Source organism: Cystobacter fuscus DSM 2262 (genome assembly GCF_000335475.2).
GTDB lineage: Bacteria > Myxococcota > Myxococcia > Myxococcales > Myxococcaceae > Cystobacter > Cystobacter fuscus.
The window spans coordinates 57672-115342 of sequence record NZ_ANAH02000021.1; the positions used below are offsets into that span (position 1 = coordinate 57672).

Below are 57671 nucleotides of genomic sequence, written 5' to 3' on the forward strand. Positions count from 1 at the left end.
GCCGGACGCGGGGCTCGGCAACGGCGGCCTCGGACGGCTGGCGGCCTGCTTCCTCGACTCGCTCGCCACGCTGGGCTACCCCGGCATGGGCTATGGCATCCGCTACGAGTTCGGCATCTTCACCCAGGACATCGTGGAGGGCTACCAGGTCGAGCGCGCCGACGAGTGGCTGAAGTTCGGCAACCCCTGGGAGATCGTCCGGCCGGAGAAGGCGGTGCCGGTGCGCTTCTACGGGCACGTGGAGCACTACCACGGCGCGGACGGCAAGCCCGTGGCGCGCTGGGTGGGCGGCAAGACGGTCATCGGCGTGCCCTACGACACGCCCATCGCCGGCTACGGCAACAACACCGTCAACACCCTGCGGCTGTGGCAGGCGCGCGCCAGCGAGGAGTTCGACCTCAAGCTCTTCAACGCCGGTGACTACGAGCGCTCGGTGGTGGAGAAGAACGACTCGGAAGTCATCTCCAAGGTGCTCTACCCCAACGATGCCTTCCAGGCCGGCAAGGAGCTGCGCCTCAAGCAGCAGTACTTCTTCGTCGCCTGCTCCATCGCGGACATCGTCCGGCGCTACCTCAAGAACCACTCGGACTTCCGCGACTTCCCCAAGAAGGTCGCCATCCAGCTCAACGACACCCACCCGGCCATCGGCGTGGCCGAGCTGATGCGCGTGCTCGTGGACGAGAAGCGCCTGGGCTGGGAAGAGGCGGCCGCCATCACCCAGGCCACCTTCGGCTACACCAACCACACGCTCCTGGCCGAGGCCATGGAGAAGTGGCCGGCCTCGCTCTTCGAGCGCCTGTTGCCGCGCCACCTGGAAATCATCTACGAAATCAACCAGCGCTTCCTGCGCCAGGTGCAGATCCGCTACCCCTTCGACACCGAGCGCATCCGCCGCATGAGCCTCGTGGAGGAAGGCCCGGAGAAGAAGATCCGCATGGCGCACCTGGCCGTGGTGGGCAGCCACAGCATCAACGGCGTGGCGGAGCTGCACACCAACCTGCTGCGGCGTGACGTGCTGCCCGAGTTCGCGGAGATGTACCCCGAGCGCTTCAACAACAAGACCAACGGCGTGACGCCGCGCCGCTGGCTCTTGTGGAGCAACCCCCGCCTGGCCAAACTCATCACCAGCCGCATCGGGGAGGGCTGGGTCACGGACCTGGATCAGCTGCGCAAGCTCGAGCCGCACGCCGACGACGCGGCGTTCCGCCAGGCCTTCGCCGAGGTGAAGCGGCAGAACAAGGTGGACCTGTCGCGCCACCTCAACGAGCTGTGCGGAGTGGACCTCAACCCGGACGCCATCTTCGACGTGCAGATCAAACGTCTGCACGAGTACAAGCGGCAACTGCTCGACGCGGTGCACATCGTGTCGCTGTGGATGAAGGCGCGGCGCGACCCGAGCACCATCATCGCCCCGCGCGTGTTCCTCTTCGGCGCCAAGGCGGCCCCGGGCTACGTGGAGGCCAAGCTCATCATCCGCCTCATCAACGGCATCGCCGAGGTGGTCAACAGCGACGCGGGCACCACGGGCCTGCAGGTGCTGTTCATCCCCAACTACCGGGTGAGCCTCGCCGAGCGCATCATCCCGGCGGCGGACGTGTCCGAGCAGATCTCCACCGCGGGCTGGGAGGCGTCGGGCACGGGCAACATGAAGTTCATGCTCAACGGCGCGCTCACCCTGGGCACGCTGGACGGCGCGAACGTGGAGATCCGCCAGGCGGTGGGCGACGACAACTTCTTCCTCTTCGGCCTCACCGCCGACGAGGTGATTGCCCGCAAGCGCGCCGGCTACCGGCCGCGGGAAGAGTACGAGCGCAACGTGGAGCTGCGCGAGGCGCTGGATCTCATCGGCTCGGGCTTCTTCTCCCCCGAGGACAAGAACCTCTTCCGGCCGCTGGTGAACAGCCTGCTCGAGGAGGACCGCTACCTCGTGCTGGCCGACTTCGGCTCGTACGCGGCCAAGCAGCAGGAAGTGGCGCGCGCCTACAAGGACACCGAGCGCTGGACGCGCATGGCCATCCACAACGTGGCGCACGGCGGCATCTTCTCCTCGGACCGCACCATCAAGCAGTACGCCGAGGAGATCTGGCGGGTGAAGCGCATCGACGTGAAGCCCTGAGCTGAGACAGGGTGACGGGAGGCCGCGGGGCCCCAGCGCACCGCGGCCTTACCGGAACGGGCGCGAGGGGCTCAGCCCGCCTGGCGGATGCGCAGGCCGAAGCGATGGCGGAGGCGCTCGGCCGAGGCGATGAGCCCTTCCCCCGCCAGCCGGCCCGCCACGTAGCGCAAGGCCGCGTCCATGTCGGGCACGGTGGCGCACGGCACGGGCATCGGCTTGAGGTAGGTGAGCAGACTCCTCGACAGGCGCATATGCGCCGAGGTCATGATGGAGGCGAGCCCGAGGAGCTGCTGGCTCAGCCGGGCCTCGTTGCGGTGGATCCACTCCGCATGCATGTAGCGCTGGGTCACCGTGAGCATGGAGCACAGGCTCACGTCCATCACGCAGACGTAGCGCTCACCCCAGTCCAGGTAGCTGTCCATCTGCTCGAGGAAACTCGAGTACTGCGCGTCCGACACGTTCCCGCTCATGCGGACCGAAAGCAACGGCCACGACGAATCGTCGAAAGTAATGACAGCGAACATGCATCCCCCCGATGCGGACAGCTCGGAGTCGAGGAGGAGAGGGATGGGTCAGGCGTGAGGCCTGGCTCCCAGCGTTCGGATGTCGACGCTCCCCCCCAGGAAGCTCCGTGATGGAACAGCCTAGCAGAAGAGAGGCCGCGCGTCATCCTGGGCTCGTGAAAGTCAAGAAAAAGGCCGCCCCGGCGAAACCGGAGCGGCCTGGACTGCTCAGGTGGGACGCACGCGCCTACGGGGACTCGGGCGCGCTCGAGGAGTTCTGCGGATCACGCGTGGCGCGCACCACGAAGTCGCTCCCGTTGTTGTCGCTGTCGTAGCCGTTGCCGCGCAAGGCGTCGCCGCCGCCCGGCTTCATCGTGTCAGCTGTTGAGGAGGCCACCGACTTGCGCTCGATGCTGCTACCCGCCTGGGCGTTATCAATGGCTGGAGCCGCGGTGCCTTCACGGTTCGCAGCCGAGGCCGTGCCCCAGCCCAGCAGATCCACCACCTTGCCCGCTGCATCAAGGATTCGCAGCCCGCCTCCGTTGTGGCCGGTGAGACCGGTGTAGGTCGCATCAGGCGTCGGACCCGTGAACTTGTCCTTCAGGGCAATCAGATAGAAGCCCTTCGCCGGGATGCTTCCCAGGGACGTCAGCCCCGCCAGGTTGTTGAAGCCCCCCGTGGGCGAGGCGTACTGGATCTTCCACCCCGTGAGCGCAACGGCGGCATTCGTCGGGTTGTAGAGCTCGATGAACTCGTCGTCGTGATTGGGGTCTGTGCTCCCCGCGACGGCGTTCTTCGAGGCGAACTCGCTGATGACCACATGGTCGGTCATCGGCGCCGGAGGCACGGTGATCGTCACCGTGCCGAAGACACCATTGGTCGGATCCGAGATGTCGCTCACACCGCAGTAGACGTAGGCCGACTGCGCGCCCGTGACCGGGTCCTTGAAGGAGTAGCGGAAGCCGTACTTGTACGAGCCGGGCGTGGAGATGCTCAGCGTGCCGAGCGTCTCGTCCTCGTCGCTGACCGTGGGCGCGTACGCCCCATTGAAGGAGATGGTCGTCCAGGTCCAGTCCGGCGCGGGGCTCGTGTCCGGGCCGTAGCCCAGCTCCGCCACCACGTAGGGGTAGCCGTCGTTTCCAGCCGTGTTCCGGTCCGTCACGCTCGTGGCCTTGAACCGGCTGGAGACAGTCACCGGCGTGCCCGCCTGGGTGGGCGGAATCGTCTTCGGGCTCTGGATGTAGCAGAGGCTCACGACCGGGCTGGCCGTCATGCCGCACGCGGTGTTGGCGGCCTCGGGCGTGCCGTAGTCCCCGCCCGAGAGCGCATCGGTCGAGTCACACCAGTACCAGGGCTGGGCCGCGGCGCGCGTCCCCTGGACGAGCGAGGAGAGATTCATCGACTTGCCCGTGCTCTGGGGGAAGGACGGCGTATAGCGGAACTCCGTCACCGTGCTGGCGCCATTGGCGACGATGAACGACCCCGAGCCCTCCAGGGCGATCGCGCTGGGGTACTGATAGCTGGCGGAGACGCCACCATTGGTGGCCCGGTCCTTGTTCTGGGCCAGGACGAAGTGGCCCTTGCGGCCCACCACCAGCGGCGTGCTCCCCGAGCCCACCTGGAACGAGCGCACGGCGTCCGAGCTGTTCTTGTACGTCACCGTGAGGCCGTTGAGGTTGAGCAGGCCATCCGTGGCGTTGGTCAGCTCGACGTACTCGGTCGTCCCGCTCGAGGGCGAGTGCATCACCTCGGAGACGAGCAACTGGTTGGCCGTGGGCTTCGGGGCCGTGTCGCACTGGGCGTTGAAGCAGACGGCGCTGGCGCCCGTGCACGCGGTGGTCGTCTCCGTCCGCTTGCAGGTGCCGGTGCCATTCTCGTCGACACAGGCCGCCGTGTAGGTGGTCCGCGAGACCCCATCCGCCGCGCAGACGGGAGCATCCGGAGCGCAGGTCACGCCCGCGCACACGTCCTCGGGCGTGGTCGTGTCCACGAGGGACAGACTGGAGTTGCCGACGTCATCCCTCACCTTCAGCCCGAAGTAGTAGTGGGTGGCTCGCACCAGGCCGGTGACGCGCGCCGACTCCGCGCTGCCCGGGTCCTTGGGCACGCCCACGCTCACCGGCGTGGCGGCCTCGAACGACGCCTCGGTGATGGGGCTCAGGGAGTAGCGCAACTCGTAGCTGGAGGCGATGCCCAGCGTCCCGTCATCGCCCACGGCCGTCCAGGCCAGGGTCACCGCGTTGGCCGTGAGCTCGGCCACCGTGAGAGACACGGCGCTCGGCGCGACGTCATCCACGATGGTGAACTTGCCGCTGGTGGCGCTGTCCAGCGTGCCCGCCATGGCGACGAGCCAGAAATCCGTGCCCTGCTGGTCCACGCTCAACGTGGAGAAGGTGGCGAGTCCCGCCACGGGCTTCACGGTCACGGTGCCCAGCAACTCGGCCGCGTTGTTGCCGCCCACCAGGCCCAACGTGACGTCGGGCGAGTCCACGGAGAGCACGTTGCCGAACTCGTCGGTGATGGCCACGGTCACCGCGGGCATCACCTCGCGAACCTTGGCGCTGGTGGGCTGCGTGCGGAACACCAGCATCGCGGGCGTCCCCGTGCTGGCGATGTCGAAGGAATCGCTCGAAGCGGAGTCCAGCCCCTCGGCGGAGGCCGTCAGCACGTAGCCGGTGCCCGCCTCGGTGATGGAGAGGCCCGGGAAGGACGCCACGCCATCCACGGGGTCCACGGACGTGGTCCCCGCCAGCGTGCCCTTGTTGAGGGCGAGCGTCACCCGCGGGGCGGAGACGGAGAGCCGGTTGCCGGAAGCATCCGTCACGGCCACCCGCACCTCGAAGGTCTCTCCAGCGCCCCGGTTGGAGGGCTGCTGGGTGAAGACGAGTTTCGTGGGGGCGGCCGGCGCGGGCAGCACCTCGAAGGGGGAGCTCGTCGCCGACGCCAGGCCGGCGGCGCTCGCCACCAGGGTGTAGCCCGCCGCGGCCTTCTCGAGCACCAACGTGGAGAAGCGCGCCACGCCATTGACCGCCGCCACGGACACCGTCCCCTTCAGCTCGGCCGAGGGAGAGCCCTCGCCGAGCGCCACCGTCACCGTGTCGCTGGCGTCCGTCACCGTCTGGCCGCTCGCGTCCTGGATGGTGACCTCGAAGGTGCCCAGCGGCTTGCCCGCCGTGCCGGACGAGGGCGCCCCGGTGAAGACCAGATGGGGGGCAGCAAGGGAGACGAACTCGACGGTGGGCCGCGAGGCCAGTGTCACGGGGCCCCCTTCCGCGTCCACCGTGGCCGTCACCGTCTTCGTGCCCGCGGAGGTGGACGCGAGCGTCGCGACCGCCACGCCCTGCGCGTCCGTGGGGCCCGACGGCTGCCCCAGCGTGTTGCCCTCGCCCGAGGCCTCCACCGTCACCGCACGGCCCTCCAGCGGAGTGCCATCCGCCGTGCGCACCGTCACCCGGATCTCCACGGTGTCCTGGCCGTTGGCGCGCACGCCCCGTGCCGGGTTCACCTCCACCGACGAGCGCTCCGCGTCCGGCATCTCCCGCACTGGCGGAGGAGGCGGGTTCGGCTCATCGCGACATGCCGATCCGCCAAGGGACAGACCGAGCAACAACGCACTCCACGCGACCAGCCGCGCGAGCGAGGGGGGGGCATGCTTCATGAACCAACTCCAGGCTGAAGAGGGGATGCAGCCCGCCAGCCAGGAGGCTTCGCGGGCACACAACCCTCTTATCAGATGCTCCCTGCCTGGAAAAACACAGCCCCGGAAGAACGCCTGCTTCCTCCCAGAACGTCACATGCCGTTCACAGACCCAGGGCCTTGAGCATCAACCCGGAGCCGAGCAGGGACTGGCCTCCATCGCACACCATCAGGGAGCCGGTGATGTACGAAGCGGCGTCGGATGCCAGGAAAAGCGCGAGTTGCGCGATGTCCTGCTTCGTTCCGAGGCGACCCAGGGGCAGGGCCTCGAGGAGCTTGCCGCGCGCATCGTCGCCGGGTGCGAGCCGGCGCATACCCTCGGTGTCCTCGATGGGGCCGGGGGTGATGGAGTTGACGCGGATACCCACGCCGCCCCACTCGATGGCGAGAGTGCGGGTGAGCATGTCCACGCCGGCCTTGGCGGCGCACACGTGGGCCTGCATGGCCATGGGCAGGTAGGCCTGGGGGGCGGAGATGTTGAGCACGCACGCGCCCGGCTTGCGCAGGTGCTCGAAGGCGGCGCGGCAGGTGTTGAAGGTGCCGAGCACGTCGATCTCCAGCACCGACCTGAACGCATTGGAGGACATGCCGGCCGCGGGCGCGGGGAAGTTGCCCGCCGCGCCGCACACGAGGATGTCGAGCTCCCCATGCGCGTCGCGCGCCGTCCGGAGGGCCTTCTCCAGGGCGTCGTACTGGCGCACGTCGGCGGCCACGCCCAGGGCGGTGCCATGCGCCTGGAGCCCCTTCACGGCCGCCTCCAACTTCTCCACGTTGCGGCCATTGATGGCGACCTTCGCGCCCGCCTTCACGAGGGCCTCGGCGATACCGAGGTTGATGCCGCTGCTGCCCCCCGTGATGAACGCCGACTTGCCCGCCAGCAATCCATCCCGGAACACACCCTGTGCCATGTCACTCCCCTTCTCTGCGTTGAAAGCTCAGCCCCCCAGCGCGTAATTCTCCAGCAGTTCCAACGTGCTGCGAACCGCGGGTTGGGCATTGAGGATGTAGATCTTCGCCTTGCGCGCCCAGGCCATCCGAAGCGGCTCGAACAAGAGGGCGTGCACGTAACTCTGCGTACAGACCGGGATGCCCATGAAGTCCAGGGCAATGGGCTGCTTGTTGAAGAGCCGGGGAAGGAGTTTCTCCTCGGAGAAGCGCTGCGCTTCCACCGTGTCCTCGATCCGCGATTGACTGACGATGAAGCGCTGGGCCTCGGCGGGAGGCGCCTCGAAGGCCAACCATTTGTGGACGGCGCGGCGAGGTGTTCTCTCCCGTGCCCGTTCCTTGATGGTTTCGATCATGCCCTCGTAGTCCTGCTCGGCCTCGGAGGGCATCTCGAAGGCGACGAGCGTCCCGGGAAAGCCCACTCCCGGCTCCAGGAACTTCGTCTTCCCATGAGGGTCCTCGAAGCGCTCATCCCCCTCGAGGATGAGCGTTGCGCCCCGCGAGGCCAGCACGAGCCGCCCGCCCACCAGCTTCGTCATCTCCGCGATGAAGAACAGACCCATTCCCGCGTTCTGGATGCTTCCCGTCTCGCCTTCATCGAAGGTGCTCGAGACATGCGGCCAGAGCGAGCGGGAGAGCGCCTCTCGAGGTTCCGTCAGGGATTTGTGCCGGGACACCAGGCTCGCGGGGATTCCGATGCCCGCATCCGCGACGGCCACCTGCACCGCGGGACGCTCCGCGTTGCGGCCGCCCCTGTTGACCTGCGCCCCCACCACTCCACCCAAGGAGTCACGGCTGTGCTGGACGACGTTGCGCAGCAGCTCGTTGAGGACGTAGTAGAGGGTTCTCCGCGTGTCCTCGAATCGCGCCTCGGTGATGAGCAGTCTGGAGATCCGCTCCGCCACCGGCTCGGTCGTATCGGAGGTCCGGATCCGGGTGAGCTTGACGGTACGCCCAGGCTCTCCAGGACCCGAGGAGGACTCTCCATTGACGAGATCCTCGAACCCCACCGCACGGGCGAACTGGCAGGAGCGCGCGGCCCGATCCGTCCGGATCCGCAGCGGCTCGTCTCCCTGGACACGGCCGAGGGTCGCGAGCGCGACGAGACCCCACATCTCCACCGGATCGATGGCCCCCAGATCCACCCCCACCGGATCCATTCCCAGCCAGCGCAGGAAGGGCGCTGGGTCATCCAATTCGAGGCGTGAGACAGCGGTGGGCGTCATGAGGACCTCCTCCCACCGCCGATAGCATGGTTACCACGCTCGCGCAGCAACCGACCCCGCCGGGCGCTCAGCCGAACTCGACCACCTTCATGCCGAAGAGCCGTTCCACCGACTGGATGAGCTCGTCGCTCACCTGCACCTTGAGCGGCAGGTTGGCGATGAGCGCCTCGGCCTCGTTGGAGAACAGCAGGCTCACCGCCAGGGGCGTGGCGCCCTCGTACTGCTTGACGATCTGCGCGAGCTTCGTGAGCCGCTCGTCCGTGGCGAGATCCGCCGGCAGCCGCAGCTCCAGGCGCTTGGTGCGCTTCTCCCGCACCGCCTTGAGGCTCTGGATGTCCTCCACGATGAGCTCCGCCACCGGCGTGTCCTCGTCGCGCTGGTTGATCTGCACCGTGCCCGTCACGAGGATGGGGTCATCGCTCTTGAGCAGCGACTCCCAGTGCTCGAAGCCGGGCTTGGGCCCCGACTTCGTCCACTTGCCGTCCTTGCCCATGACGTTGCGCGTGCCGTCCTTGCCCGGGAAGCACACCAGCTCCAGCGAGCCGGACAGATCCTCCAGCGTCACCCACGCCATGCGCTTGCCCGTCTTGGTGGGCCGCTCGCGCAGCGCCGCCACCACGCCCGCGATGGTGAGCTTCTCGTCCTTGCGCGCGCGCTGCACCGCGGTGATGGGCCGCGCGTAGCGCTTGAGCTCCTTGTCGTAGGCATGCAGCGGGTGGCCCGACACGTAGAAGCCGATGGCTTCCTTCTCCAGCGCCAGGCGCTCCTTCTCCGACCACTCCTCCACCTGAACGTAGTCGTTCTTCAGGTCCGCCCCACCCGACGCGCCCCCGCCCAGCATCCCGAAGAGCGAACTCTGCCCCGCCGCCTTGTCCTTCTGGCTGCTCGAGCCGCGGCTCATCGCGCGCTCGATGCTCTCGAAGATCTGCCGCCGCGGGCGCTTCTCGAAGTCGAAGGACCCCGCCTTCACCAGCGCCTCGAGCACCTTGCGGTTCACCTTGCGCGAGTCCACGCGCTCGCAGAAGTCGAACAGGCTCTTGAAGGGCCCTTCCTTGCGCGCCTCGACGATGGACTCGATGGCGCCCTCGCCCACGCCCTTGATGGCGCCCAGGCCGAAGCGGATCTTCCCCTCCACCGCGCCGAACGCCATGTCCGACTGGTTCACATCCGGCGGCAGCACCTGCACGCCCGACTGGCGCGCCTCGCCGATGTGCAGCACCACCTTGTCCGTGTTTTCCTTCTCGCTCGTGAGCAGCGCCGCCATGAACTCGACGCGGTAGTGCGCCTTGAGCCACGCGGTGTGCAGGGTGACGAGTCCGTAGGCCGCCGAGTGGCTCTTGTTGAAGCCGTACTCGGCGAACTTCTCCATCAGGTCGAAGATTTCCCCCGCGACCTTCAGGTCCACGTTGTTGTTCTTGCAGCCCTCGAGGAAGCCGGCGCGCTCGGCCTGCATGACCTCGGCCTTCTTCTTGCCCATGGCGCGGCGAAGCAGGTCCGCGCGGCCCAGGGTGTAGCCTCCCAGCACCTGGGAGATCTGCATCACCTGTTCCTGGTAGACGATGACGCCGTAGGTGTCCTTGAGGACGGGCTCGAGCAAGGGGTGCGGGTACACCACCTTCTCGCGGCCGTGCTTGCGGTTGATGAACACGTCCACCATGCCCGAGTCGAGCGGACCCGGACGGTAGAGCGCGCCCGCGGCGATGACGTCTTCGAAGCAGGACGGCTTGAGCTTCATCACCATTTCGGTGAAGCCGCTGGACTCCATCTGGAAGACGCCGGCCGTGTCGCCGTCCGCCATGAGCTTCCACACCTCGGCGTCATTCAGCGGGATGTCCTCGCGCAGAATGGGCTTGCCGTCGGGCGGGTTGCGGTTGATGAGGTTGAGCGCGTTCTGGATGACGGTGAGCGTCTTGAGGCCGAGGAAGTCGAACTTCACCAGGCCCGCGGCCTCCACCTCGTCCTTGGCGAACTGGGTGATGAGGGTGTCTTCGCCCGGCGGCTGGTAGGTGGGCACGAACTCCCACAGGGGCTTGTCGGCAATCACCACGCCGGCCGCGTGCATGCCGGGCTGGCGGTGCAGTCCCTCGAGCGCGAGCGCGATCTCCAGCACGTCCTTGGTGGTGACGTCCTTGCCATCCACCTGCCCGATGGCGCTCGGCTTCTCCATCATCTCCTTGAGCCGCGGCTCCTGCTCGATGGCTTCCTTGAGGGTGATGCCGAGCACCTCGGGCACCAGCTTGGCGATGCGGTCCCCCTCGCTGAAGGGCAGCGCGAACACGCGGCACACGTCGCGCAGCACGCTCTTGGCCTTGAGCGAGCCGAAGGTGATGATCTGCCCGACGTTGTTCTCCCCGTACTTGCGGCCCACGTACTTGATGACCTCGTCGCGCCGGTCCTGGCAGAAGTCGACGTCGAAGTCGGGCATCGACACGCGCTCGGGGTTGAGGAAGCGCTCGAAGAGCAGGTTGTACGGGAGCGGATCCAGGTCGGTGATGCGCAGGCAGTAGGCCACGAGGCTGCCCGCGCCCGAGCCACGGCCGGGGCCCACCGGGATGTTGTTCTGCTTGGCCCAGTTGATGAAGTCCTGGACGATGAGGAAGTAGCCGCTGAACCCCATCTTCTGGATGACGCCCAGCTCCAGCTCCAGGCGGGCCTTGTACGGCTCGCGGTCCACGGGCGGCTGGCCCGCGCGGAAGCGCGCCAGGTCGATCTCCTTGAAGCGCTCCTCGAGGTTCGCGCGCGCCAGCTCCGCCATGAAGCTGTCGGGCGTGTGGCTGTCGGGCACCTGGAAGGTGGGCAGCATGGGCTTGCCCAGCTTGAGCTCCAGGTTGATCTGCTCGACGATGCGCTGGGTGTTGTGGACGGCCTCGGGCGTGTCGTGGAAGTACTCGAGCATCTCCTGGGGGCTCGTGACGTAGAGCTTGTCCGTGGAGTGCTTCATGCGCTTGCCGTCCGCGAGCGTCTTGCCGCTGGCGATGCACATGAGCAGCTCGTGCGCGCGCGCGTCTTCCTTCTTGATGTAGTGCGCGTCCGCGGTGGCGCACAGCGGGATGCCCAGGTCGCGGCTGAGCTGCTTGAGGTTGGTGTTGGCCGTCTCCTGCTCGGGCATCCCGTTGGACTGCACCTCGAGGAAGAAGTGGTCCGGCTCGAAGATGTTCTTGTACTCGAGCGCCGCGCGGCGCGCGTGGTCCATGTCCCCGCGGAAGGCGGCTCCCGTCACCTCGCCGCCCAGACACGCGGTGAGGGCGAACAGGCCCTTGCTGTGGTCGGCCAGGAGCTTCTTGTCGATGCGCGGGTGGTAGTAGAAGCCCTCGCGGTAGGCCATGGACGAGAGGTACTTGAGGTTGTCGTACCCCTCCTTGTTCTTCGCCAGGAGGATGAGGTGGTGGCCCACCTTCTCCGTACGGTCCGCGCGCCCCTTGGGGCCGGCCACGTACGTCTCCATGCCGATGATGGGCTTGATGCCCGCGTCCTTGGCCTTCTTGTAGAAGTCGATGGTGGCGAACATGTTGCCGTGATCCGTCACGGCCACGCTCGTCATCCCCTTCTCCTTCACCGTCTTGATGAGATCCTTCATCCGGATCGCGCCGTCGAGGAGCGAGTACAGGGAGTGCAGGTGGAGGTGGGTAAAGGACATGGCGGATAAGTAGTCAGCTGAGGGTGGCTTCACCAGACGATTGTTCAGGTCCGGGCCGCCCGCCAGTTCCCGTCCACCCGGTTCGTCCGGGACCGGAAGCGCGGCCCGGGCACCTTGTGGCACGGCCCTCACCCCGGGTGAAGGAGCCCCTGGGTTGGCCGAGCGCCACCCAGCCCAGCTCCTGGATGGGACTCGGGACGGGCGCCCGCCCGCCCGGCCGCCCCGCTGGACGGTCCTCTTCACACTTCTTCATGCCCACGACAAACGCCCCTGACGAGCGCCGCGCATTCTCTCCACCGTCGCCGATGAACGGCGCGCAGCACGAGAGGGCCCCACCCGGGGTCCTCCAGGGAGCAACGGTCATGAACACGAAGAGCAAGATCCTCCTCGTCGGGTCCGCGGTCCTCGGTGTCGTCCTCCTCACGGGTTTCCGGGGCGGGCACATGGGCTGGGGCGCGCGCAACCCCGAGCGCATCAAGCAGATGATCACCTGGCGCCTGGATGACCGGCTCGAGGACCTGAAGGCCACGGACGACCAGAAGCGGACGATTCAAGGGCTCAAGGACTCCCTCTTCGACGAGGGCCAGAAGCTGGTGGCGGAGCAGCGCGAGGCGGGCAAGGAGATGGTGAACCAGTGGGATGCGGCCCAGCCCGACGCCCGCGCCGTGCATGCCCTGGTGGACGCGCGCGTGGAGGCCTGGCGCGCCTTCGCCCACAAGGTGGCCGACGCCGCCCTGGAGGCCCACCGCGTCCTCACCCCCGCGCAGCGCCAGCAGGTGTCGGCCAACGCCCGTGAACACATGAACGACCGCCACTAGCCCGAGCGCCCCCGGATGCTCACGGGTGGACAGGCCCTCGACCCTGGGACAATCCGCTCCCCCCGCCGAATGGCTACGTTATGGGGGTGCCACAAAACTACCAGGAGTTCGCCCGCCGCATCCGTGACTACTCCCACTTCGCCGAGGTGAACGAGTACGGCCGGGTCCTCGAGGGAGGCGTCGAGTACCCGCTCTTCCGTCTCACCGTGCCCGGGGAGCGCTGGCTCGTCATCACCTCGGGCTTCCACGGAGAGGAGCCCGCCGGGCCCCTCACCTTGAGCTGGCACTTCGAGGAGATCGTCGCGTACGCGCGCGAGCGCGGCGTGGGGCTGCGCGTCTACCCGTGCATCAACCCCTCGGGCTTCGAGGATGGCACGCGCTACAACCGCAGCGGCGAGAAGATCAACAACGACTTCCTGCGCTACGAGACCGCGCCCGGCACCTGGAAGGGCGAGGTGCAGCGCGACGAGTCCTTCCTGCGCTGGGTGCTGTTCGACGGCGGGCCCAAGGAGACGCGCGCGGTGCGCACGGACATCGCCCGCTACCCGGCTCCCGCCGCCGCGCTCGACATCCACCAGGACAACTACATTCCGGGGGCCCATACCTACGCGTATACCTTCGGGGACAAGGCCGCTTACGTGCCGCTGATGGAGGCCGCGTCCGCGCACGCCCACGTCATCCGCGAAGACAAGGTGGACGAGCACAACCGCACGGACCGCCACGGGCTCATCGAGTACCACGACGGCAGCGTCACCGATTATTTCGTGCGCAGCGGCGTGCCCTATACTGCGGCGCTGGAGACCACCACCCAGACTCCGCTCGAAGCCAGCCACGCCATCAACCTCATCTGGGTGCGCGGTTTCATCGACCTGGCGGCGCGCGGAGGTGGGAGCACCTGACATGATTCGCCGTCCCCTGGGCGCCCAAGGCCCACACGTGTCCGCGCTGGGCTTCGGAGCCGGACCCGTGGGCAGTCCCGAGTTGTCCGAGGAGGCGGCCCACGCGCTGCTGCACGGGGTGCTCGACGCGGGCATCACCCTGCTCGACACCGCCCCGAGCTACGGCCAGTCCGAGGAGCGCATCGGCCGGGCGCTCCAGGGCCGGCGCCACGAGTTCGTCCTCTCCACCAAGTGCGGCTACGGCGTGCCCGGCGTGGAGGACTGGACGGGGCCCTGCATCACCCAGGGGATTGAACAGGCCCTGCGCCGGCTGCGCACCGACTTCATCGACGTGGTGCACTTCCACTCGTGTCCCGTGGAGGTGCTCGAGCGCCCCGGCGTGGTGGACGCGCTCCAGGCCGCCGTCCAGCGGGGCCAGGTGCGCGTCGCCGCGTACTCGGGCGACAACGAGGCCCTCGCCTGGGCCCTGCGCTCGGGGGCGTTCGGCTCGGTGCAGCTGTCGCTCAACCTCTTCGACCAGCGCGCGCTCGACACGGCCCTGCCCCTGGCCCGGGAGCGGGGCATCGGCGTCATCGCCAAGCGGCCCCTGGGCAACGCCCCCTGGCGCTTCCCCCAGCGCCCCGGCGCCCACGACATCGCCACGTACTGGGACCGCATGCACGCGCTCGGGTTGGATCCCCAAGGACTGGACTGGAACGAGTTCGCCCTGCGCTTCACCGCCTTCACTCCGGGCGTGGTGAGCTGCATCGTGGGCACCACGCGCCTGGAGCACCTCCAGCACAACCTGCGCGCCCTCGAGCAGGGCCCTCTGCCCGAGCCCCTCGTGCACTCCATCCGCGACGCGTTCCACCGCCAGGGCGCCGCCTGGGACGGCCTCATCTGAGGCCCCGCCGCGGCGCGCTCCCCAAAGCGAAACCCCATCCGCTCCTTGCAAGTCCCCTCCACCCCTGTCACGACAGCACCCCGCCCCCGGAGTCCATCCCTTCCGGGCGAGGTAGTTTGACATCAAACTGATTCAGTCGGACGATGGTCCGCTAGAGTTGGGAGCGATGAATTTCATGAGCTGGAAGCAAGGGGTCATCGTAGGCGCGGGTCTGGTGCTGGGAGCGTGCGCGACGCAGCAGGTGCCAGTGAAGCAGTACGCCCTGGCGGGAGGGCGCGCGGAGTACCGGGACTACGCGGGAGAGCGGGCCAACATCTGCGACTCGGAGCCGCGCTGGTTGATGGACGAGCTGAGCAGCATGAATGGTCTGCTGGCGCGCTTCGTGTCCTCGACGGAGCAGGCGAACACGCCGGGGGCGGCGGAGCAGGCGCAGCAGATGGCGCTGCTCAAGGAGTCCGCGGGCTCGCTGGGCAAGGTGCTCGACGTGCACCAGTCCAACCTCAAGGCGTTGCAGGGCTGCGGCTTCGCGCGCTCGGGGGCGTTCCCGGAGCTGGGCCGGCGGGGGCTGGAGCTGGTGGAGATGTCCCGCGCGCGGCTGGCCGAGGGCAACGAGGCGAAGAAGGTCGAGGCGGCCCAGCTCAAGTGGACGGAGGAGGCGCCCCAGCGCGAGCAGACGGCGCGGCAGACGTGGTGCGCGAAGGAGCCCGAGGTGGGCAGCACGGATCTCTTCTACGCGCGCCGCTTCGCCGATGGCCGCACCGAGTGGCTCTTCTGCGATGGCCACCGCGTCCAGGCCACCTCGGCCAGCGCGGAGCCCACGCTGGTGTCGCCCGAGGGGCTGAGCGCGAAGGATCGCCGCAAGGTGAAGCCGGCGCGCTACCTCGACGCGGCACGGGGCTACCCCGCGGAGGAGATCGACAAGCAGCCCACCGAGCCGGGCGCGCCGGCCGCCCCCGCCCAGGGCGCGGCCACCACCGGCCAGTGAGCGGCCCGTGAGCGGAACGGGCCATTGAGGCTCCCACCCCGAGGGAGAGGGGCGCTAGCATCCGCGCCCATGATCCGTTCCGCTACCCCCGAGGACGTCCCCGTCATCGCCCGGCTCATCCGGGCCCTGGCCGAGTATGAGAAGCTCTCCCATCTGGCCATCCTGAAGGAAGAAGACCTGAAGCGTCACCTGTTTGGCGAGCGGCCCCATGCCGAGGTCGTCGTCGCCGAGGAGGCGGGCACGGTGGTGGGCTTCGCCCTCTTCTTCCACACCTACTCCACCTTCCTCGCCCGGCCGAGCCTGTACCTGGAGGACCTCTTCGTGCTGCCCGAGCACCGGGGCCGGGGCCATGGCAAGGGCCTGCTGTCGCACCTGGCGCGGCTCGCCGTCGAGCGGGGCTGCGGGCGCTTCGAGTGGTCCGTGCTGGACTGGAACGCGCCCGCCATCGCCTTCTACGAGTCGGTCGGCGCCGTGCCCTTGAGCGAGTGGACCGTCTTCCGGCTCACGGGAGAGGCCCTGACGCGGCTGGCGGGAAGCACGTAGGCTCGGCCACCCACCTGGCGACGAGGCCCTCCCGGCCGCCCCATCTGCGCGCGAGCAGGAAGACGTAACATGGGGCGGGGAAGAAAGGCGCATGCAGCCCATGGATGACAAAGAGCGCCGCACGGTGAGGACCGACGATCGCCGCACGGTGCGGACCGAGAACCACCGCACGCAGGCGATCGGCACGCAGGAGGCGCCCCCACCCCAGGATGCTCCCGAGGCCGACGCGCCGGCCACGCTGGGCCGGGGCACGGCCCTGGATCGCTACGTGGTGCTCGAGCCCCTGGGCCAGGGGGGCATGGGCATGGTGTATGCCGCCTATGACTCGGTGCTGGACCGCAAGGTGGCGCTCAAGCTGCTGCCTCCCGGGGACGTGGACGGGGATACCGAGATGACCTCGGGGCGGGCCCGGCTGCTGCGCGAGGCGCAGGCCATGGCCCGGCTCTCCCACCCCAACGTGGTGGCCGTCTACGACGTGCACCAGCACGGCCTCCAGGTCTTCATGGCCATGGAGCTGGTGGAGGGACAGACGCTGCTGCAGTGGCAGCGGCAGCAGAAGCGCGGGTGGAAGGAGATCCTCGCCGCCTTCCTGTCCGCGGGCCGGGGCCTGGCCGCCGCGCACGCCGCGGGGCTCGTCCACCGCGACTTCAAGCCCACCAACGTCCTGGTGGGCAAGGACGGCCGCGTGCGGGTGACGGACTTCGGGCTGGCACGCACGCACAACGCGCCCCCGGAGGAGCCCTCTGAGCCCGAGCCCTCTCCGGGCACGCGGGACACCGGCCCGGTCAAGGCGCACAGCATGCTGGAGCTGGAGCTGACGCAGCGGGGCGCGGTGCTCGGGACGCCGGCGTACATGGCCCCCGAGCAGTTCCGCGGCGCCGCGGCGGACGCGCGCAGCGATCAGTTCTCCTTCGCCGTGTCGCTGTGGGAAGCGCTGTACGGGGAGCGCCCCTTCGAGGGCACCACCACGGGCGAGCGCCGCCAGAACGTGCTGGACGGGCGCATCCGCACGCCCCCCGCCTACTCGGACGTGCCCCCGTGGGTGACGCGGGCCCTGCTGCGGGCCCTCAACACCGCGCCCGCGGCGCGCTACCCGTCGCTGGATGCGCTGCTGGCCCTGCTGGAGCGGGATCCCGCCCAGGTGCGCCGCCGCCGGCTGTCCGCCGCCGCCCTGCTGCTGCTCGTCGTGGGCTCGGGGACACTCGCCTGGTTCTCCTGGCACCAGCGCCAGGCGAGCCTGTGCACCGGCGCCTCGGAGCGGCTGCGCGGCGTCTGGGACGTGCCCCGGCAGAAGGCCGTCGAGAAGGCGTTCCTCGCCACCCAGCGCTCCTATGCCCACGACACGTGGCAGCGGGTGCACGACGCGCTCGACGCGTACACCGCCGCGTGGCGCAACATGCACCAGAGCACGTGCGAGGCCACGCGCCTGCGCGGCGAGCAGTCCGAGGCCGTCCTGTCGCTGCGCATGGCCTGCCTGGACAACCGGCTGCAGGACGTGGCCGCGCTCACCGAGGTCTTCACCGAGGCCGACGCCACGGTGGTGGAGAAGGCCATCTCCGCCACCAGCGCGCTGCGCGGGCTCGAGGGGTGCGCGGACGTGGAGGCGCTCATGGCCGATGTGCCGCCTCCGGAGGATCAAGCCACGCGCCAGTCCGTGGACACCGCGCGCGCCCAGCTCGCCCGCGTCAAGGCGCTCACCGAGGCGGGCAAGTTCAAGCACGCCCAGAAGCTGGCCAAGGACGTGGCCGAGAAGGCGGCGGACTTCCACTACCCTCCCCTGTACGCCGAGGCCCTCTTCATGCAGGGCTGGACGCAGCTCATCGCCGGGGAGAACCAGGGGGTGCCCGCGCTGCTCCAGCGCGCGTTGTGGCTCGCGCACGCCTCCCGGAATGATCGGATCGCGGCGGCCGCCAGCGTGCGGCTGATGGGCTACCACAGCGCGCACGGGCCCCCCGAGGAGGCGCGGCACTGGGAACAGTTCGCCCAGGCGGCGCTCGATCGGCTGGGGGAGAGTGGCGAATTGCGCGCCATCTTCCACAACAACCGGGGACTGGCGCTCTACCAGGAGGGCAACTTCGCCGAGGCCTACGAGGCCTTCGACAAGGCCTTCGCGCTGGCCGAGCACAACCTGGGCGCGGCCAACGCCATGACGCTGCGCTACGCCACCAACTCGGTGGCCGCGCTGGGCAACCTGGACCGCATCGACGAGACCCAACGGGCCTTCGAGATGCTCGTGCACCTGGGCGAGACGAACCTCGGCCCCCTGCACCCCTTCCTCGGCCAACCCCTGTCCAACCTGTCCAACTTCTACGCCTTCCAGGGGCGCTTCGCCGACGCGCGCCGGCTGCTCGACCGGGTGCGGGTCATCGGCCAGCAGGCCTATGGCGCGCGCTCGGAGGAATGGGCCCAGTTCCACATCGCCTACGGAGACCTCGAGGCCGCCGAGGGCCATGACACCGAGGCGCTCGGACACTACGAGGAGGCGGCGCACCTGTTCCGCGAGCTCACGGGCGCCGAGAGCCTGGAGCTGATGCAGGCCCTGGTGAAGGAAGCGGATGCCCGGACGGAGCTCGGACAGCTCGCGCCGGCCCAGCGCACCTACCAACAGGTGCTGGAGCTCACGAAGAAGGACCCGCGCCAGTACGCCCAGGTGCAGACCCAGGCGCTCGCCGGACTCGCGGACCTGAACGACGCGCGCGGCCAGCACGAGCAGGCGCTCCACCTGCGGCAGCAGGCGCTGGAGCTGCGCGAGCGCGACCTGGGCCCCGAGCACATCCACACGGCGCTCATGCGCGTGGCCATCGCCAGCAGCTACCTGGAGCTGGGAGAGCCCGCGCGAGCGCTGGCGCTCTACGACAAGGAGCAGGCCTTCTTCGAGAAGACGTTGAGCGCGGACTCGCCCTCGGGCGTGCTGCCGCTGGCGGGCAAGGGCGAGGCCCTGCAGCAACTGGGCAGGGCCGCCGAGGCCCTTCCGCTGCTCGAGCGCGTGCTGCGCATCATCGAGACCCATCCCATGCGCCCGGCGTACACCGCCGCCGTGCAGGCCGCCCTCGCGCGCTCGCTCTGGGACACCCGGCAGCATCCGGAGCGCGCCTGGAAGCTCGCCATGGCCGCCCACGCCACCTACTCCCGCTCGCCCATCCGCCACGCCAACGAGCTGGCCAGGCTGGAGAAACTGCTGCGGCGACACGCCCCCCGGGAGTCCCCTCCTCCCAGCTCGTTCGCCCAGCCCGGCCCTCGCTGAATCCCCTGGAAACACCCCGGGAGGACGGCGGCCCACCCCGCCCTCCCGGGCTCCTCGCGACTACAGGCCGCGCGGGTCGTAGTACTCGCTCGAGGCCTGGTCGTGGTTGCTCGCTCCGCCCACCGCGAGCACCGTGCCGTCGCGCAGCAGCGTCGCCGTGTGCCGGTAGCGGTCCACGTTCATCCTGGACGTCACCGACCACGTGCCCGTCGCCGGGTCGTAGCGCTCGGAGGCGTACTGGATGCCCAGGAACTGGTGGTAGCCACCGGCCACCAGCACCTCGCCATTGTCGAGCAGCGTGGCCGTGTGCCAGCGGCGCGGCGACTTCATGCCGCCGGTGGGCAGCCACGCGCGCGTGGCCGGGTCATACAGCTCCGCCGAGGCGCTCAGGGCGATGTCGATGCCCGCCCCGCCCACCACCAGCACCCGGCCATTGGGCAGCAGGGTGGCCGAGTGCCAGGCACGGCCCGTGCTCAGGCTCCCCGCGCTCGTCCACGTGCCCGTCGCCGGATCATAGAGTTCGGCGCTGGAGAGCAGCGCGTCATCCTCCACGTTGTCATCCGGCTGCTCGCTGCCTCCCGTCACCAGCACCTTGCCATCGGGCAGCACGGTCATGGTGTGGAAGCCACGCGCCTGGGCGAGGCCGCCCGTGGCGGACCACACGCCCGTGGCCGGGTCATACAGCTCCGCCGAGCTCAGCGCGGGGCCGCGCGACTCCGTGCCGAATCCACCCGCCACGAGCACCCGACCATCGTTGAGCAACACGGCGGCATGGTAGAAGCGCCGCGCGGTGAGCGAGCCGGTGGCCAGCCACCCGCCCGACGCGGGAGCGTAGAGTTCGGCGGAGGGCTTGTTGGTGGAGCCCGAGCCCCCCGCGATGAGCACGCGGCCATCGCGCAGCCGGGTGGCGGTGTGGCCGCGGTGGGCGCTCTGGGTGCTCCCCGTGGGGGACCACGTCTTGGTGAACGGATCATACAGCTCGGCGGTGGAGTTGAAGCCACCGGCCGCCAGCACCCGGCCATCCTCCAGCAGGGTCGCGGTGTGGGACAGGCGTGGCAGCGCCATGCTGCCCGTGGGAATCCACCCGCCCTGGGGAACCTCCTCGCACGCGGGGCTCGGCACCACCGTGATGGTCCGCGTCACCGTGCTGGTGAGGCCCACCGAGTCCGTCGCCGTGTACGTGAGGGGGTAGGTGCCCGGCACCCGGGTGTTGACCGTGCCCGAGCGCGTCACCTGCCGCCCACCCGAGCACTCGTCGTAGGCCATGTAGCCCTGCTCCACGAAGTTCTCGCCACACGGCAAGGTGACGGAGGTGGAGCCGAAAAGGCTGAGCATCGGGCGCCGGGTGTCGACCACCGTCGCGGTGTACGAGCAGGAGAACTCGTTGCGGGACGGATCCCGCGCGGTGTACGTCCGCCGGGTGGTGCCCAGCGGATAGAAGTTGTTGGAGGGGCCGATGACATCGGCGATGCCGCAGTTGTCCTGGGTGGACTGGGGCGGATACACCCCGAAGAGGCCGCCGCTGTAGCACTCGGCCGTGAAGTCCCCCGGGCACTCCATGGTCGGCGGGGTGGTGTCCACGGCGGAGACCGTGGCCGTGCAGCTCGAGCTCAGGCCCGCCGTGTCCGTGCAGGTGAGCGACACGTGCGTGGTGCCCGGGCCGAAGCTCACGAGGCTCTGCGTGCACTCCTTCAGGTTGCCATCCGGATCATACGAGCCCGAGTCCACCGAGCCGCTCGCGCCGCAGGTGGGGCCCACCGCCAGCGTCAGGTCCCTGCACTGCGCCACCGGAGCACGGTTGGCGGGAGTGACGGAACGGCACGAGGCGCTGCAGGTGCCCGAGCCGTTGGCGGCCCCCGTGTCACACTGCTCGCCCGGATCCACCACGCCATCGCCACACCAGTGCGTGCGGCACACCGACGAGCACGGCGTGCCCGGCATGCCATTGCGCTCGCCCGTGTCGCACTGCTCGGGGTACTGCACCACCCCGTCCCCGCAGCGCACCGGCGCCGCTCCGCGCACCAGCACGTACGGCACGCCACGCGAGCCATCCGCGAAGTCCCGGGAGCCCGGCCAACGAGCCCGGAAGGGCTCATCCCGCGCGATGACGAGGGGGGTGAAGTTCGCCTCGGGATAGGAGACGAACGCCTCGTGCACCGAGCAGCCCCAGTTGGACAGCACGCCGTCCGTCAGACCATTGAGGGCCTCGTGCGAGGCGACGATGTGCGCGTCGTTGTAGCAACCCACGCCCGTCACCACGAAGGAGCCGAAGGGATCGAGCACCGGGACCGGGACGGGGACGATGGGCAGCGGGTCCGGCGTCTTGGGCGGCTCCACGTGGTAGTAGCAGCTCAGGCTGATGTACATGCCCGTCTTGCCCGGCTGGGCGGCGGCGAACTTCACGGCGTTGAGGGTGACCTGATCGTCCGCCTTGCCGTGGTAGACGGGATCCGTTCCCACGATGATGACGTTGCCGTCGACCACCGGGCCCCAGAGGTGCTTGGTGCTCTCGGCGGCCGCCATGCGGCCCACATCCGTCTTGCAGGAAGGGTCTCCCAGGATGATGGCGCGGTAGGAGGCGAAGTCCGCGGAGCCCAGGGACATCCAGCGCGCCCGGTCGAAGACATCCACCTGATAGCCCAGCGCCCGGGCCTTCCGCTCCTCGATGCTGTCGCCCGCCCGGAGGATCTCCACCGTGTCGCGCAGGATGAGCACCTTGTCGCCGCTGACCAGGCCCTGGGGCCGGGTGCTCGCTCGCGGGGAGACCGCGCCCGGCTCGGACGCGGGCGGCTCGCCGTCCAGTTCCGACAGGGACTCGCCACCACAGGCCGCGAACACCAGCACGCACGCGGCCATCCACGCGCGCATCGGGATGCCGCGACACCTCTCCAGGTGAAGCTCGGATTGCATTGATAGAACTCCGTCTCGAAGCGTCGCGCACGAGGCCACCCGCCGCCTGGCGGCAATCGCGCTCGTCACGCCCGCTGTGCCCCGACGGAGAGGGCACGCGGTTATTCATTCAACGCGCGCGAAACCCGCGAGCGGGGCCCGTCAGGCCAGGGGGGCCCGGACCGAGCGCAGGGCGTCGATCAGCTCACGCGCCGAGGCCGGATGGCCCTGCCCCTGCGGGGTGAAGAAGATGCCCACCGGCATCCCCTCCTGCTCCAGTTGGGGCAGCACGCTCTCGAGCAGATCCTGCAACGGGATGGCGCGCGGCTTGAAGCCGGACCACAACCGCGTGGCACACAGCTCGGCGAACTCGGGTGCCGGCCAGAGGGGCAGCACGTCCCGCCCGGCGTCGTCGAGCGCGAGTGCCCATCCCTCCCCATCCAGGCCCCACACCTCTCCCGACTCCGTCACGCGCTGAAGGAAGTACGCGTAGCGCCGTGCGGCGGGCAACCGCAGCACGGCTTCGATTCGTTCCTGATTCTGCTCACGTTCCATCCGAACTCCCCGTGATCGAAGGATTTGCAACGGGTCCGACATGCGCCGTTTCCTGCCGGGCCCGCTCCAGGAGCGAGACGCCCTCCTCGGCACAGCCCCACGACAGTGTCACACCCGACCCCCCATGCCCGTAATCATGGAGGACGAGGCGTCCCCCGTGGCGCTCCACCTCGAGGCGCACCGAGGGCCGCCCGGGCCGCAACCCCACCCGGTGCCCGAGCACGTGCAGGCGGGTACCCGTGGGCAACAGCCGCGCCGCGCGCTCGAGGATCGCCTCGGCCTGGGCGGGCTCGGGCTCCAGCGAGGCGCGTCCCTCCTCGGCCGTTCCTCCGAGGATGCACTCCTCCCCACGGGGAATGACGTAGGTCATCCCCCGGGTCTCGTCTTCATCGAGCAGGAAGCGCGGCTCGCCGAGCGGCGCCACGCGCACCACCTGGCCCCGGATGGGGACAAGCGACGTGTCCCCCACCAGCGAGCGCGAGCCCAGACCGGTGCAGTTGACCACCTGGTCGGACTCGGCCCACGCCTCCTCCAGGGAGCGCACCTCGCGCTGGACGACACGCCCCCCCAGGCCCCGGAAGCGCTCCATCAGATAGGGGAGGTAGCGCGACATGTCGATGACGGGCACCTCGAAGACGAAGCCATCCGCGTACCCCGGACGCAGCTCCTCCGGGGTGGCGTGGCGGAAGCGCGACACACAGGGGCGCCACCACGGATCGGCCGCCGGCTCACGCCGCAGCTCGAGCCCGGGGATACAGCGCACGCCCGTGCCCGGCTGCCTGGCCAGCTCGCTCAGCACCTCGAAGGTGCGGGCCCCCCAGCGAGTGACGCGCTCCTGGGGAAACGCGCGGTAGGGATACCAGATGGCCGCCGCGACATCCGACGTGGTGTTGGGCGAAAGCTCACGCGCCCAGAGGTCCACCAGGTACCCGGCTTCCAGCAGCCGGACACCACAGGACAGCCCGGAGACTCCACCACCAAGGACGATGACACGCATGGGAGGCACAGGAGAAAGCCATCCCCGTTCTATCGCGGTGGGGCTGGGGAGGCGAAGACCCCCCCTCCCGTCCCAAGTTGGAAAATACGGAAGTTGGGCGTCCCGGAAGGCTGGGGCACAATGGCCCCCCATGGAGCAGCAGGCCCTCGCGCTGGATGTGCGGCAACTGGAGAAGTTGAGTGTGCTGCAGGACGAGGACGCCCCCAATCTGGTGGCGGAAATGGCCCAGGGCTACCTCGCCCGTACCCCCGCCAGGCTCTCGCGGCTGCGCGAGTTGCTGGCGGCGGGCAATGCCGGGCTGCTCGCGAACGAGGCCCACGGCCTGGCCACGGCCAGCGGGATGTTCGGCATGATGCGGGTGCGCCAGCATTGCAAGGCGCTGGAGAACCTCGCGCGAGGCCCCAGCCTGGAGGGCGCGGAGGGGCTTGTCACCCAGGTGGAGCAGGCCTACGCCGAGGCCCGGCCCCTCCTCATGGTCGAGCTGAAGCTGCGCGACTGAGCGCCCGCCGTCGACTTCGACACACGGCGTCGTGGGTCCATGTGGGCACGGTCCAGCGCCAACGTGCTCTACTGGCGTTCCACCCCAGCAGGAGAACGCCGCAAGCATGCAGCAAACCCCCCAATCGCGAGAACTCGAGGTCCTGGCCGCGGCACGCTGGCGCGTGGCCGCCGTCCTCACCACGGCCACGCTCGTGTCCTATTTCGGCTTCATCCTGCTCGTGGCCTACAACAAGCCGCTGATGGGCCAGCAGCTCGTGCCGGGACTGTCGGTGGGCATCCTCCTGGGAGCGCTCGTCATCATCGCCGCGTGGACCTTCACGGGCGCCTACGTCTGGTGGGCCAACGGCCGCTACGACAAGACCATCCGCCAACTGCGCCGCTGACCGAGGACCCCTTCCGCCATGAATCAGGCAACGACAACGATTGGCCAGGCGAATACCACCGCCATCATCTTCTTCCTCGCCTTCGTGAGCCTCACGCTGGGCATCACCTACTGGGCGGCGCGCCGCACCAAGACGACCTCGGAGTTCTTCGCCGCGGGTGGCGGAGTGAGCGCCGTGCAGAACGGCTTCGCGCTCGCCGGTGACTTCATGAGCGCCGCGAGCTTCCTGGGCATCGCGGGGCTGGTGGCCCTCTCGGGCTTCGATGGCCTCATCTACTCGGTGGGCTGGCTGGTGGGCTGGCCGGTGATGACGTTCCTCATCGCCGAGCCCCTGCGCAACCTGGGCAAGTACACCTTCGCGGACGTGGTGGCCTACCGGCTCAAGCAGACGCCGGTGCGCCTGGCGGCCGCGGTGGGCACGCTCACCGTGGTGAGCTTCTACCTCATCGCGCAGATGGTGGGCGCCGGCAACCTCATCCGGATGATGTTCGGCCTGTCCTACGAGACCGCCGTGCTCATCGTCGGCGGGGTGATGATCCTCTACGTGCTCTTCGGCGGGATGATCGCCACCACGTGGGTGCAGATCGTCAAGGCGGTGCTCTTGCTCGCGGGTGCGAGCGCGCTCGCGTTGATGGTGCTCGCGCGCTTCTCCTACAACCCGCTGCTGCTCTTCCAGGAGGCGGTGAAGCAGTACGGGCCGGAGACGCTGGCGCCGGGCAAGCTCGTGTCCAACCCGCTGGAGACGGTGTCGCTGGGACTGGCGTTGATGTTCGGCACGGCGGGCCTGCCCCACATCCTCATGCGCTTCTACACGGTGCCCGACGCGAAGGCGGCGCGCGGCTCGGTGTTCTACGCGACGGGGCTCATCGGCTACTTCTACCTGGTGACGTTCATCCTCGGCTTCGGCGCCTCGGTGATCGTGGGCCGGAGCACCATCACCCAGGTGGACAAGGGCGGCAACATGGCCGCGACGCTCCTGGCCGAGGCCGTGGGTGGCACGCCGTTCCTCGGCTTCATCTCCGCGGTGGCCTTCGCCACCATCCTCGCGGTGGTGGCGGGGCTCACGCTGTCGGGCGCGGCGGCGCTGTCGCATGACCTGTGGACGCACGTGGTGCGCAAGGGCCAGTCGCCCGAGCACGAGCAGTTGCGCGTGGCGCGCATCGCGAGCCTCGGGCTGGGCATGCTCGCCATCGTGCTGGGCCTGCTGTTCAAGGGGCAGAACGTGGCGTTCATGGTGGGCCTGGCGTTCGCCATCGCCGCGAGCGCCAACTTCCCCGCGCTGCTGCTGTCCATGGCGTGGAAGAACTTCACCACGCGCGGCGCGGTGGCGAGCATGCTGACGGGCTCGGTGAGCGCGGTGCTCCTCATCTTCCTGTCGCCCACGGTGCAGGTGGAGATGCTCGGCCGGCCCGAGGCCCTCTTCCCGCTGAAGAACCCGGGCCTGGTGACCATGCCCCTGGCCTTCCTGGTGGGCTGGGTGGTGTCGATTCTGTCGCCCGAGCCCGAGGCGGCCCAGCGCTTCGCCGAGGTGCGCCACCGCATGCACATGGGCAAGGAGGAGGACACCGTGGCCCCCGCGGCCCCGGCGGCGCCCGTGGTCCCCGCGACGCCCCACAACTGACGGGAGGAGGTGAGCCCTCCAGCAGAGAGGAGTTCCTCCTGGAGGGCTGTTTCCCAAAGCCCCCGTGGCTGGTCGCGGCGATCTGGGGCTTCAACTTCGTCGTCATAAGGAGGGCTGCCTCGCTGGTCATCCAGTCCCTCAGCAAGGGGTGACCGGGAAGCCGTTCGCCCCAGGCTCTCTTTCGGAGCACACTGGGGCCATGGCCATCGAGACACTCTCTTCGAAAGAGGTCTACCGGAACCGCTGGATGACCGTGCGCGAGGACGCCATCCGCAGACAGGACGGCACGAGCGGCATCTACGGTGTCGTCCACAAGCCGGACTTCACGCTCGTCATCCCCTACGAGAACGGCGCGTTCCACCTGGTGGAGCAGTACCGCTACCCCGTGAAGGGACGCTACCTGGAGTTCCCCCAGGGCTCCTGGGAGGAGCAGGCGGATGCGCCACCCGAGACCGTCGCCGCGGGCGAGCTCCAAGAGGAGACCGGGCTGGTCGCCGGACGCATGACGTACCTCGGGCACATCTTCAACGCCCCCGGATACTCGACGCAGGGCATGCACGTCTTCCTCGCCGAGGAGCTGTCCCCGGGCCCCCAGCGCCTGTCCGCCGAGGAGGGCGACCTCGTGGTCACCCGGGTCACCGTCGAGGAGTTCGAGGCGCTCGTCCTCGAGGGCCGCATCAAGGATGCATCCAGCATCTCGGCCTATGGCCTGCTGCGCATGAAGAAACGCCTGCCGTAACCCACCCCATCACTTCGCCAGGGCGCGCTCCCACGGTGGGTTGTCGCCGAAGCGTTCCGCGAGGAAGTCGACGAACGCGCGCACGCGCGGCGGCACCATGCGCCGCTGTGGCATGACCGCGTGGATGCCCGTCTCCGGAAGCGTGTAGCCCGGGAGCACCACCCGCAGCCGTCCCGCGCGCAGGTCGTCCGCGATGTGCCAGATGGAATGAATGGCGATGCCCTCGCCGGCGACGGCGGCATCACGCAGCAGCTCGCCGAAGTTGCTCTCCAGGCGTCCACGTACGCGCACGTCGACGCCACGGCCCGTGGCATCGAGCAGATGCCAGGTGTCCTGCCGTCCCTTCGCGCCGAACAGCAAGAGACAATCATGTGCCGCCAGATCGTCGGGCGAGCGCGGAGTACCGCGACGGCGAAGATAGGCAGGCGAGGCACATAGCACGCGCCGGTTGTTCGCGATGCGGCGCGCGACGAGGCTGGAGTCGCCGAGCGCGCCGATGCGAATCGCGAGATCAAAGCCCTCGCTCACCAGGTCCACGAACTGGTCGCTCAAGTGCACGCTCAGCCGCACCCGTGGATGCCGCGCCATGAACGCGGGCAGTAATGGCGAGACATGCATGCGCCCGAACGAGGCCGACGTCGCCACGCGCAACGTGCCCGCGACTTCCGCACCCGAGCGGCGCAGGCTGTCTCCCAAGGCTTCGAGGTCCTCGACCAACGGGCGCCCCTGCTCGGCGAGCAGCGCTCCTTCCAGCGTGGGATGCAGGCGGCGGGTCGTGCGATGCAGCAGGCGCACACCCAGGTCTCGCTCCAGGCGCTTCAAACGCAGGCTGGCCACCGCGACCGAGAGGTCGAGGCTCCTGGCGGCGGCACTGATCGAGCCCAGGTCGAGCACGCGCAGGAAGAGGTGGATGTCAGCGACGCGATCCATTCTCAAGATTCTATTGAGACTGAATCAAGATAGCGGCGGTTTTTGAAAAATATCCGCTTGCCTAGCTTCTCCGCATGACTCCCGCTCCATCCCCCACACGCCTGCCCCTGACGCTCTACGCCCTCACCGTCGGCGCATTCGGAATCGGCACGACGGAATTCGTGATCATGGGTCTCCTCCAGCAGGTCGCCGACGACCTGCACGTCGGCATCGCCACCGCTGGCCTGCTGATCTCGGGCTACGCGCTCGGGGTCTTCGTCGGCGCACCGCTGCTCACGCTCGCGACCGGCCGCATGCCGCGCAAGGCCGTGCTGGTCGCGCTGATGGGGGTGTTCACGCTCGGCAACCTCGCCTGCGCGCTGGCACCCGACTACACGCTGCTGATGATCGCACGCGTCGTCACGTCGCTGGCGCATGGCACCTTCTTCGGCGTGGGCTCCGTCGTGGCGACCAGCATGGTGGCGCCGGAACGCAAGGCCTCGGCGATCTCGATCATGTTCACCGGGCTGACCGTCGCGACGCTGCTGGGCGTGCCCACCGGCGCGCGGCTCGGGCTGGACTTCGGCTGGCGCGCGACATTCTGGGCCGTCACGGCGATCGGCCTCGTCGCCACCGGGGTGATCGCCTTGCTGGTGCCGCACACTCGCAACGACGATGCCACGCCCACGTCTCGCGCGATACTGAGCGCGATCGCGCGTCCGCAGGTGGTGCTCGGGCTCGTGATGACGGTGCTCGGCTTCGCTGGCGTGTTCGCGGTGTTCACCTATATCCAGCCCTTGCTCACGCGGATCTCCGGATTCACGCAAGGCGCGGTGTCGCCCATCCTGCTCGTGTTCGGCGGCGGCATGATCCTCGGCAACCTGCTCGGCGGACGCCTGGCCGACCATCGCCTGATGCCCGCGGTGTTCGGCACCCTGGCGGCGCTCGCGGGGGTGCTGTTCGCGATGACGTTCGCGCTGCGCGTCCCGATCGCCGCGATCGCCTTCGTTGGCGTGTTCGGTGCCGCGGCCTTCGCGACGGTGGCACCCCTGCAGATGCGCGTGCTGCGGAAGGCCGAGGGCGCGGGCCAGAGCCTGGCCTCGAGCCTCAACATCGCCGCGTTCAATCTCGGCAACGCGGTCGGCGCGTGGATGGGCGGCGTGGTGATCGACCATGGCCCCGGGCTCGGCGCGGTGACCTGGACGGCCGCGTTGTTGCCCCTCGCGGGCCTCGTGGTGGCGGCCTGGAGCCATGCGCTCGATGCGCGCGAAGGCGGCGCCGCGCTTCATGCCACGCCCCTGTCCACCACACCTGGCCGGGCGAACTGATCTTCTCCCACATCCCCATCATCGGAGGCATTCATGGAGTACCGCTTTCTCGGCGCGTCTGGCTTGAAGGTCCCGGCGCTCGGTTTCGGCGTCGGCACGTTCGGCGGCAAGGGCCCGTTGTTCAGCGCGTGGGGCAACACCGATGTCGCGCAGGCCACCCGCCTCATCGACATCTGCCTCGACGTCGGCGTGAACCTCTTCGACACCGCGGACGTCTATTCCGATGGCGCCTCCGAGTCGATCCTCGGCGCGGCGCTCAAGGGACGGCGCGACCGGGTGCTGCTGTCCACGAAAGTGTCACTGCGCGCGGGCGAGGCGCCCAATGACGTGGGTTCATCCCGGCACCATCTCATCGGCGCGGTCGACAAGGCCTTGCGGCGCCTGGGCACCGACTACATCGACCTGCTGCAACTGCACGCCTTCGATGCGATGACCCCGGTCGAGGAAACGCTGTCGACCCTGGATGGCCTCGTGCGCGCGGGCAAGCTGCGCTACCTCGGTGCGTCGAACTTCTCCGGATGGCAGCTCATGAAGTCGCTCGCGGTCGCCGATCGTCGCGGCTACTCGCGCTATGTCGCCAACCAGGCGTACTACTCGCTGATCGGACGTGACTACGAATGGGAACTGATGCCGCTCGGCATCGACCAGGGAATTGGCGCGGTGGTGTGGAGCCCGCTCGGTTGGGGACGGCTCACCGGGAAGATCCGCCGGGGCCAGCCCCCGCCCGAGGGCAGCCGGCTGCACGACACCGCCAGCTTCGCGCCTCCGGTCGACGAAGAGCGTCTGTATCGCGTCGTCGACGCGCTCGATGCGGTCGCGAAGGAGACGGGCAAGAGCGTGCCGCAGATCGCGTTGAACTGGTTGCTGCGGCGTCCCACCGTCTCCACGGTCCTCATCGGTGCGCGCAACGAGGAACAACTGCGCCAGAACCTCGGGGCGATCGGCTGGACCCTGACGCCCGAACAGCTCGCCCGGCTCGATGCCGCCAGCGCCGTCACCCCGCCCTACCCCTACTATCCTTATTGGAACGGGCAGTTCGCCGAGCGCGGCCCCATTCCCATCTGACGGCCCATGACCCTCCAGGCGGGCGAGGGAGCCCCACCTCCAGTGCTCCTTCCCGGCGCGCGGGCGCTACACAGCCCCCGCGGGGCTGTCTACCCTGACATGCAGGGCAAGGGGAGTCGAACCATGGGCGTCCGTACCGAGCATGACGCGCTGGAGCTCATCCACCAGCGGAGGGTCATCACCGAGGTTCCCGCCATGGGAACCACCTCGCTCGTCGAGGCCGTGGCCGGAGGCCCGGTGAGCGGGAGCTGGCGCGCGCACGCCAAGGGCCGGTTGATGTACCGGCTGGGCCGCATCTTGAGGGCCTCGCACGACGTGCTCTCCGTGCGGCTCGTCGAGGGCAAGGTGGCCTTCGTGGACACCTCGCTGTGGCCCGCGGTGTACCGCGTGGCCATGGAGCCCTCGCGCCGCCGCCGCTCATTGGAGGGCCTGTCCCCCCAGGCCCGCGCCCTGCTCACCGCCGTGGAGCGCGACCGGGAGGTGCGTCTGGACAAGGAAGGCGAGTGGACCAAGGCCCGCGAGGCCCTGGAGGAGCGGTTGCTCGTGCACGCCTCCGAGGCCCAGGAGCCCGATGGACACTACGTCGTCGTCCTGCGCTCCTGGCGCGACTGGGTGTCGCCCACCATCGAGCACGCCGCGAAAACCCTCTCCTACGAGGACGCCCTCGAGCGGCTGCGAGAGCACTGCGGCGGAGCCCCCGCGGGACTCGGCTCCTGGGTGCCCTGATGTCCTAGAACATGTCGGGCATCGCCGGAGGCGTTCCGGAGAAGAGCGCCTCGGCTGTACGCAGGGTGGTGTCATCGGCCTCCAGGACTCCGGCGAGCTGGAGCGCGGCGGGTGACAGGAAACCGCCGTAGAGCGCGGCGAGCGCCCGGACATGCAGCTTCATGTCCCCCTCGCCGCCGGGACGCACCTGGGCCTCGCCCTCCTCCACCTCCAGGACGAAGCGGCCCTGGTTCTCCGGGAAGAGGTCGTCCACCACCTCCAGGTGCAGCGCCCCCGAGAGCCCGGGAGGGTAGCCCCGGGCCTGGAGCGCGCCGGGCACATCCAGCACGCGCAGCATCCAGTAGTCGCCCAGCTTCACCTGGTAGGACTGCTCGCGCAGCAGGAAGAGGAGCGGATGGACCGGCCCCCCTCGCCAGATGACCTCGGCGGCCAGGGAGCGATGGTCTCCGAGGAAGCTCAACAGCCGGCGCCCCGCGGCTGGAGTGAGCGCCACGAAGTCGGTGAGGCGCAGCTCCTGCTTGTGGCCAAAGGCCGAGAGGTTGTGGCGCGACAGGAACAGGTAGCCCTCCACGCCGGAGGCTCCTTCCACCAGGTAGCCATAGGCGTTCTGCCCGCGGGGCTGCCGGACGCGGTTCCAGATGTACGGGCCGCGATCGAGCCACCCCATCTGCTTTCGCGCATGACGCAGGTAGACGTCGTGGAGGGCGGGCATGTCGGCCGCATCCACCGGCCGCAGCGCGAGCGTCCGCTCCTGGAAGTCGACTCCGGACAGTTGCAGGCGGTGCTCGAAGCACGCTCCCGCCTGCTCGAAGCCCACGCGCCGGTAGAGCGGTTGGGTGGACGGGTAGAGACCCGCGAGGACATGGCCCTCGGCGCGCAGCTCCCGGAGGACCTGGCTCATGAGGCGGACCCCCGTGCCCTGCCCCCGGCGGGCGGGCGCCACCCCCACCCCCGCGATGCCGCCCAGCGACACCCGGCGCCCCCCCCACCACTGCCCCATGGGGATGAGGGCGGCCGTGGCGGCCACCGCCCCCCCTTCCCTCAGCAGCCTCAGCCTGGCCCCCCCCTCCTCCACCCGGCGCAGCCAGCCGAGCGTGAATTCCGAGGTCATGGCGAACGCCTGGGACAGAATGTCGTCCGCCGAGGCCAGTTCCCGCTCATCCCGCGGGGCTCCGAAGTCCACTACGGCCGCTTCCATGAAGGTCTCCTGGGTGTCGTGAAGGGGGGTGCAGCCTAGAACACACGCCCCCCGCCCGCCCTCCTGACGAGCGGACGCCGTGCTGGACAAGCCACCCCCCATGGTTAAAGGGAAGGACGTTCGCGTCCCGTTCACCGGACGCCCTCGGAGGAACCCCATGTCCGTCGACTCCCAGCGGGAGACCCACCACTTCCAGGCGGAGATCAACCAGCTCCTCAACCTGGTCATCAATTCGCTCTACAGCCACAAGGAGATCTTCCTGCGCGAGCTGGTGTCGAACGCCTCGGACGCGCTCGACAAGCTGCGCTTCCGCTCGGTCACCGAGCCGGAGCTGCTCGGAGGAGAGTCCGCGCTCGAAATCCACATCATCCCGGACGCGGACAAGGGCACGCTGACGCTGGAGGACACCGGCATCGGCATGACGCATGACGAGCTGGTGAAGAACCTGGGCACCATCGCCCACTCCGGCTCGCGCGAGTTCCTGGACATGGTGGCCCAGCGCGGCCAGAAGGACGTCAACCTCATCGGCCAGTTCGGCGTGGGCTTCTACAGCGCCTACCTCGTGGCCGACCGCGTCGAGGTGGTCAGCCGAGCCGCGGGGCAGACCCAGGCCTGGCGCTGGACGTCGGATGCCAAGGGCTCCTTCACCGTGGAGCCCGCCGAGCGCTCCACCCGCGGCACCTCCATCACCCTGCACCTCAAGGAGGAGCAGAAGGAGTTCCTCGGCGAGTGGCGGCTGCGCGAGCTCATCAAGCAGTACTCGGACTACGTGAGCCACCCCATCCACCTGGAGGTGAAGAAGACCACCGGCGAGGGCGCGGACGCCAAGACCGAGACGAAGCGCGAGGTGGTCAACAAGGCGAGCGCCCTGTGGCAGCGCGCCAAGAGCGAGATCACCGACGAGCAGTACCAGGAGTTCTACAAGCACCTGTCGCACGACTGGGAGGCGCCGCTCGCGTGGACGCACTTCCGTACCGAGGGCAACCAGGTCTTCACCGGCCTGCTCTTCGTGCCCAAGCACCCGCCGTTCGACCTGAACAGCCAGGAGCAGCGCGGGGTGCGGCTGTTCGTCAAGCGCGTGCTCATCATGGACCGCTGCGAGGAGATGCTGCCGCAGTGGCTGCGCTTCGTGCGTGGCGTGGTGGACTCGGATGATCTGCCGCTCAACGTGTCGCGCGAGCTGCTCCAGGACTCGGCCGTGGTGCAGGGCATCCGCAAGCACGTCACCAAGAAGACGCTGGACATGCTGGAGAAGCTCGCCAAGGACAAGCCCGAGGACTACCGCACGTTCTGGCAGGCCTTCGGCCCCGTGCTCAAGGAAGGGCTCGCGGTGGACCAGGAGTACCGCGAGAAGATCGGCTCGCTCCTGCGCTACGAGAGCTCGCGCGAGGAGGGCCTCACCTCGCTCGCCGACTACGTGTCGCGGATGAAGGAGGGCCAGGAGGCCATCTATTACGTCTTCGGCGAGACGCGGAAGGCCGTGGTGGACTCGCCGCACCTCGAGGCGCTCAAGAAGCGCGGCTACGAGGTGCTGTACATGACGGACCCGGTGGACGAGTGGGCCAGTCAGGGCCTCAAGGACTTCCAGGGCAAACCCCTGGTGTCGGCGATGCACGCGGACCTCAAGCTCAAGGAGACGGACGAGGAGAAGCGCGAGAAGGAGGAGCGCGCCAAGGGCCTGGGGCCGCTCGCCGAGAAGATGAAGGAGGTGCTCAAGGAGCAGGTGCGCGAGGTGCGCGCGTCGGACCGCCTCACCGACTCGCCCTGCTGCCTGGTGGTGCCCGAGGGCGGCTCGCACGCGTTCGTGGAGCGGCTCTTGCGCGAGCGCGGCCGGAGCGTGCCGCGCGCCAAGCGCATCCTGGAGGTCAATCCCCAGCACCCCATCATCCAGCACCTGAGCGCCCTGCAGCAGAAGGAGCCCGGCTCGGAGCAGCTCAAGGAGTGGGTGGAGATGCTCTACGATCAGGCGCTGCTCACCGAGGGCAGCAGCGTGGAGGATCCCAACCGCTTCGCCCGGCGCATGACGGCGCTGATGACCCAGTTGGCGCAGGGCGGCACCCCTTCCGCTCCCCCCGAGGGCAACCACGCGGCGGCGCCCACCACGAGCACCCAGGCGACGCCCACCGCGAGCGCCTGAGCCTCCACCCGTAGTAAAAGGGGGCACACCGAGATGCCTCGTGCCCCCTCCGCGCCGCCTCCCGTCCTCGACGAGGAGGCGCTCGTCCACCAGTTCCCCGGAATCGACCGGCGCGCGCTGGGCGCCTTCTACACGCCGGCGCCCCTGGTGGAGCGCACCCTGGCCCTCGCCCTCGCGCACGCGGGGGACGGGCCGCTCGCGGTGGTGGACCCGGCCTGTGGCGCGGGGGCATTCCTCTCGGCCGCGGCGCGGGCCCGGCCCGAGGCCCATCTGGCTGGCCTGGAGCTGTCCCCCGACGTGGCCCGAGCCTGTCAGGCGCGCCTGCCGCTCGTGGACATCCAGCAGGGAGATGCGCTGCGCGGGGGGCTCGAGCCGCTGCTCTCCCGCGTGCCGTCCACCCACCGCGAGCTGTGGCTCGGCAATCCGCCCTACAACGGCACGTCGGCGCTGCTGAAGGACCGGGCCGCGTATGAGCGCCTGCGGGCCCTGCTGCCGCTCTCGCTGCCACCGGGCACGAGCCTGCGCGACGACTTCGCCTTCTTCCTGCTGCTCGCGGCGCACCGGCTCGCCTCACGCCCCGGGGTGCTGGCCTTCATCACCCCCACGAGCCTCCTGGACGCCTTCCTCTACGCGCCCCTGCGCGCCACGCTGCTGCGCACGCTGTGCCTGCGCGAGGTGGTGGAACTGGGCCCGGGTGCCTTCGTGGGCACGCAGGTGCGCACCTGCATCACCGTGTGGACCTCGCCTCCCGAGCCGCGCGTCCCGGCCCTCTACACGCCATTCACCGCCATGGGTCCGGCACGCGCGCAGACCTTCGTGCCCGAGGCGCCCGAGTGGCGCTTGCAGCCCACGCCCGCCGAGGCCACCGAGCTGGACGCACGTTGGCGCGCCGAGGGCGAGCCGCTCACCACGCTCGTGCCGGTGAGCCTGCCTGGCGTGAAGACGCGCTTCGATGAACTGCTGGTGGACGAGGACGCGAGCAGGCTGCTCGCGCGGCTCGAGGACTTCGCGCGCACGCCCCTGGAGGAGCTCGCGGCGTTCGCCCGGGCATGGAACATCCCCGAGTCCCTGCTGCCCAAGCTGCGCGCGCTGAAGGAAGGCCCTGCCTTCACGGTGGAGGCCGCGTGTGTCCGGCCATTCTTCCGCTACGCGGGAGCACGGCATCGGGGACAGGTGCCCGCGGAGGCGCGTGCCTTCTGCTACCTCGATCGGCGATTGATTCCTCGTGGCGACCACCGGCTGCGGGGGCCGTGGGATCCGCACCGGGGCGAGGTGAAGCTGCTCTTCAACGTCCGCGAGCTGCCCCTGTCCGCCGCGCTCCTGGAGGAAGAGGGCTGCGTGCATGACCACCGGCATGCCCGCTTCGCGCCCCTGTTCGTCCCCCAGCGGCTCCGGGACGAGGGGCTCGGGCTCACCCGGATCGTGCGATCCACCGAGGAACTGGGTCCCCTCGTGCCCAATCTCTCACCTCGAGGACTGGCCTGGGCGGAGCGATGCGGAGGGCCGCTCGCCGCCTTTCAGGCACTCGTGCGCTTCCTCAACGGACCCGAGGTGCAGGGCTGCTGGGCGCCTGTCCATGGCGCCTCGCGCGTGGTCCCGGTGCCTTTGGATCGGACATGAAGTCGAATGGGCTTGCTCCGGTTACGTGGTTCTCTCGCAGTTTGTGTACATCCCACGCGCATTCGGCTGGCCACACAAGAGAAGCTCGCCTGCCCGCAGCTGGTGAAGCACATATAGTGTGGGAGAGCCGGGGCAGGCTCAGTATGCAGCCAGCATGTCCAACCGCATCGCCCGTTGTGCTGCATCGGATGCTCGGTTTGCCGGTGCTGCTGGAGAGGTGCCTGCCTACCCAAGTTCAACACCCTCTCAGTCCGTCGGATTCAGCGCTGAAGCCGTCCTCAGCGCCTGCTTCTCTCGATCGATCAGTTGAAGGACGAGGTAGTCTTGGAGTTCCTGCGAGTTCATGGGCGTCGGGCCCGCTGGGTCGACGCTCGAGCCGCCGAAGTACCGAGCGGCGCGCAGAAGTAGGCTAAGCTTATCCAAGCTCGCTGTGATGGCGCCGTCAGCGAAGACGGCCCGAGCGTAGTCGAGGTAGTGCTGCTCCGCTTGTTCGGCCAACGTCTCCTCAAGCGCCTGCTCGTAGGTGATCTCGGGAGAGCCGTCGACCAGTCGCCGGGTCTTATTGTCCTTCAAGAAGCTCGCGAGGGCCGAGCCCAGGTGCGGGAGCGCCGCAATCAGTTGGTCATCGGCGCCCGGGCAGCTCGACCGGATGGGTAGGGGATAGAGTTGGCGGAACGGCATTAGAATCGCCGCCTTGTTCGAGGCTTTCCGATTGTCGAACGGCAAGAAGCACTTGTTGAGCTGATCGTTGGTGTAGGCCACCGTCTCGCTGAAGCTCGCGGTGGGCGCCCGGTAGGCGGCGAGGTTCAGGCTCGCCACGAATCGGATCGAGTGCACCTGCTCGGTGTGGACGAAAAGCTCATGGTGGATGTGCCCATGGTGGCACTTCTCCCAGTCGGACCTAGCGTACTCGGGGTAGGGGCTGTAGTGGGCGCCGAAGTACTGCGGCGCCACGAAGCAGAAGCTGTTCTGAAAGGGCGGCCACGTGTTGTAGACCATGCCCAGCTCTTGGAGACGAGAGTTGACCGTGCCCATTCCCTCGTTTGTGTTGCCGATGCCAATGTTATCGTTCGTCCGCGCCGTGCTCGGCTCGTAGCAGATCGAGAACCCTGATTTGCTTATGCTGGTGAGGGCGACAAGGCTCGCCGGCACGGTTTCCGCCAAGCGCTTGCGGGAGACCGCGATCTGCGGGTAGCCAGACTGTGCGTTGCACGGCGAGACCCAGGCGTGCCCGCCAAGCCGCTTGGGGAAGATCGCCCGCGAGATCGGGTCCTTGGATGAGGCCGCCGCAGCGTAGTTCGCGAGCTTCTCGCGCATGTGGGCATTCCGCCCAAGGAAGGCAACCGGCGCATCGGCGGTATCGAGCCAGCCGATGTTGTCGGACTGCCCGCTGTAGAGATTGTAGAGGTGGCTCCCACCGGTAAAGGAGGCCGCCATCTTGCTCATGGCGAACGGCTCGTTCAGGACCGCAACCTCGCGCTGGTTGATCTCGTCGGCCGCAGTGACGATCTTGCCCGACGCATAGGATGCGGCCTTTTTGTCGACAGCGGCCAGCACCGCGTCGAGTTCCTGGCTGTAGAGCCCGTTGAGCTTCGCCACGAATGCGGGCGACGATAGCGCGGCGATCAACTGCTTGTTGCCTTCCTCGAAGCTGGTGATGCGGGCCTCGACGTTCCGTGCCGCGTCCTTGGTGCGCAGCTCAGGGTTGTAGGCCACGAGGAGGCGGAAGCGGCGGGCGATCATATCGAGCGTCGGGCGGTGCGCCGGCGTCACCGAGAGCGGTGCGTCGGCGAGGCCATTGTACTCTCCGAGAAGCTTCGCAATCTGCTCCTCATAGCCCGCGTACTCATCGAGTGCGTACGCAGTCCCGATGAGGCGCTGGTTCTCCGTCGTCGTGAACTCGTGGACGAGCCCCGCGTAGGTCGCCACGCAGGCGTCGCGCTTGGCCGTCTGGAAGACGTTGAAGTCCTTGAGGCACGCCTCGTCGTAGTAAATCACCTTCTGTATGAATGCCGCGTTGGCCGCAAGTTGGTCGGCGCGACGGGCTCGCATCAAATCGTCCCTGAGGGCGCGCACGTCCTGACTGTAGGCGTCGAGCTTGACCAGGACGATCTCGTTGGCCTGGAGCAGCTCGGAAAACTTCCCCATGATGCGGACTTCGGTCTCCGAGATATGCGTGCTGAGTTCGGAGAATCCCTGCTCGACGGAAAACTGAAGAGCAGCGATCTGCTTGGAAATCTGTTTCAGCATCGCCATGATCTGCAGGCTCTCGCTCTTCTCCTGCTTGTCGAAGGCACTCGCGAGGACGAGAGCGCCGCCGATCGCCATGCCGTACGGCCCCACGACGCTGACATAGGTGGAGCTGTCCTGGAGGAGCGCCGCCGCCGTCGCGATCTGCGACACGCCGACCACGACCTGGGTCATCACGCGGGAGTCCCCGGCCGGCAGGATGCCCGCGCGCACGCCCAGACCGATCATCGACTGCGAGAAGAGCGCATACTCGCCGATAAGCTTCGCATTGCGCTCGCCCTGGCCAGGTCGACCGCTCTGGACGATCGCCACGATTTCCTTCATCCTCTCGTCGATCTTGGCGCCGAGGTTGGCTTCCGTCGCCCCGAGCTGGCTCTGCAGGAAGGCTTTTACCTCCGCGCTCTGCGCGTTGGTCGACTTGAGGAGCGCGATCATTGCCACGCCCTCGTTCATCGCGTCGCCCTCGCGGAGCTTCTGGTCGAGGAGGGACTGCTCCTCGGGGACGTTCGTCGTCTCGCGCATCTTCTGCAACTCGGCGCGCAACTCGCGCCAAGCCCGAACAACCGAGCTCGCCTGGGCGGCGCTCGGCGAGGCGATGGCCGTGAAGCCGGCGAATTCCGTCTTGTACGCGTCGAACTTATTCCGGACGCCGGCCTTGACCTCTTTTGTATAGAGGGAGGACGCGAGGCGAATGTCGACGAAGCTCACAAGATCGCCGTAGGGAAGGAGCTTGTTGATCGCGTACTTGCCCAGCGAGATGAGGCCGTTGTGGAAGCGGTCGACGGCGGCACGATCGCGCATCGCCTTCAGGGGATCGACCCGGGCATCCCTGCTCTCGGCTATCGTACAGTCCCGGTAGCGCGCCAAGGCTTGGTTGAAGGCTGGACCGGGCGCGCCGGTCGGCGGCAGGCAGGCAGCTGCGGCGGCTGAGCCCACGAGCGCGCCCATCCCAGCGAGCGAAATTCTAAAAGTGCGAAGATATGACATATTTCCTCCACAGGACCCACCACGAAGCCACGTCGATTTGTTTCGGGTTTGCAATGTAGTGTTTCTTTAGCGTCTGCCTCTGCGAGGTGTCGGCACAATATTTCGCGTTCTTCTTCACGTCCGGACCGCGAAATTCAAGCTCGGCATCTCGGAGGAAAGCCGTCTGACGTATAAAAAGGATAGATAGCCTATTGAGGAGCTGGCTAGAGCAGAGGGACCGAAGAGGGCCGCTGACAGGGGCCGGCCGAGCAGTGCGCCAAACTGGTGGAAAGGCCGAGTAGCCCCCTTGGGCACACACTCTCCGCCCGCGCGTTCATGTCCATCGCTGCCATTTCCTCCCTCGCGGCTGCAGACCCTTGCTCACGTCATGACAGGCTCGGGCGAGGACTTGCAGTTCCCCCAACACAGCCTTCGAGCCCACTCCAGTAGTCGGCCGACTTCGTCCGGGTATTCCACACCGATGAGTCGTACCTCGTGACCCGGCACCACGCCGGTCAGTTCCTCCAACCCGGCATCGCTGGCGGCAGCCACCAAGGTGAAGATCACCCGCAGCCTCTCTCCCTCCGGCAGGTCCAGGTAGTAGACCCCCAGAGCCGTCTCCAGAACGGCTGCCGCTACCGCATCCACCTCTCCCTGCGCATACGCCCCCGCCCCGTTGAGCAACACCACCACCGCCATGGTCTTCCCAAACGTACCCATTGCGCTCTCCCTCCGAAGTCGAACTCCTTGGCACCGGGCTTCCGTTGCTCGGCACAGCGCCTTCGAAAAGAGGAGGTCCAGCGAGCACGCGCCTTTTTCGGCGCTCAAGCCATCTACCCGCCGTCCGGTGCAACCTGCTCCCTGGTCGGGTCCGTGTTCCCCTCCCCGGTCCCCGCATCAGGGGGGGGCACCACTTCAGCACGCGCTCGCTCCTCCTCGCGACGCAGCCGTTCGAGTTGAAGTAGGGCCAGCTTTTGGGACATCTGGTCGATGCAGTCCAGCCGCTCCTCAAGGCTCATCTGTGCAAGCGCGCTTGCGGTCAGGACTTCGACATTGCAACGCGTCGCTGCACCGGCTCCGTGAGTGAGTTCGAGCCCAAGCAGAGCCTGCTCGGCTTTCTCGAGCGAATCGGACAGGCGTTGTGCACTTTGGGCGACCCGCCGGAGGGGCCCCGCGTCCGCAGTGCCTCCATCCCCATCCAGTCCCAGGTAGGCCGGCGCCGCCTCAATGCGCTCCCGGGTGAACTCCACCGCTTGGACTACACGATCCAGGGCACCGCCCGCCGGGAAGCTGCCGCCAGGTGCCGGAAGACCCAGGCCGGCATCAGAGCGCGCGAGCGTCAGGCCCTGCTCGAATTCCTCCAAGCCCTTCTTAAGGGAGGGCACGAGTCCTGAAGTTCCGATGGTGCCAGCCTTCTGAATGCCCAGCACGTCCTGAGCTTGAGCCAGTCCGCTGAGCAACGGCGCGCCCGAACCGCTGAGATCCTTCCTCAACAGGGCCGTCTCAGAGTAAAGCGAAGCAAGACCCCCGTCAGCCTGAACTCCGCCATCAGGCAGCACAAGGCCCAGGTTCGTGTGCGCATCGACTAGGCCTCGCTCCAAGCTGCCGCGAAGCGCGGCCACGGTGGTGAGCCCTGACTTCTCCGCATCAAGGCCCGCCACTATTTTGGCCAGCAGACTACGGATGTCGCGCACCTGAATGAAGAGCATGACCACGAGCAAGGCGCCGAAGAAGAAGGCACCCGAGGCTCCGATGAGTGCAACAAATTGCAACCGACTCTCCACTGCTGTTGAGAACTGACCGGCGGCAATGGCTTGGCGTCGGTGCCCGGACGGCGGATGGCTGGAGAAGGGAAAGACCCGGGTGCCATCGTCCAACGGAAGAGCACTCAGCATGGCCTCCGCGCTCAGCAGGCGCTCTGCTTGCTTGTCCGCAAGGTACTCCGCCCGTTGATGCCGATGCCTCTGCCACCCAGCAACGGGCACGAGCATCATCACGCCGATGACGCACGACACCGAGTGGAATAAGCCACCCGCAGCCTGGAAGCCATCGTCATCGAGCCCCATGGCGAGCAAAAGGGGCTTATGTCCCTGGAGGTCCCGCCCCATGAGCTTCAAGACAAGAGGCAACAGGCACGTGACGTAGAGCCAGGAGAAGAGAGTATCCGCCAGAAGCGCGCGAAGAGGGTCGCCTCGCGCTAGATGGGCAAGTTCGTGCGCGATGACGCCCTTGAGCCGCTTTTCAGTATTGTCTGACTCCTTGAGGCGGATCGCGCAACCCAGGTGGATGGAGCCCCTGCTATCGCTGTGGTGCCATCTACCTTTGATGATTGCGATGCGCTCCGGAGGAAGCGCAAGCCGCTCGCGAGCCAGTGTGGCGAGTTCCCTGAGTTCGGGCTCTTTCTCTTTATCGAGGGTCGATTGCTGGCGGCGCCGGACCACCAGGGCGGGGCTGAGAAGATGCCCCCCGACGAACACGCAAGAGAGTCCCAGGACGGCAATGAAGGTAGCCCAACTCTCCCAATGGAGCAACTGGGCAACCACGAACGCGCCGAGGACCAGGATGAATGGAAGTAGGACACGTGTGTTGAATCGTAGGCTCACGCGAACCCACTCTACATGAGAACCGGCCCACCCGTTCGTGGCTTCATTCCACCGTTAAGCGATATCCACAGAGATGCCTCAGCCCCAGATCGGGCCAGCTCTCGACGGGTGCGCTAAGCAGCGTGTCGTCAGGGGGCGCTAGTTGGTGGAAACCCGCAACAAGCGTGGTGAAGGTCCCCGATATTTCCGGAGCGGAATAAGGTACCGTCACGACAGGGTGAGCCTCATCGAGCAGAGCCCCTTCCACACGGAAGATGGTGTTGCCCCCATGCTCATGGACATTGATGAGAATGAAGTGCGTTGGCGCCTCGGAAGGACATTGCACTCGCAGAATCACCGGCTCGCAAGCACCCACGACAAGCGCTTGAGGAAAGAGCGTGCTCGTCAGCGTCGTGACGATACCCCCCGAAGAAAACGCGTTTCCGCCAGCCGAGGCGACTGCATCCAGAAGGACGTGCATCAGGCGTTCGAAAGCGCCCCTCACATGGGCATTCCGCGCCGAGCCAGGGAGTTCCACCGTGCAGGTGGCGCCACTGTTGAAACCGTCTCGCGCCAGCATGTCGCCCACGGAGAGCAGTTCCTCGGCGGATGCATCCCGCGAAGGAAGGAACAACAGGTCCACCGCTGTTTGAGTCCTGAGCAGCTCGAAGTCCGCATCCAGCTGTAACTGATCCGCTGTTTCAAGGGTCGAAGAAACAGGGTCGGGAAGGTGCTTGGACATGGGGGCCTCACGGTGGACATGGGGAAATAGGGTGTTCATCACGGCGTCGGGAGCTCATGATTCGGCAGGTTCAGAATCATGGCGAAGGTGCTGCGGTACTCAGCCACGACGCTCGCGCTGGCTTGGCGGGAAAGCACTTTGAGCACCCAGAGGCTCACCCCGCCGCGTGCGGCGCGGTAGGTCTGCGGGCTCACCCCAAAGCAGCGTATCGCCTCTTCCGTGGCAGCCTTGTCGCCCCGGATGCCTGGAGTGAAGTACGCTAGAGCAAAACACTTCCACCCGGTCCGGTGGTCGCACCCGGGGGGCATGGGCGGCAGCAGCACTTCCGGAGTGTGGCCCCAGGCCACCTCCTGGACGCACGTCTCGTACTCCTGTTCCACATCGTGCAGGAGCACGAGGAAGCGGAAGACGGCCATCGCCGTCTGCTTCGTCAAGATGACATTACAGGCGTTCCTCGAGAGCGGCTTCGCGCTCTGCTTCTGGAGGAGTTCGGCCCAGGCGGAAACATTGATTTTCCCGAGCAGGGCCAGTTCCAGCAGCATCGTCGCCTGAGGGCGCGACAGCTCGTACAGCCTCAGCAGCTTGCTGTCGGCCCGCGCAAGCCCGAGGGTCTCTCCCAAGTAGCACTTCCGCTCGGCGGCATGTGTCGCACACGGGGAGACCTCAAGGTCATCGCCCACGCCCAACTCCTCCCCGGTGTCCCCGACAGCCGTAGAAAGGAGGTTGTTCCTGCGACTCGCCGCCTTGTGCAGGGCATTGGCGTACATCCAGTAGAGTGCGCCGAAGTTGGGAACCTCCGCCTTTCGCCCAAGACAGGGCTGAAGGCTGTTCAGCAGGATCTTATAGAACTCTCCCACCAGGTCATCTAGGTCCGCGGGCTCGGCACAAAGAGCCGGGAACCGTCGCGTCACCACAAGCTCGACCTTCTTCCGGTCTGGCAGCCAGCCGTGCGCCTCATCTTTGAGCGGGGAGCCCGGCGTCCCGGGAGTCTTCCCGTCGCCGGACGGAGACAGGTGTGCCGAAAGCCAGAGGTGTGCCTTATCGGCCATGCCCAGCAAGATGGGTCTCCAACTATTGACCGATGCCATGGTCGCTCCAGCAGGAAAGGGGGGTCAACAACCCCGTTGAAGGAAGAAGTCCAACAAACTCTTCTCTTTTTCGGAGACCAACGTCATTTCTGATTTTCAACTGCTCCAGTCAGCAGGTCAGCCTCTTCACCATGCCTCCATCCCAGCCTTTGGGTCTGGCGCTTCCCTCCTCCAGCCCCACCGCGTGCTCTCGGGTGTTGGATGCCTGCATACTGGATCGCACCTCCCCCCTCGCATTCATTGCCCGGCGGACAGATAGGACCTTAGGTTTGCTCAATCAGCGGGTGGAATCGCTGGGCTTGGGCTGCGCGGTTCCTGCCCTCCCACGGGAAACCCGGAACGACGCATGCGCCTGCCCCGTTTTAGTGGCTCTTCCGCATTTTGTGTGATCGCCACTCAGGTTGCGAGCAGCATGTTACGGCACAGCAAACTTCTCGACTCACGAACCATGCAAAGTGCGGGAGAGCCGTTTTAACTGATCTCTCACTCTTTGTGTGAATCCCGCGCGCATTCGGATGGCTGCACGAGAGTATCTTGCCCATGAACCACATAAATAGCGGGAGAGCCACGTAATCAGGGAAGTCCACTCTCTGCCTGAGCGCCTCAAGCACACAAAGGGAGGAAGAGCCAATTTTGTGCCATTCCCCACTTCATGCGGTTCCTCGACGGCAGGCGCTTCAATCGTGCGAAGCACCGGGCCATTCCGGGTTCTCGCCTGCCTGCTTGATGCCGAAGGCCGTCCCCGGCTCTCCCCCTTCGGTCCCTCGCCCGCAACACTTCCTTAAGAAGTTGATGGGAGAGATGCCTGACGGCCGCGACGACACGCGGCACCGCACGGGATGGGCCCCGTGCCTGGGAGGCATCGACCATGAGTAGCGAGACCAAGACCAACAACCCCACGCCCGTCCTGACGCGCCGCAAGCTGCTCTACGGCATGGGGCTCGCCGCGGCGGCCGTCCCCCTCGGCCAGTTCCTCGCGGCCTGTGGTGCCGGCACCGATGGCTCGGGTACGGACACGACCGATCCCATGGACAGCGTCGTCGATCCCGGCGCCTGGGCGACCGGCGGCACCAAGGCGATGACCGCCCTGAGCAGCTACCCCGATCCGTTCGCCGCGGGACTGGGCACCGCGTGCTCACTGACGTGCGAGGCCACCCTGGGGCCCTGCTACGCCACCACCGTGCAGCGCGAGGACATCACCGAGGGCGAGGAGGGACTGCCCGTGCGCCTGGCCTTCCTCATCGTGGACGAGACGTGCAAGCCCATCCCCGGCGCGACCCTCGACATCTGGCACTGCGGTCCGGATGGGCTGTACTCGGGTGAGGACGCCAGCGACTTCTGCACCACCGGTGACACGCGGGCGCGCTCCGCTCGGTGGTACCGCGGCGTGCAGACGGCGGACGCGAACGGCCGCGTCAACTTCAACACCTGCTTCCCGGGCTGGTACAGCAGCCGCACCGTCCACATCCACTTCACGGTGCGCCTCAACAATCAGGAGTACGTGACGTCCCAGTTCGTCTTCGACGACGGCCTGGACGACGAGATCATCAACACCCAGCCGCTCTACAACACGCGCGGCTCGCGCGACACGACCAACGCGACCGACAACGTCGTCTCGGCCGAGAGCGCCCCCGAATACTCCTTCCAGACCAGGCGCATGGCGGACGGCGCGATGCTCGCCTGGAAGACGATCGTCATCCGCTCCTCGCTCTCCAACGCCTCGTGCTCGGTCCCGGGTGGCGGTGGTGGCGGCGGCGGACCCCGCCCGCCCGGCGATGGCGGCATGGGTCCTCCTCCGGGTGGCCGGGATGGCGGCGGCATGGGTCCCCCTCCCGGTTGGGATGCCGGTACGCTCCCCTGACACACCTCCGTGGCCCGGGGGGAGCTATCCTCTGTTCCGGCCCCTCGCCCCACGGAACAGCCCTTGAGCCCGTCCTCCCTCCTCATCCGCCGCGCCGGACCCGATGACGCCGAAGCCTCGGCGAAGATCTCGGCGGCCACGTTCACCGAGACCTTCGGGCACCTCTACCCGCCCGAGGACCTGCACGCCTTCCTCACCGAGCACCATACGGTGGAAGCCCACCGCCGGGTGCTCGCGGACGAGGCCCAAGCCACCTGGCTCGTGGAAGCGGACGGAGAGCCGGTCGGCATCGCGCTGGCGGGGCCCTGCTCCCTCCCCCACCCCGAGGTGCGCGAGGAGGACGGGGAGCTCAAGCGGCTCTACCTGCTCGAGCGTGTCCAGAACGCCGGCCACGGGGCGCGGCTGTTCCGAACGGCAATCGACTGGCTCGAGCGCAACGGCCCGCGCACCCTGTGGATCGGCGTCTGGTCGGAGAACCATGGCGCCCAGCGCTTCTACGCACGCCATGGCTTCGTCCGGGTCGGCGAATACAAGTTCCCGGTCGGGCGCGTCCGGGACCATGAGTTCATCCTGCGGCGCGCCCCCCGGCCTCCCGCCTAGAAGGTCAGCAGCGCGCCCGTCTCGATGCCCATCGCGGTGCGGGCCGCCCCGGTGCGGGGCACGTCCACGTCCTGCAACCGGAAGCGCGAGCGGAAGAGGAAGCCCTCCAGCACGAAGGCCACCTGGCGCAGGGGCCTGAACTCGTAACCCAGGCGCACCGAGCCGTTGTGTTGCAGGCCCGGCCCGGTGCCCGAGAGCGTGGCGGTGCTGAAGGCCGGAGGCTCGCCCGTGGTGGGCCCCGAGTAACCGTAGGAAGGCACCACCTTCTCCGGGTCCAACACCCGCTGATAGCCCGCCATCCCGTAGACGGCGTGGGGGCCCGCGATGAGCTGGCGCACGGAGATGAAGCCACCCACTTCCCGCATGTCCTCCGCGAGGCGCCCCTGCGCCAGCGTCAGCAGGCCCAGGTTGGCGGAGTTCTGCCCGGCATTGAGCTCCACCCGCACGTTGGTGTTCGCGGTGGGCGACAGCTCGGAGAAGAGCGAGACGGAGACGGCGGCGCCAAAACGCTCATCCGCCTGGCCCAGGTTGAAGGGCACCCGCGTGGCGATGGCCGAGGCCCCCACCCGGCTCTTGCCGAACTTGTAGGCACCGCGCACCGCCAGGGTGGGCGTGAAGGCCAGCTCGAAGGCCGCGTCCTTCGCCGTGTTGTTCGGCGCGGGGAACCCCAACGCCGCCCCCAGCTCGAGCGACGGGGTCGCGTAGAGGTACTTCACCTGCTGGCGCATGAAGGCCGTGTTGCCACCCAGGAAGAGCGCGCCCACCAGGTTGATGCCGTGCGGGTTGAGCGGCGCATGCAGATCCCAGTCCTGCCCCAGTGACAAGACATGGTTGGGAGTGAAGGCATAATCCACCCGCGCGATGCGCACGCGGGGCAGGCTCGCCACGGTGGGCGTGGCCTTGGCGAAGTCCACGAAATCGATTTCGAGCTGCGCGCGCGCGCGCCCCTTCTCGTTGAGCCAGAAGCCCACCCGGGACTGCGCCACCTGGAAGGAGTAGCGGGCCGAGTCCGGAGCGTTGGAGAAGACGGGGTTGCCCGCGGCGGTGATCGCCACCGCGTTGGGCTGGTTGTAGGACTCCACCGCGCCCGTGGCGGCCACCAGGCGAGGGTTGAAGGTGCCATAGAAGCGGAAGAGGTTCTCCTCCTCCGGGGTGGAGGGCGGAGGGGGAGGAGGCGGCGGTTGGGTGGCGGCGACCGGCGCCGTGGCCTCACTGGAGCCGGGCGTCTGGGCCAGCGCACCGGGGGCGGAGCAGAGACCCGCGGTAGCGAGCAATGCGACGATTCGAGCGTTCTTCATGACGTCTCCTGGTGGCACGAGGCGCGGGAGCATGCCGGACTCCCCTCGGGGGCCATCGCCCCGAAGGCTACCTGTCCTCCCTCTCCGTGGAGCAGGTTTCGCGCCGACGCACCGCGTCCAACGTCCGCGAGGTCCCCCGCGCTCAGCGCTTCGTCATGTCGAACAGGGCACGCGCCTGCGAGTCCAGGAAGCCATCGAAGCCGGGGGCCCGCTGGGCGATCTCGAAGTAGGCATAGGGCCAGGAGCGGGTGCGGCCATCCCGGAGCGTCACGGGGACGGGGGCCGCGTGGGTGGCCGTCTGGCGCAGATCTCCCCCCGGCGCTCCCTCGATGTCGCGCTTCATGGGCACACCCGCCTCGAGCATGCGCCGCTGCCACGCCTCCACGTCATCCACCGTGCCGGTGAAGTGGTTCACCTTGCGGCCGAAGGCGAGCAGCCACGCGCCGTATTGGGACTCCCGCTCCAGCGTGAGCAGCGCCGACTCCTCGGGCGCAGGGGGCGCGGAGAACCAATCGGCGAGCGCCTCGATGGACGTGGGGGCCGGAGGGTCCACGGGCAGCGCGGCCAGCAGGCGCTGGGCCTCGGTGGAGAGCTTCTCGGCGTGGAGCTCGGAGATGAAGACGCGGGGCAGCCCCTCCGGATGGGACATGTGGATGGCGGTCAGGTGCGTCTCGGGGAAGGAGTACTTCCCCGCCGGCTTCCAGCCGAAGCGCTCGAAGACGTGGACGAAGAGCGCGATGCCTCCGCCGGACCGGGCCAGCGAGCGCAGCGCGATGTGATCATTGCGGAAGCGTCCGCCGGACAGATCGGCGAAGGTGCGCGCGTAGGGAACCTCGGCGGCGTAGCGTTCCCACAGCAGATCCAACAGTCGGGTGGCGTCAGGGCTCATGGCCCGCTGTCATAGCCGCGAGCGGGGGCATGTCCCAAGCGGCCCGAAGTGCAATCAGAGGAGGACTTCGGGAACCTCGACATGGCGCGAGCGCAGCCACTCCCCGAGCGCCTTTCCTTGTGGATCGAAGCGCGTCGAGGACGACACGCCCTCGCCGAGCAGGCCGTCGATGACGAAGTTCAGCCCGCGCAACCGGGGGAAGAGATGCCTTTGGATGGGGAGGTCCCGGGTCTCGGGCAACAGATCGCGGAGCCGCTCCGGCGTGAGCGTATGCGCGAGCCACCGCCAGGCCTCATCCGTCCGGACCCAGAGGCCAATGTTCGCGGTGCCGCCCTTGTCTCCACTTCGCGCGGCGACGATCCGGCCGAGCGCCACCCGGCGCATGGGCCCCGGGGGCAGCGGCGCGGGAAGCGACGGGGCCTCCACCGCGGCGAGGGCCCACGTCTGTTCCGACGGAGGAATGCCCACCCGCGTCCCCTCCGGGAGGACGGCGACGTGCTCGACGAGCGCCGCGTCGACATAGGCCGGAGTGTAGACGCCATACGGCATGCCGTCCGTGGGAGGCGTCGTCATCGTGAAGCCCGGGTAGCTCGCCAGGGCGAGTTCGATGGCCGCCCCGCTGAAGGCACGCCCCACCTTCTTCTCGTCCGAGTCCTTCGCCACGACGCGCAGGAACGCGGCCGCCTGTTCTTCCGTGGAGGCATCCTCCCGATCGGTCCGCACGAGCGTCCAGTGCACCTCGCGGGGCTTCTTGGGGAGGGCGGCCTCGAGCTGCTCGCGCACCAGACGGGCCTTCTCTTCGATGTCGAGCCCCACGAGCACGAAGGTCATCTCGTTGCGGAAGCCGCCCAGGCTGTTCAGGCAGACCTTCAGGGAGGGAGGAGGCGGCTCGCCACGCACCCCGGAGATGCGCACGCGATCGCCCCCCACGGCGGAGAGCTCCACGGTGTCGAAGCGCGCCGTCACATCGGGGCCCGCGTACCGGGCACCCTCGATTTCGTAGAGCAGCTGCGCGGTCACCGTATCGACGGACACCGCGCCCCCCGAGCCCTCGTGTTTGGTGATGATGGACGAGCCGTCAGCGTGAAGCTCCGCGAGGGGGAAGCCGGGGCGGCGCGCGTCGATCTCCGTGAAGAAGGAGTAGTTGCCCCCCGTGGCCTGGGCACCGCACTCGAGCACGTGCCCAGCGGCCTGGGCGCCCGCGAGGCAATCCCAATCATCGCGCCGCCAGCCGAAGTGCGCGGCCGCCGGTCCCACGACGAGCGAGGCATCCGTCACTCGTCCGGTGACGACGATGTCGGCCCCCGCGCGCAGGCACTCGGCGATTCCCCACGCGCCCAGGTAGGCGTTCGCCGTGAGCGGCGTGCCCAGCCCGAGCGCCCCGGCACGGGCCAGGAGTTCATCTCCCTCGACGTGCGCCACCCGGACCTGGAGGCCCAGCCGCTCGGCGAGGGCCCGGAGCGCGGTCGCGAGCCCCGCGGGGTTCAACCCTCCGGCGTTCGTGACGATCTTCACCCGCTTCTCGACGGCGAGCGCCAGGCACTGCTCCATCTGACGGAGGAAGGTCTTGGCGAAGCCGCCATTGGCATCCTTCAGCCGATCCCGGCCGAGGATGAGCATCGTCAGCTCGGCGAGGTAGTCGCCCGTGAGGACGTCGAGCTGTCCCCCCTCGAGCATCTCGCGGAAGGCGGAGAAGCGATCACCGTAGAAACCCGAGGCATTGCCGACACGAAGGGGGGAGGCGCTCATGCCCCCCTAGACATAGCCGAAGCGGCGGCGCAGGAACCACTCGGCCCCCATCAACCCCACGAGCGCCACGAGGTAGTACCAGCGATCCCACAGCGGCTTGTCCTTCGCCCGGCCCACCTCCACCACCGGCGGATCCAACAGCGGCACATCGTCCGGCAGGCCACTCATGGGCAGCCGGTATGACTTGCCCCCGGTGTACTTGGCGATCTGCTCCATCAGCTCCGGCCGCACCGAGGCGTCCGACAACTCCGGGCCCACCGCGCGCACCGCCACCGCGTCCTCGCCCCGGCCCAGGTCCGTCTCGCCCTTCTTCGCCGTGGCCACCAGCTTGTACGGCCCGGGGGCGGGCGGAGGGAACTCCAGCCGCACCACGCCATCCGCCCCCGTCTGGCCCGTCTGCACCGCCACCGGCTTCTGCGTGTCCACCGACACCAGTTCCACCCGCACCTGGGCATCCTGTGCCGGCTGGTAGTCCGACGTGCGCGACGCCACCACCACGCCCACGGGCCGGCCCGGCTCCACCGAGGGAGGATCCGCCGTCACGTTGAGCGTGGTCAGGTCCGGGTCGCGCACCAGCCAACGCAGCGCGTTGCCCCAGAAGCGATCATAGGTGCGGCTGGGCGAGCCCTCCTTGTGCGCGGTGAAGGCCCAGTACCAGCTCGCGTCCGTGGCCAGCACCATCGCCCGGCCCCGGCCGTAGTCCCACACGGCCACCAGCGGCGCGTTCTTCCCGTCCGTCGTGAGGAAGGGATGGTCCATGAGCACCGTCGCCCCCGGCTTGGCGCGCGTCAGGTTGGCGCCCGGAATGGCGGGCAGCTCCGCCCACGCCGACTCCGTGCTCGTGCCCCCCGAGGCCATCGCCGTCACCGGGTGGCGCATCCCCTCGGGCGTCAACCGCGCCTTGAAGGAATCGACGTTGGCCGGGCCCGCGCCCTCCAGCGGCAGCGCCTCGTAGAGCGTGGGCATGTTCGCCCGGCCCTCGCCCAGCACGCTGTCGCCGCCGATCATCACCAGCGCGCCGCCGTTGTGCACGTAGCGCTCGAGGTTGCGCTCGTACTGGGCGATGGACAGCGACGAGTCCGAGTAGCCGAAGTTCTGGAAGATGACGACGTCGAAGGTGTCCAGCTTCGTGTCGAAGATCTCCTCCATGGGGAAGGGGATGAGCGACAGCTCGCGCTCCTGGCTCACCACGCCCGGATCATCGGACATGGTGCGCAGGATGTAGAAGGACACCATGTCCACGTTGGCGTCCTGGCGCAGCAGGCCGCGCAGGAAGCGCTCGTCCCACGAGGGCTTGCCCACCACCAGCAGCACGCGCACCCGGTCGCGGATGACCTTGAGCACGAAGGAGCGCGTGTTGTTGTCGCCCACCGCCTCGTCCGGGTACACCGGCACGCTCACGGTGTAGACGAAGCGGCCCGTCTGGTCCGGTGTGAAGGTGAAGCCAATGGGCTTCACGTCGTCCGAGGAGTCGAAGCGCACGGACTTGCTCGCCACCACCTTGCCTTCCTGCTTGAGCACCACCGGCACGTCCTGGCCGGAGAAGCCCCGGCCGTGCACCTCCACCTCCACGGTGAGCGAGTTGCGCACGAAGGCGAAGTCATCCACCTTCACCCGCTCGACGGCCAGGTCCTTGAGCGCCTCCTGGCCCACCACGAAGGTGGACACCGGCACGTTCAGGTCCGCGAGCGCCGCGCGCGCCCGGCCCACCACGCCATTGGCCAACTCCACGTTGTCCGCGCCATCGCTCAAGAGCAGCACGCCGCCGAGCTTCTTGGCCCCCTGCGCCCCCGCGCCCGCCGAGCGCAGGGCCGACAGCAGGTCGGACGTGCCCGCGCGCGCCGGCTCCTTGGTGAGCGTCTCGGCGGTGACGGGCGCCAGTTCCGGGTCGAAGCCGTACAGTTCCACCGTGTAGCGGTCCTGGAGCGCCGCCAGTCCCGACGCGGCCCCCTCCAGGAAGGCGGCCGCCTGGGCCGAGCGCGTCACGCCCCCGGGCTCCACCGGGAAGTTCATGGAGGCCGAGCGGTCCACCAGCACCGCCAGCCGGTTCTTCATCCGCGCCACCTGGAGGTTGCGAATGCCGGGCTCGAGCAGGAAGAAGAGCGCCGCGACGCCCGCGCCCAGACGCAGGCCCCAGAGCGCCCAGCGCCGCGCCCGCGCGGGCTCGCGCCGCACGCCCCACGCCGCCAGTCCCACGCCGAGCGCCACGCCCACCCCCAGCAGCACCAGCACCCACACGGGCAGCGGCGAGAGGCTGACGAGCTTCCAGGCATTGAAGGGAGTGGAGTCCATGAATGACAGTCGAAGTCCCGCGCTTCAGCGGCGCTTGTTGAGGATGAGCGGCAGGTGGACGGCGTCGTCCTTGTAGTCCAGGCAGAGCGCGTACATGCAGAGATTGATGCCCAGGCGCACCGCCAGCTCGCGCTGGGGCTCGCCCCCGGGCGTGACGTCGAACTCGTAGTCGCCCAGCTCGCCGCGGCTCCACGCCCCCGCCAGATCGTTCTGCGAGTACATCACCGCCGCGCGCTTGCCCACCATGGCCGCCTCGAGCTGGGGCTTGTTGAGCACCCGGCCCGGAGCGGAATCCAGCAGGAAGAAGCTCTTGAAGACGACGTGGGTGGAGGGCACGGGGGTGAGCGGGCTGCGGGGCAGCACCCGGGCGATCTCCCGGCGGAAGCTCGCGTCGAAGCCCTCCCCGTCGCTGCCGTCATTGGCGTCCGCGAGCAGGAAGCCGCCAAAGGTGAGGTAGCGCCGCAGGTTCTCCACCTCCGCGGTGCTGAAGGGCGGAAAGCCCCCGTCCGCTCCCAGGTAGAGGAAGGGGTACTCGAAGATCTCCGGGCTGGAGAGGGCGAAGGGGCGGGCATCGGGCAGCACCTCCACGGAGGTACGCCGTTGCACCTCCCAGGAAATGCGCCGCAGACCAGACAGGCGGGCATCCCAGTGGCCTCCGTGCCGGGCCACCGCGGGGATGAAACGGCTCTTTTCTCCGAAGGCGGACGCACGTCCGGCCAGCAGCGGGACGAGCGCCGCGCTCCCGAACAGCAGGTGGCGACGGCTAAGGGGGCGCACGGGCATGGGGGACCTATATACCGTCGACGCGCCATCGCATTCCCCGCTATACAGGAGGGCCATGGCGAAAGGCGGACAGACGCCCAGGGAGCCCGTATCCCCCCGGATGCAGGCGGCGTGGAAGCTCAAGGAAGCCGGGGACGTGGTGGCCGCGCGGCATGCCGCCGAACGGCTCCTCGTCGAACCCTCTGCGCCCGAAGACCCGGCCCAGGCCGCGGAGCTGTTGCGCCGCGGCACCACTCCTCCCGCCCTCTATGGCTACGCGGCCCTGGCCGCCCTCTTCCTCGTGCTGCTCGTGGTCCTCGCCGCCACGCGCTACTAGGACATCGTCTTGGACGCCTACCTCGAGGCCCTCAAGGCCTACCAGAGCTTCAACCCCGCGGGCTGGGTGGCCCTCTACCGGGTGCTGCCCATGTGGGCCGGCATCGTGTGCGGCGTGCTGGGACTGATCCTCCTGCTGGCGGGGGGCGGTCGCCTGTTCCGCGTGCTGGCCGGCCCCATCGGGGCGTGCATCGCCCTGGGGTGGACGGGCCTGCTCATCACCCGCTTCTCCCTCGGGTGGACGGATCCGCGCCTGATCAACGCCATCGCCGCCGCGCTCACCCTCGTGGGGTTCCTCTTCCCACCCGTCATCGTCTACCTGGGCGTGGGCATCCCCTTGGGTCTGCTCGGCGGGGAGATCGCCGGACCCAACGACTTCGTCATCGGGTTCGCGCCGGGCCTCATCCTCGGAGGGCTCATCGGCGTGGTGCTCTACCGGCAGATGGCCGCCATCATCGCCTCGTGCTTCGGCGGGTGGCTGCTGGTCATCGGGGCCATGGCCGCCCTGCACCGCTTCACGGGCCTGGTGGGCGTCATGGCCAAGCAGCCCTGGGGCATCGTCATCGCCGCGGGCCTCTTCGCGCTCGCCGGCAGCATCTACCAGATCGCCGTGCGGCCCTCCCCCGAGGAAGCCGAGCGGCAGCGCGCCGAACGCCAGAAGCTCAAGCAGCGCAAGGCGGAACAGAAGGCCCTCGAGAAGCGTTGGAGCGTTCCCCGGGGCGGGGAGTAGGCCCTGGGACTCAGGCTTTACCTGCACCTGGGCCGCGCGTAGAGTCCGCGCCCCCTCACCCTCCCCCCGGGACGAGCGACACCGATGCGCCAGGCCAGACGCAAGGAGAAGAACGCCGAGACCAGGGAGCCCAGGCGCTCCGAGCCCCCGCCAGAGCCCACCCCGGGGCCTCACCAGGAGCCGGCCGCGGAGGCCCCGCCCGCCTGGAAGAAGCCCGAGGGACTGTCCCCCCGGGGATGGGCGGTGCTCGGCGCCGTGCTCGTCCTCCTGCAATTCCCCCTCATCCACTACGCCCTCTTCCGGGGCGAGCCCGCCACCACCACCCAGGTGCCCTACTCCCAGGACTTCTCGGATCCAGGCGTGGTGGCACGCGACTTCTTCTCCACGGGCGGCTTCTGGCGCGTGGTGAACGGCCAGCTGCTGTCGCCCGGCGTGAAGAACAACCCGCTGTGGCTCCAGGCGGCACTGCCCGCGGACGTGGCCGTCGAGTTCGACGTGCGCTCCGAGTCCCCCGAGGGCGACATCAAGGTGGAGCTCTTCGGCGATGGCTCCGACCACGCCTCCGGTTACATCTTCATCCACGGCGGGTGGAACAACACGCTGTCCATCATCGCGAGGCTGGACGAGCACGGCACGCCCCTGGACAAGCTCCAGCGCCAGGCTGAGCGCGTGGCGGAGCAGCGGGGCAGTCCGCAGCAGGCGGGCCTCGTGGAGACGGGCGTCTTGCGCGCCAGGACGCACATGCGCGTGGAAGCACGGCCCTATCCGGTGACGCAGGGGCAGACGTATCACTGGCGTATCGAGCGCAAGGGCTCGCTGCTACGCTGGAGCATCGACGGCAAGCCCTTCATGCAATTCGATGATCCCCTCCCCCTCGTGGGAAAGGGTCACGACCGCTTCGGGTTCTCCAGCTGGGAGGCCCAACTCTTCTTCGACAACCTGAAGATCGAGCCGCTGTAGCACCAGGAACCACTCCCAGCCACCCGCGGCGAATCAGGAATCAGGGGAACACAACGTGCGCAGAGTCGGAATCTTTGGCTGGGGAGTGGTCGCGCCCCGGTCCCGGAATATCGAGTCCTTCGAGAAGAACCTCGCGACGTCGGACAGCTGGCTGTCCGCGTTCAACGGCTTCGGTCCCAACAACTTCCTGGTGGGCAACCCGGACTTCGACTTCGCCGAGTACAAGCCGTGGGTGGACGCGCGCTTTCCCGCCACGCGCTTCGCCCAGCTCGACAAGAAGATGGGCATGCCCACGAAGATGGCGATCGGCTCCTTCATCCAGGCGCTGGGGCAGAACCCCGGGCTGGAGCAGGCGCTGCAGACGCTGGGGCCTCGCGCCCACGTCTACGTGGGCACCGGGCTCGGCGACCTGCCCACCATCCATGACATCACCCTGAACCTGCACCGCGCCCAACGCCGCTGGGATCGCTTCTGGGCGGCGCCCGAGCGCAACTCCGCCCTGCGCCACTGGCTGGAGACGCGCGAGCCCCTGCCCGGCCTGCCGCCCGAGCCCACCACGGTGGAGGAGAACGACCGGGACGTGGCCGAGGAGGCATGGTGGCACTTCTGGGCGGGCCAGTCGCCCGAGCTGCGCGAGTACCTCGCCGAGCAGAAGGAGATCGAGGGTCTGGGCGTGGAGAGCGGCAACGTGGAGGCCGCCAAGCTCGCCGTCATCAAGGAGAAGCGCACGCGCAACCAGCGCCTGCAGAAGAAGTGGGGCGCGCCCGAGCCGCCGTGGAACGCGGTGCCGGCGGAGATTTTGTGGAACATCCACAACATGCCCGCCTCGCAGATCTCCATCATGGGCAAGCTCACCGGCATGTCGTTCGCGCCCGTGGCGGCCTGCTCCTCGTTCGGCTACGGCCTGAAGCTGGCGCTCGACGCCATCCACCGCGGTGACGCGAAGGCGGTGGTGCTGGGCATGACGGATCCGCCGCCGCATCCGCTCGTGGTGGGCGGCTTCTACAACGCTCGCGTGGTGAGCGCGGACGGCGCCGTGTCCAAGCCCCTCACGCAGCTGCGCGGCACGCACGTGGCCGGCGGCTCGGTGGTGTGGATCCTCGGGGACCTGGAGCACTTCACCGCCCAGGGCTTCAAGCCGCTGGGCATGGAGCCGCTGAGCGTGGGCGTCACCTCGGACGCCGACCACATCATCACCCCCTCGAAGGAAGGCCCCACCGTGGCCATCCACGAGGCCCTGCGCCAGGCGGGCTTGAGCCCCGCGGACATGGGCAGCTGGGATTTGCACGCCACCGCCACCCCAGGGGACTACCTGGAGATGGAGACGCTGCGCGCGGTGCTGCCCGAGACGGTGCTCGTCACCGCGCGCAAGGGCACCTTCGGCCACGGCATGGGCGCCGGAGGCGGCTGGGAGCTGACGGCCCAGTACCTCGGCTACGCGCGCGGCCAGGTGTTCCCCACGCCCCTGAGCGAGGGCGAGCTCAACAAGGAGATCGGCCGCGTGCACGGGCGGTACGTGTTCGACGCGCCCGTGGCCTCGCCCCAGGGCTGCGCCGGCAAGCTGTCCATGGGCGTGGGCGGCATCAACGCCTGCGTCATCTCCCGCCCCTGGCGTTGAGGCGGGGCGCCTAGTTGATCCGCACCGAGTCGCCCTCGGTGCGCACCTGCTCGATGGACAGGCCCATGAGCCGCGTCAACAGCTCGCGCGCCAGCTCGCGCGCCGTGCGCTGCAGCGCCGGCTGGCGCGTGTCCCGCCCCTCCGTGTAGAGCCCGAGGATGATCGAGCCCGAGAGCACGGCGGACTCGTACAGCTCCTGCTTCTCCCGATCCGACAGCCGCTGCTCCTTGAGCCGCAGGGCGAAGCCGGCGTTGAGCTGCCGCAGCATGCTCTCGCGCTGCTCGGGGCTGAGCGCCCGGCCTTCCTTGAGCACGCTGTAGGCGGCGCCGAAGAGGAAGTTGAAGGAGCCCGCCAGGTTGTTCTTCAGGCGGAAATCATCATCGCGATCGAGCTGCTGCTCGTACTGCCTGAGCAGCAGCATCAGGGACGCCTCGAGCTGCCGGCGCTCCTCCTTGTCCAGGCCGGCAACGGCCTCCGCCACCCGCTTGGGCATGATGGGGTTGCCCACGGTGCGAAACGACGACACCGACAGCGGCAGCAACTCGGGGGGAATGGCCTCTTCCCCAGCGCGGCCCGACGACTTCTCGCGCGAGACGTCCTCGCGGCCCTTCCCCGGAAGGGAGAGCTTGAAGCCACCGCCCGCGAACACCCCGCTGTCGTACTCGCGGTAGGCACTCAGGGGCCGGGCAACCGCGGGCCACACCCCGCTGCCCAGGGCGCACACCGTCGCGAGGACGGCGACCTTCCTGTAAACACTTCTCATGCCCCCTCCGATGGCTGGAACA

43 protein-coding genes (1 of these 43 only partly in view) are annotated in these 57671 nt (G+C 68.4%); 22 read left to right on the forward strand and 21 right to left on the reverse strand.

Annotated features, from left to right (window positions below):
* A protein-coding gene (locus D187_RS30510) for a glycogen/starch/alpha-glucan phosphorylase (protein ID WP_002622333.1) crosses the window boundary here: on the forward strand, positions 1-2116 show its 3' portion. Its footprint begins 392 nt before the window's first position; the window shows 2116 of its 2508 coding nt (coding positions 393-2508); its start codon lies off the left edge, out of view; the stop codon is at positions 2114-2116.
* 71 nt (positions 2117-2187) lie between these two features.
* On the opposite strand, the gene D187_RS30515 is transcribed toward D187_RS30510, so the two are convergent.
* The 5 genes from D187_RS30515 to dnaE all read right to left on the reverse strand — a co-directional run bounded on the left by D187_RS30515 (position 2188) and on the right by dnaE (position 12124).
* Positions 2188-2574: a hypothetical protein gene (locus D187_RS30515; protein WP_002622332.1), complete on the reverse strand. Its 387-nt coding sequence runs from the start codon at positions 2572-2574 to the stop codon at positions 2188-2190.
* 292 nt (positions 2575-2866) lie between these two features.
* Positions 2867-6277 (reverse strand): lamin tail domain-containing protein, encoded by a 3411-nt coding sequence (locus tag D187_RS30520; RefSeq protein ID WP_002622331.1) that lies wholly within the window; start codon positions 6275-6277, stop codon positions 2867-2869.
* A gap of 143 nt (positions 6278-6420) precedes the next feature.
* Positions 6421-7224, reverse strand: coding sequence for an SDR family oxidoreductase (locus tag D187_RS30525; protein WP_002622330.1), 804 nt, complete (start codon positions 7222-7224; stop codon positions 6421-6423).
* A 27-nt stretch (positions 7225-7251) separates the two neighbouring features.
* Complete coding sequence (locus tag D187_RS30530; protein ID WP_002622329.1) at positions 7252-8487, reverse strand: ATP-binding protein; 1236 nt, start codon at positions 8485-8487, stop codon at positions 7252-7254.
* 67 nt (positions 8488-8554) lie between these two features.
* Positions 8555-12124 (reverse strand): DNA polymerase III subunit alpha, encoded by a 3570-nt coding sequence (gene dnaE, locus D187_RS30535; protein ID WP_020918389.1) that lies wholly within the window; start codon positions 12122-12124, stop codon positions 8555-8557.
* 362 nt (positions 12125-12486) lie between these two features.
* Between dnaE and D187_RS30540 the strand changes: the two genes are divergently transcribed.
* From D187_RS30540 to D187_RS30565, 6 genes are all read left to right on the forward strand, one after another.
* A complete protein-coding gene (locus D187_RS30540) occupies positions 12487-12942 on the forward strand; it encodes a Spy/CpxP family protein refolding chaperone (protein ID WP_002622327.1) in 456 nt (151 codons plus the stop codon).
* 80 nt (positions 12943-13022) lie between these two features.
* A complete protein-coding gene (locus D187_RS30545) occupies positions 13023-13841 on the forward strand; it encodes a M14 family metallopeptidase (protein WP_002622326.1) in 819 nt (272 codons plus the stop codon).
* Between the two features lies 1 nt (position 13842).
* Positions 13843-14724 carry an aldo/keto reductase gene (locus tag D187_RS30550; RefSeq protein WP_043432152.1) on the forward strand — a complete coding sequence of 294 codons (882 nt, stop codon included), beginning with the start codon at positions 13843-13845 and terminating at the stop codon, positions 14722-14724.
* 175 nt (positions 14725-14899) lie between these two features.
* A complete protein-coding gene (locus D187_RS30555) occupies positions 14900-15709 on the forward strand; it encodes a hypothetical protein (protein WP_002622324.1) in 810 nt (269 codons plus the stop codon).
* Between the two features lie 69 nt (positions 15710-15778).
* Positions 15779-16252, forward strand: coding sequence for a GNAT family N-acetyltransferase (locus D187_RS30560; RefSeq protein WP_002622323.1), 474 nt, complete (start codon positions 15779-15781; stop codon positions 16250-16252).
* Positions 16253-16352: 100 nt separating this feature from the next.
* The gene (locus D187_RS30565) at positions 16353-19496 is read left to right on the forward strand and encodes a serine/threonine-protein kinase (protein WP_162159715.1); all 3144 of its coding nucleotides are present in this window, start codon (positions 16353-16355) and stop codon (positions 19494-19496) included.
* Between the two features lie 60 nt (positions 19497-19556).
* Here D187_RS30565 and D187_RS50590 read toward each other — a convergent pair whose 3' ends face one another.
* From D187_RS50590 to D187_RS30580, 3 genes are all read right to left on the reverse strand, one after another.
* Positions 19557-22406 (reverse strand): Kelch repeat-containing protein, encoded by a 2850-nt coding sequence (locus D187_RS50590; RefSeq protein WP_020918391.1) that lies wholly within the window; start codon positions 22404-22406, stop codon positions 19557-19559.
* A gap of 141 nt (positions 22407-22547) precedes the next feature.
* The gene (locus tag D187_RS30575) at positions 22548-22940 is read right to left on the reverse strand and encodes a DUF2750 domain-containing protein (protein WP_002622589.1); all 393 of its coding nucleotides are present in this window, start codon (positions 22938-22940) and stop codon (positions 22548-22550) included.
* A complete protein-coding gene (locus D187_RS30580; RefSeq protein ID WP_043432157.1) occupies positions 22930-23937 on the reverse strand; it encodes an FAD-dependent oxidoreductase in 1008 nt (335 codons plus the stop codon). The genes D187_RS30575 and D187_RS30580 overlap by 11 nt, the downstream gene beginning before the upstream one ends.
* Before the next feature lie 130 nt (positions 23938-24067).
* Here D187_RS30580 and D187_RS30585 point away from each other — a divergent pair, with 130 nt between their 5' ends.
* The 4 genes from D187_RS30585 to D187_RS30600 all read left to right on the forward strand — a co-directional run bounded on the left by D187_RS30585 (position 24068) and on the right by D187_RS30600 (position 27180).
* On the forward strand, positions 24068-24436 hold the full coding sequence (locus D187_RS30585; RefSeq protein ID WP_002622592.1) for an Hpt domain-containing protein: 369 nt from the start codon (positions 24068-24070) through the stop codon (positions 24434-24436).
* A 106-nt stretch (positions 24437-24542) separates the two neighbouring features.
* Positions 24543-24821: a DUF485 domain-containing protein gene (locus D187_RS30590; RefSeq protein WP_002622594.1), complete on the forward strand. Its 279-nt coding sequence runs from the start codon at positions 24543-24545 to the stop codon at positions 24819-24821.
* A gap of 18 nt (positions 24822-24839) precedes the next feature.
* Positions 24840-26441 carry a sodium:solute symporter family transporter gene (locus D187_RS30595; protein WP_002622595.1) on the forward strand — a complete coding sequence of 534 codons (1602 nt, stop codon included), beginning with the start codon at positions 24840-24842 and terminating at the stop codon, positions 26439-26441.
* Positions 26442-26640: 199 nt separating this feature from the next.
* Positions 26641-27180 (forward strand): NUDIX domain-containing protein, encoded by a 540-nt coding sequence (locus D187_RS30600; protein ID WP_002622597.1) that lies wholly within the window; start codon positions 26641-26643, stop codon positions 27178-27180.
* 9 nt (positions 27181-27189) lie between these two features.
* Here the strand turns inward: D187_RS30600 and D187_RS30605 are convergent, their stop codons facing one another.
* Complete coding sequence (locus D187_RS30605; protein ID WP_002622599.1) at positions 27190-28110, reverse strand: LysR family transcriptional regulator; 921 nt, start codon at positions 28108-28110, stop codon at positions 27190-27192.
* A 74-nt stretch (positions 28111-28184) separates the two neighbouring features.
* On the opposite strand from D187_RS30605, the gene D187_RS30610 reads away from it, so the two are divergent.
* The 3 genes from D187_RS30610 to D187_RS30620 all read left to right on the forward strand — a co-directional run bounded on the left by D187_RS30610 (position 28185) and on the right by D187_RS30620 (position 31208).
* On the forward strand, positions 28185-29417 hold the full coding sequence (locus tag D187_RS30610) for an MFS transporter (RefSeq protein WP_002622600.1): 1233 nt from the start codon (positions 28185-28187) through the stop codon (positions 29415-29417).
* A 33-nt stretch (positions 29418-29450) separates the two neighbouring features.
* On the forward strand, positions 29451-30482 hold the full coding sequence (locus D187_RS30615; RefSeq protein ID WP_002622602.1) for an aldo/keto reductase: 1032 nt from the start codon (positions 29451-29453) through the stop codon (positions 30480-30482).
* Positions 30483-30605: 123 nt separating this feature from the next.
* Positions 30606-31208: a hypothetical protein gene (locus tag D187_RS30620; RefSeq protein ID WP_002622604.1), complete on the forward strand. Its 603-nt coding sequence runs from the start codon at positions 30606-30608 to the stop codon at positions 31206-31208.
* Positions 31209-31212: 4 nt separating this feature from the next.
* On the opposite strand, the gene D187_RS30625 is transcribed toward D187_RS30620, so the two are convergent.
* The gene (locus D187_RS30625; protein ID WP_002622606.1) at positions 31213-32406 is read right to left on the reverse strand and encodes a GNAT family N-acetyltransferase; all 1194 of its coding nucleotides are present in this window, start codon (positions 32404-32406) and stop codon (positions 31213-31215) included.
* A gap of 157 nt (positions 32407-32563) precedes the next feature.
* Between D187_RS30625 and htpG the strand changes: the two genes are divergently transcribed.
* Together htpG and D187_RS30635 are read left to right on the forward strand one after the other, a co-directional pair.
* The gene (gene htpG, locus D187_RS30630; protein ID WP_002643356.1) at positions 32564-34543 is read left to right on the forward strand and encodes a molecular chaperone HtpG; all 1980 of its coding nucleotides are present in this window, start codon (positions 32564-32566) and stop codon (positions 34541-34543) included.
* 33 nt (positions 34544-34576) lie between these two features.
* Complete coding sequence (locus tag D187_RS30635; protein WP_002643357.1) at positions 34577-36163, forward strand: HsdM family class I SAM-dependent methyltransferase; 1587 nt, start codon at positions 34577-34579, stop codon at positions 36161-36163.
* Between the two features lie 246 nt (positions 36164-36409).
* On the opposite strand, the gene D187_RS30640 is transcribed toward D187_RS30635, so the two are convergent.
* From D187_RS30640 to D187_RS30660, 5 genes are all read right to left on the reverse strand, one after another.
* Complete coding sequence (locus D187_RS30640; protein ID WP_155893702.1) at positions 36410-39361, reverse strand: hypothetical protein; 2952 nt, start codon at positions 39359-39361, stop codon at positions 36410-36412.
* A 399-nt stretch (positions 39362-39760) separates the two neighbouring features.
* The gene (locus tag D187_RS30645; protein WP_155893704.1) at positions 39761-40078 is read right to left on the reverse strand and encodes a hypothetical protein; all 318 of its coding nucleotides are present in this window, start codon (positions 40076-40078) and stop codon (positions 39761-39763) included.
* Positions 40079-40212: 134 nt separating this feature from the next.
* Complete coding sequence (locus D187_RS30650) at positions 40213-41982, reverse strand: M48 family metalloprotease (RefSeq protein ID WP_043432164.1); 1770 nt, start codon at positions 41980-41982, stop codon at positions 40213-40215.
* Positions 41983-42025: 43 nt separating this feature from the next.
* Positions 42026-42703, reverse strand: coding sequence for a hypothetical protein (locus tag D187_RS30655; RefSeq protein WP_155893706.1), 678 nt, complete (start codon positions 42701-42703; stop codon positions 42026-42028).
* 38 nt (positions 42704-42741) lie between these two features.
* Positions 42742-43761: a hypothetical protein gene (locus tag D187_RS30660; protein WP_002643362.1), complete on the reverse strand. Its 1020-nt coding sequence runs from the start codon at positions 43759-43761 to the stop codon at positions 42742-42744.
* An 898-nt stretch (positions 43762-44659) separates the two neighbouring features.
* Between D187_RS30660 and D187_RS58895 the strand changes: the two genes are divergently transcribed.
* Complete coding sequence (locus D187_RS58895) at positions 44660-45652, forward strand: dioxygenase family protein (RefSeq protein ID WP_002643363.1); 993 nt, start codon at positions 44660-44662, stop codon at positions 45650-45652.
* A 63-nt stretch (positions 45653-45715) separates the two neighbouring features.
* Positions 45716-46252 (forward strand): GNAT family N-acetyltransferase, encoded by a 537-nt coding sequence (locus D187_RS30670; RefSeq protein WP_002643364.1) that lies wholly within the window; start codon positions 45716-45718, stop codon positions 46250-46252.
* Here the strand turns inward: D187_RS30670 and D187_RS30675 are convergent.
* The 5 genes from D187_RS30675 to D187_RS30695 all read right to left on the reverse strand — a co-directional run bounded on the left by D187_RS30675 (position 46249) and on the right by D187_RS30695 (position 53263).
* Positions 46249-47550 carry a hypothetical protein gene (locus D187_RS30675; RefSeq protein WP_020918392.1) on the reverse strand — a complete coding sequence of 434 codons (1302 nt, stop codon included), beginning with the start codon at positions 47548-47550 and terminating at the stop codon, positions 46249-46251. The two genes, D187_RS30670 and D187_RS30675, sit on opposite strands and share 4 nt — an antisense overlap.
* A gap of 142 nt (positions 47551-47692) precedes the next feature.
* A complete protein-coding gene (locus tag D187_RS30680; RefSeq protein WP_002643366.1) occupies positions 47693-48439 on the reverse strand; it encodes a DUF1338 domain-containing protein in 747 nt (248 codons plus the stop codon).
* 54 nt (positions 48440-48493) lie between these two features.
* On the reverse strand, positions 48494-50188 hold the full coding sequence (locus D187_RS30685; protein ID WP_002643367.1) for an acyclic terpene utilization AtuA family protein: 1695 nt from the start codon (positions 50186-50188) through the stop codon (positions 48494-48496).
* 6 nt (positions 50189-50194) lie between these two features.
* The gene (locus D187_RS30690) at positions 50195-52480 is read right to left on the reverse strand and encodes a glutamine amidotransferase (RefSeq protein WP_002643368.1); all 2286 of its coding nucleotides are present in this window, start codon (positions 52478-52480) and stop codon (positions 50195-50197) included.
* 24 nt (positions 52481-52504) lie between these two features.
* Complete coding sequence (locus D187_RS30695) at positions 52505-53263, reverse strand: DUF4159 domain-containing protein (protein ID WP_002643369.1); 759 nt, start codon at positions 53261-53263, stop codon at positions 52505-52507.
* Between the two features lie 55 nt (positions 53264-53318).
* Between D187_RS30695 and D187_RS30700 the strand changes: the two genes are divergently transcribed.
* The 4 genes from D187_RS30700 (at position 53319) to D187_RS30715 (ending at position 56886) form a co-directional block, all read left to right on the forward strand.
* Positions 53319-53579 (forward strand): hypothetical protein, encoded by a 261-nt coding sequence (locus tag D187_RS30700; protein ID WP_043432171.1) that lies wholly within the window; start codon positions 53319-53321, stop codon positions 53577-53579.
* Between the two features lie 9 nt (positions 53580-53588).
* Positions 53589-54308, forward strand: a complete 720-nt coding sequence (locus tag D187_RS30705) for a hypothetical protein (protein ID WP_002643371.1) — start codon at positions 53589-53591, stop codon at positions 54306-54308.
* Between the two features lie 84 nt (positions 54309-54392).
* On the forward strand, positions 54393-55268 hold the full coding sequence (locus D187_RS30710) for a hypothetical protein (protein WP_002643372.1): 876 nt from the start codon (positions 54393-54395) through the stop codon (positions 55266-55268).
* 55 nt (positions 55269-55323) lie between these two features.
* Positions 55324-56886: a beta-ketoacyl synthase N-terminal-like domain-containing protein gene (locus D187_RS30715; protein WP_043432172.1), complete on the forward strand. Its 1563-nt coding sequence runs from the start codon at positions 55324-55326 to the stop codon at positions 56884-56886.
* 10 nt (positions 56887-56896) lie between these two features.
* Here D187_RS30715 and D187_RS30720 read toward each other — a convergent pair whose 3' ends face one another.
* Positions 56897-57649 (reverse strand): DUF6683 family protein, encoded by a 753-nt coding sequence (locus D187_RS30720; protein ID WP_002643374.1) that lies wholly within the window; start codon positions 57647-57649, stop codon positions 56897-56899.
* Positions 57650-57671: the final 22 nt, after the last annotated feature.

Excerpts from the sequence above, each read along its gene's own strand:
- D187_RS30520 (WP_002622331.1), bottom strand. The coding sequence starts at position 6,277 with ATGAAGCATGCCCCCCCCTCGCTCGCGCGGCTGGTCGCGTGGAGTGCG.
- D187_RS30525 (WP_002622330.1), bottom strand. The coding sequence starts at position 7,224 with ATGGCACAGGGTGTGTTCCGGGATGGATTGCTGGCGGGCAAGTCGGCG.
- D187_RS30530 (WP_002622329.1), bottom strand. The coding sequence starts at position 8,487 with ATGACGCCCACCGCTGTCTCACGCCTCGAATTGGATGACCCAGCGCCC.
- dnaE (WP_020918389.1), bottom strand. The coding sequence starts at position 12,124 with ATGTCCTTTACCCACCTCCACCTGCACTCCCTGTACTCGCTCCTCGAC.
- D187_RS30540 (WP_002622327.1), top strand. The coding sequence starts at position 12,487 with ATGAACACGAAGAGCAAGATCCTCCTCGTCGGGTCCGCGGTCCTCGGT.
- D187_RS30545 (WP_002622326.1), top strand. The coding sequence starts at position 13,023 with ATGGGGGTGCCACAAAACTACCAGGAGTTCGCCCGCCGCATCCGTGAC.
- D187_RS30550 (WP_043432152.1), top strand. The coding sequence starts at position 13,843 with ATGATTCGCCGTCCCCTGGGCGCCCAAGGCCCACACGTGTCCGCGCTG.
- D187_RS30555 (WP_002622324.1), top strand. The coding sequence starts at position 14,900 with ATGAGCTGGAAGCAAGGGGTCATCGTAGGCGCGGGTCTGGTGCTGGGA.
- D187_RS30560 (WP_002622323.1), top strand. The coding sequence starts at position 15,779 with ATGATCCGTTCCGCTACCCCCGAGGACGTCCCCGTCATCGCCCGGCTC.
- D187_RS30565 (WP_162159715.1), top strand. The coding sequence starts at position 16,353 with ATGGATGACAAAGAGCGCCGCACGGTGAGGACCGACGATCGCCGCACG.
- D187_RS50590 (WP_020918391.1), bottom strand. The coding sequence starts at position 22,406 with ATGCAATCCGAGCTTCACCTGGAGAGGTGTCGCGGCATCCCGATGCGC.
- D187_RS30575 (WP_002622589.1), bottom strand. The coding sequence starts at position 22,940 with ATGGAACGTGAGCAGAATCAGGAACGAATCGAAGCCGTGCTGCGGTTG.
- D187_RS30580 (WP_043432157.1), bottom strand. The coding sequence starts at position 23,937 with ATGCGTGTCATCGTCCTTGGTGGTGGAGTCTCCGGGCTGTCCTGTGGT.
- D187_RS30585 (WP_002622592.1), top strand. The coding sequence starts at position 24,068 with ATGGAGCAGCAGGCCCTCGCGCTGGATGTGCGGCAACTGGAGAAGTTG.
- D187_RS30590 (WP_002622594.1), top strand. The coding sequence starts at position 24,543 with ATGCAGCAAACCCCCCAATCGCGAGAACTCGAGGTCCTGGCCGCGGCA.
- D187_RS30595 (WP_002622595.1), top strand. The coding sequence starts at position 24,840 with ATGAATCAGGCAACGACAACGATTGGCCAGGCGAATACCACCGCCATC.
- D187_RS30600 (WP_002622597.1), top strand. The coding sequence starts at position 26,641 with ATGGCCATCGAGACACTCTCTTCGAAAGAGGTCTACCGGAACCGCTGG.
- D187_RS30605 (WP_002622599.1), bottom strand. The coding sequence starts at position 28,110 with ATGGATCGCGTCGCTGACATCCACCTCTTCCTGCGCGTGCTCGACCTG.
- D187_RS30610 (WP_002622600.1), top strand. The coding sequence starts at position 28,185 with ATGACTCCCGCTCCATCCCCCACACGCCTGCCCCTGACGCTCTACGCC.
- D187_RS30615 (WP_002622602.1), top strand. The coding sequence starts at position 29,451 with ATGGAGTACCGCTTTCTCGGCGCGTCTGGCTTGAAGGTCCCGGCGCTC.
- D187_RS30620 (WP_002622604.1), top strand. The coding sequence starts at position 30,606 with ATGGGCGTCCGTACCGAGCATGACGCGCTGGAGCTCATCCACCAGCGG.
- D187_RS30625 (WP_002622606.1), bottom strand. The coding sequence starts at position 32,406 with ATGGAAGCGGCCGTAGTGGACTTCGGAGCCCCGCGGGATGAGCGGGAA.
- htpG (WP_002643356.1), top strand. The coding sequence starts at position 32,564 with ATGTCCGTCGACTCCCAGCGGGAGACCCACCACTTCCAGGCGGAGATC.
- D187_RS30635 (WP_002643357.1), top strand. The coding sequence starts at position 34,577 with ATGCCTCGTGCCCCCTCCGCGCCGCCTCCCGTCCTCGACGAGGAGGCG.
- D187_RS30640 (WP_155893702.1), bottom strand. The coding sequence starts at position 39,361 with ATGGGCGCGCTCGTGGGCTCAGCCGCCGCAGCTGCCTGCCTGCCGCCG.
- D187_RS30645 (WP_155893704.1), bottom strand. The coding sequence starts at position 40,078 with ATGGCGGTGGTGGTGTTGCTCAACGGGGCGGGGGCGTATGCGCAGGGA.
- D187_RS30655 (WP_155893706.1), bottom strand. The coding sequence starts at position 42,703 with ATGTCCAAGCACCTTCCCGACCCTGTTTCTTCGACCCTTGAAACAGCG.
- D187_RS58895 (WP_002643363.1), top strand. The coding sequence starts at position 44,660 with ATGAGTAGCGAGACCAAGACCAACAACCCCACGCCCGTCCTGACGCGC.
- D187_RS30675 (WP_020918392.1), bottom strand. The coding sequence starts at position 47,550 with ATGAAGAACGCTCGAATCGTCGCATTGCTCGCTACCGCGGGTCTCTGC.
- D187_RS30680 (WP_002643366.1), bottom strand. The coding sequence starts at position 48,439 with ATGAGCCCTGACGCCACCCGACTGTTGGATCTGCTGTGGGAACGCTAC.
- D187_RS30685 (WP_002643367.1), bottom strand. The coding sequence starts at position 50,188 with ATGAGCGCCTCCCCCCTTCGTGTCGGCAATGCCTCGGGTTTCTACGGT.
- D187_RS30690 (WP_002643368.1), bottom strand. The coding sequence starts at position 52,480 with ATGGACTCCACTCCCTTCAATGCCTGGAAGCTCGTCAGCCTCTCGCCG.
- D187_RS30695 (WP_002643369.1), bottom strand. The coding sequence starts at position 53,263 with ATGCCCGTGCGCCCCCTTAGCCGTCGCCACCTGCTGTTCGGGAGCGCG.
- D187_RS30700 (WP_043432171.1), top strand. The coding sequence starts at position 53,319 with ATGGCGAAAGGCGGACAGACGCCCAGGGAGCCCGTATCCCCCCGGATG.
- D187_RS30710 (WP_002643372.1), top strand. The coding sequence starts at position 54,393 with ATGCGCCAGGCCAGACGCAAGGAGAAGAACGCCGAGACCAGGGAGCCC.
- D187_RS30720 (WP_002643374.1), bottom strand. The coding sequence starts at position 57,649 with ATGAGAAGTGTTTACAGGAAGGTCGCCGTCCTCGCGACGGTGTGCGCC.